This is a genomic window from Streptomyces sp. BBFR25 (assembly GCF_044590125.1).
GTDB lineage: Bacteria > Actinomycetota > Actinomycetes > Streptomycetales > Streptomycetaceae > Streptomyces > Streptomyces canus_D.
Genome location: NZ_CP172447.1, coordinates 6585881 through 6641489, shown reverse-complemented (window position 1 = coordinate 6641489; position 55609 = coordinate 6585881). Strand labels below are relative to the sequence as shown.

Below are 55609 nucleotides of genomic sequence, written 5' to 3'. Positions count from 1 at the left end.
GGTCGCGCAGGTCGAGTTTGGTGAGGATGCGGGAGACGAAGGTCTTGACGGTCTCGGGGCTGATCACCAGGGCCGCGGCGATCTCGCTGTTGGACAGGCCGTCCGCGATCAGGCGCAGGACCTCCATCTCCCGGGGGGTGAGCGGGATGTCCCGGACGGTGCCCTCGGCGGGGCGGATCCGGGCCGCGTACCGGCCGACGAGGCGGCGCGTCACGTCGGGGTCGAGCAGGGCCGCGCCCATGGCCACGGTGCGGATGCCGTGCAGCAGCCGGTCCGGCGGCGCGTCCTTGAGCAGGAAGCCGCTGGCGCCCGCGCGCAGTGCCTCGTAGACGTACTCGTCGAGGTTGAACGTCGTCACCACGAGCACCTTGACGGGGTGCTCCACCCCGGCACCGGCCAGCAGGCGGGTGGCCTCCAGGCCGTCGAGCACCGGCATGCGGATGTCCATCACCACGACGTCCGGGCGCAGTTCGCGGGCCAGGTCGACGCCGGTCCGCCCGTCCCCGCACTCGCCGACCACCTCCAGGTCGGGCTGGGCGTCGACGATGGTCGACAGACCGGTGCGGATCAGTGCCTGGTCGTCGCAGATCACGACCCGGACCGGTGCGCTCATGACGTGCTCCCCCCGCTCCCCCCGGGTATCCGGGCCCGGACGACGAAGCCGCCGTCCTTCGCCCGGCCCGCGCTGAACTCGCCGCCCAGCACGTCGACCCGCTCCCGCAGCCCCGCCAGTCCCCGCCCGCTGCCGCCGGGGGACGCGGCCCCCGTGCCGGAGCCGTCCGTGCCCACCTCCACCGTGATCTCCCGTTCTCCGTGGCGCACCAGGACGGAGGTTTTGCCGCCGTGGTCGTACTTGAGGGCGTTGGTCAGCGCCTCCTGCACGACACGGTAGGCCACGAGGTCGGAGCTGCCGGTCGCCGCCGCCGGGGTGCCCTCCTCGGTGAACTCCACCGGCTGCCCGGCCCGGCGGGTCTGCTCGACCAGCGTGAGCACCCGGCCGACGGGCGGTGTCCTGGGCTCGGCGGTGCCGTGGTCGGGGTTGAGGAGGTCGAGCAGGTGCCGCAGGTCGGTGATGGCCCGCCGCCCGGTGTCGCTGACGGCGGCCAGTGACTCGTCGAGCCGCTCGGGCGCGGCGGTCAGGTACCGGGCCGCCTCCGACTGCACGACCATCGCCGTCACGTGGTGGGTCACCACGTCGTGCAACTCGCGGGCGATGCGGGTGCGTTCGGCGTTGCGGGCGTCCTCGGCGACCCGGCTGCGGCGTTCCGCCTCCGCGGCGCGGGCCGAGCGCATCCAGGCTCCGACGCCCCACGCCAGGGCGAGGATCAGGTAGAACGTCACGTATTCGACCAGCGTCTCGTCGCCGCCGCGCGCGTTCAGGCCGACGGCCATGGCCACGTACGCCAGGGTGGCGGCGACCTGTGTGGCACGCCGGTACTTCTCCTGGTGGGAGCCCGCGTTGATCAGCACGATGGGGAGCGCGGCGCCCGCGAACAGGTGGTAGCCGCGCAGTTGGTCGAGGGCGAAGCCGAGCGAGACCAGGGCGAGGCAGACGAGGGTCCACCGCCTGCGCACGGCCAGGGGGATGGACTGCAGGACGGCCGCCACCCCGGCCAGCGCGTCGGCGGGACGGGTCGGCAGGCCGCCGATCTCCGTGCCCTGACCGCGCAGCTCCGGCAGGAGCGACGCGACGAGGAGCAGCACCCCGAACGGGAGGTCCCGGGCCGTGACGTCGAGTCGGCGCCACCGCTCCAGGACCCGTCGGCGATCGATCACCGGGGAAGTGTAACGGCGGAGTTGACGCTCGCGGCACGGCGTCGGGCACCGAACGGCACGATGTTCCCGCGCCGGTGCGCCAGCCACAGGAACACCAGCGTCAGCAGCACCCCGAAGCCCACCGAGTACACGCTGCCCTCCGGTCCGAAGTCGCCACCGGTGAGCAGCTTCGGGCCCGACATCGTGGCGTCCAGCAGTCCCTCGCTGTCGCCGTTGCCGGAGACGACGGTGCTGAAGACGCCGCCCGCGGCGAAGTTCCAGCCGAAGTGCACGCCGATGGTCAGCCACAGGTTGCGGGTGGCGGCGTACACGGCGGCGAGCATGAACCCGGCCTCGATGGCGATGGCGACGGCGCCCCACAGGGTGGCGTCCTCGTTGAGCAGGTGCGAGAGCCCGAACACCAGGCCGGTCAGCCCCAGCGCGAGGTAGGTGCCGATGTGCTCCTCGATGATCCGGAACAGCACCCCGCGGTACACGACCTCCTCCGTCGCGGCGGCCCCGGCCATGAAGCCGACCAGCCCGATCGCGCCCTGCACCGAGCCCAGCCCGTCGACCTCGTAGTGCCCGGAGGCGTAGAGGTTCACGATGACGGCGGAGAACATCCCCACACCGATCAGCGTCCCCCAGCCGAGCTTGGCGCCCGCGCCCTCCAGGGCCACGTCCAGGGCCTGCCTGCGCTCGGTCCGTCGCACCACCCACCCGTACACGAACAGAATCAGCGCCGCCGCCGTGAGGCCGACGACCAGGGAGAGCCAGTCGTTGTCCTTCACCGCGTTGATGGCGATGCCACCGACGGCGTACGCCGCCAGCACGGCCAGGAACTGCCAGACGAACCTCACGGGAACTCCTTCCTCGGGCCCGGGACGGAAGTGCCGCGGGCTGCACCGGACGCTACGGATCCGGCGGCCCGGGATCGTCACCTCACGGTGGACACCTGCCTGTAGCTCGCACGGGGGACAAGGCCCCTCGGCGGGTGGGCGCGTCGTAGCCTCGGACGTATGACCAGCGACTTCGCCGACGCCCTCGCCTCCGGCCCGCTCGTGCTCGACGGCGGGCTGTCCAACGAGCTGGAGGCGGCCGGGCACGACCTGGGCGACGCGCTGTGGTCGGCCCGGCTGCTCGCCGAGGACCCCGAGGCGCTCACCCGGGCCCACCTCGCCTACTACGAGGCGGGCGCGGACGTGGCGATCACCTCCAGCTACCAGGCCACCTTCGAGGGCTTCGCCCGGCGCGGCATCGGGCGGGAGCGGGCCGCCGAACTGCTCGCGCTCAGCGTGGAGTCGGCGCGGGAGGCCGCCCGCCGGGCGCGGGCGGGCCGGCCGGGGCGCCGTCTGTGGGTGGCGGCGTCGGCGGGCCCGTACGGGGCGATGCTCGCGGACGGCTCGGAGTACCGGGGACGGTACGGCCTCGGCGCGGGTGAGCTGGAGCGGTTCCACCGTCCCCGCCTGGAGGTGCTGGCGGCCGCACGGCCCGACGTCCTCGCGCTGGAGACCGTCCCGGACACCGACGAGGCGGCGGCGCTGCTGCGGGCGGTGCGCGGACTGGGCGTGCCCGCCTGGCTGTCGTACACGGTGGCCGGGGACCGCACCCGCGCCGGGCAGCCGCTGGAGGAGGCCTTCGCCCTGGCCGCCGACGCGGCGGAGGTGGTCGCGGTGGGCGTCAACTGCTGTGCCCCCGAGGACGTGTCCGGCGCGGTGGAGACCGCCGCCCGCGTCACCGGCAAGCCGGTCGTCGCCTATCCCAACAGCGGGGAGGTGTGGGACGCGGGGGCGCGGGGCTGGCGGGGGCGCTCCTCGTTCGCGGCCGGGCGGGTGCGGGGCTGGCGGGAGCGCGGGGCCCGGCTGGTCGGCGGCTGCTGCCGGGTGGGTCCGGAGACGATCGCGTCGATCGCCCGGGCCCTGGCCCGGGAGTGACCGGGCGGCGTGTGCCAAGATTGCCGTGAACAGGCGTTCGGGGGCGGCGACGGGTTCGGCGGGGGGCACGCATGGAACGCGGGGAGCGTACGGCGCACCGGGCGGCGCCGACCGCGTGGGTCGCCGCCGGGGTGGTCGGGGCGCTGGCCCTCGCCGCGCTCGCGCTGCGGCCCGCGGAGGGGTTGCTGCACTCCGGCAGGGGCCCGCTCGGCCACTGGGGCTTCGTGGCGATCGGGGCGTCCGTCGTCTGGACGTTCGGGGCCTGGACGGTCGTCCAGAACCTTCGCCACCGTTTCGGCGCCGACCGCGTGTCGATGCCGCCCGGTGAGGAGCGGCTGCGGGAGGCCGCCGCGCCCCTGCTGCTCGCCGTGACGGGCGTCGTCGGCGTCCTCGCCCTGGTCCTGCACCGGTTCTCCACCGGGGACAGCACGTCGGGACCGCCCCTGCCGCGTGCGACGGACCCGATGCCCGTGCCGACCCTCGCCACTCCCCCGCCCCAGGGGCGGCAGGGTTCGACGGACCATTCCTCCCTGCCGCTGTACCTCGTGCTCGCGCTGCTGGCCGCGGTGGCCGTCGTACTCGTGGTGGTGGCCGTGGTGCGGCGGCTGCGCCGGTTCGGGCTGCGGGTGCCGCAGCGTCCCGGCCTCGCGGGCGCCGCGCCGGGCGACGACGACGCGCGGCTGCTCCTGTCCGCCGTGCACTCGGGCCGCCGCGCCCTGGCCGACACCGGCGAGGACGCCCGGGCGGCCGTCATCGCCTGCTACGCCGCCATGGAGGACGCCCTCGCCGCGTCCGGTGTGCCCCGGCACGCCTCCGACAGCCCCGCCGACCTGCTCTCCCGCGCCGTCGACGCGGGCTTCGCGCCGGGTGGGGCCGCGCCCCGTCTCACCGCGCTCTTCCGCGAGGCCCGTTACTCCTCGCACCCGATGGACGCCTCGCACCGCCGGGCCGCGGCGGACTCCCTGGAGGAGATCGCGTTCCTGCTCGGCGACCGCGCGGGCGACCGGGACGGCACCCCGGACGTCCCGGGACCGGAGGCCGGGCGATGAACCGTTTTGTGGCGAAGACCTCGGGAGAGGACATGCTCACGCTGCCCCGGCTCGGGCTGCTCGGCGCAGCGGTCGCCGGTTCGGGCGTCCTGCTGGTCCTGCTCCTCGACGGCGCCGAGGCGGCCGGCGCCCTCGTGGCCCTGCTCGCCGCCGTGGCCCTGCTCGCCGCCCGGTACGTCGCCGGGGCGGGCGCCCTGGACTCCGCGTACCGGGACGAGGTGCGGCTGCTGCGGACGCGGGCCCCGGGCATGGGCGAGTGGCGCCGCAACGTGGGCACGTCCACCGGACCCGACGGCGCCCTCTACTACCGTGCGGTGCTGCGGACCGAGCTGCGCCACCTGTACGCCGCCGCGCTCGCCGAGCACCATCACGTGTCCCTGGAGCACCAGCCCGAGCGTGCCGCGGAGTTGATCGGCCCCGAGCTGTGGCCGTGGCTCGGTCCCGTGCCACCGGGCACCGGACCCGACGGCGAGGTCCCCGTCGACGTACTGCGCCGCCTCGTCGACCGGCTCGAAGCGCTCGGCGCGCCCCGCGCCCCCAGCACGCGCGTCCCCAGTGCCCGCACCCGTAGCACCCGCCCCCGCAGCCCACGTACCGGTAAGGACCAAGCGACGTGACGACTCCCTCCACGAACCGGCTCCGCACCGCCGAGCAGGTCGGCGAGCAGGCCGGTGCCGTACTGCGCGAGATCGGCCGTGCCGTCGTCGGCAAGTCGGACGCGCTCGAACTCGTGATGCTGGGCGTGCTGGCCGGCGGCCACGTCCTCGTCGAGGACCTGCCGGGGCTCGGCAAGACGCTCCTGGCGCGGTCCTTCGCCACCACGCTCGGCCTGGACTTCCGCCGGATCCAGTTCACGCCCGACCTGCTGCCCTCCGACGTCACCGGGACGCCGCTGTACGACCGGCGCACCGGCGAGATGGTGTTCCACCCGGGGCCGATCTTCACGCACCTGCTGCTCGCCGACGAGATCAACCGGACGCCGCCGAAGACCCAGGCCGCGCTGCTGGAGGCGATGGCCGAGTCGCAGGTGACGGTGGACGGCGAGACACGGCCGCTGGCCGACCCGTTCCTGGTGATCGCGACGGCCAACCCGGTGGAGTACGAGGGCACGTACTCGCTGCCCGAGGCGCAGCTCGACCGGTTCCAGCTGCGGGTGCGGATGGGGTATCTGACCGCGCGGGAGGAGCTGGCGATGCTGCGCGCCCGCATCGACCGGGCCGCGCCGGAGGCCGTGCTCGAACGGCTCGCTGGGCCGGAGGATGTCGTGGCGTGGCGGGCCGTCGTGGAGCGGGTGGAGATCGACGACGACCTGCTGGAGTACGCCGTCGCGCTCGTCGGCGCGACCCGCGAGCACCCCCAGATCAGCATCGGTGCCTCGCCGCGCGGCGGGCTCGCCCTGGTCCAGCTCGCCCGCGCCCGCGCCGTGCTGGACGGCCGCGACTACGTGGTCCCGGAGGACATCAAGGGTCTCGCGGTGCCCGCGCTCGCCCACCGGGTCTCGCTGCGGCCGGAGTTGTGGGTGCGCGAGATGTCCACGGACGACGTGCTGCGCGAGGTGGTCGACGGCGTCGGTACGCCCACGACGCGGCGTACGGCCGCCGTCCCGTCGTGACCGCGCCCGCACCGCGACCGGCGTCCGCACCGCGACCGGCCCCCGCGCCCCGGCCGAGCGCGGCGGTGGTCCGCGCCCTGGAGGGACGCACCGCCCCGACGCAGCCGCCGCCCCCGCCGCCCGGCGGTCCGCGTCCGAGCGAGCGCACCCTGCGGCTGCTGACCGTCGCCGTCGTGGCGCTGGCCGCCGCGCTGCTCACCGGCCGGGCGTGGCTGCTGGCGCTCGCGGCGGCACCGCTGGTACTGCTCGCGCTCGCGCTGCCCCGCGCCCACCCCCGCCGCGTCGAGACGTCCACGACCGTCGAGCCGGGGCGCTGCTTCGAGGGCGACACGGTCACCGTCCGCATCGCGGTGGCCCACGACGGCGACGCCGTGCGCCTCGACCCCGGGGTCACGCTCGGGCCCGGACTGCGGCTCGACGAGGTCGTCGTCGGCCCGTCCACGGTGACGCTGCGCCACACGGCGCTGCACTGGGGCCGCTGGTCGCTCGGGCCGGTGGACGTCGACGTGTACGACCCCGGCGGCACCGTGCGCCGCACCGTGCGCGTCGAGGCGGTCGAGGTGTCCGTGTTCCCGCGCGCCACGCAGGCCCGGTTCACACCGATCCCGGTACGGCTGCCGCAGCGGCTCGGCGAGCACGCCTCGCCGCAGTCCGGGGAGGGCGTGGAGGTCATCGGCGTGGGGCCGTGGGTCCCCGGGGAGCGGCAGCGGCGCATCCACTGGCCCTCGACGACCCGGCGCGGGTCCGTGCAGCTGCACCGGTTCGCGGCCGAGCGGGCCGCCGACACGGTGATGCTGATCGACGCCTTCGGCGACGTGGTCGACCCGGTGACCGGGCTGTCGTCCCTGGACGAGACGGTACGGGCCGCCGCCGGACTCACCCGGGCCTATCTGCGCACCCACGACCGGGTGGGGGTCGTCTCGACCGGCGGCACCACCCGGTGGCTGGCGCCGGGCACCGGGGACGCGGCGTTCTACCGCATCGTGGAGAGCGTCCTCGACGTCCGCAAGGACCGCTCCTTCGGCGGCGACGGTCTTGAGCGGCTTCCGCCGCCCGCGCTCCCCGAAGGTGCTCTGGTGTACGTGTTCACCCCGCTCAGCGACGCCCGGATCCTTCAGGTGCTGCGCGATCTCCAGGCGCGCGGGCGCCGCCCGGTCGTCGTGGAGATTCCGAGCGGCGACCCGGTGGTGGAACCGGGGGACGTGGCGGGCGAGTTGGGGCTGCGGCTGTGGCGCGCGGAGCGGGACGCGATGCGGTTCGCGCTGCGCGACAGCGGTGTGCCGGTGCTGCGGCACACCGAGGGCGAGTCACTGGATCTGGCGCTGGCGCCGCTGCTGGCGGGGCGGGTCGGCGGAAGGGGGCGGGCGCGATGACGACGCCGGACACGCGGGTCGGCCTCCGTGAGTACGTCGGCTACTGGATCGGCACGGTGCCGGTGCGGGTGCTGGGGGCGGCGGCCGTCGTGACGGCGTGGCGGCCGTGGGCGACGGTGGGGACCGCCGGGGATGCGGTGCCGTTCGTCTGCGCCGTCGCCTTCGCGCTGTGGGCCGCGCCCTCGCTGGACCGGCGGCCGTCGGTGGAGGCCGTCTGGTGGTCCTACCGGCTGCTGCGCCACCGGACGACGCTGCTGGCCGGGGGCGTCGTGGTGATCGCGGCCTTCGAGGAACCGGCCTGGTGGGAGGGCGCCTGCGTGGTCGGGCTGTTGGTCGCCTACCTGGTGACCAGCGAGACCTGGCCGTGGCGGTGGGGGCGCGGACCGGCCCGGGTGTGGGGCGAGGCGGTCGCGGCCTGCGTGGGGGCGGGTGTGGTCGCGGCGGCGGCGGCCGTTCCGGTGTCCGGGACCGGCTCGGGGCTGGGCCGGGTGATCGCCGCCGGGGTGGTGGTGGGTCTGGCGGCGGCCGGTGGCACGGTGCTGCGCGCCCGGTGGCGGGGCGCTGCCCCGAAGTCCCGCGTCCAGGGGAACTGAAGGGCAACGCAATCACGCGTTCGGCACCGGGAAATCCGCTTTCACGAAAGCACTCGGACGGCCGTGCCGTCATTCGGTCGCAAGACATTCACACCCTGTCAATTTTCGTCCCAGCCCTTCATATGACGGCTGGTAGCGTGCCCACCGCTTCACCCCCACAGAAGAAGTAACCGATCTTTGGATTTCACTTCATGACTGGTACGCCAGACGAAACCCCCACGAACACCTTCGCCCCGGGCGGACGGCGCAGGCACCGCAAGGCGAGAGTGAGCCGCATCGGCGCGCGCCGGGCCCTCGTGCTCGCGATGGCCGTGCCGGTGGCCTCCGCCACGCTGGCCGGGACCTCCGCCTTCGCCGCCGACGAGGCCACCCCGCAGACCCAGGGCGTCTCGGTCGACGACCTCGCCGCCGACGACGCGCAGCTGGTCGAGAACCTCAACGAGCGCCTCGCGGACAAGCGCCTGGGCACGGACGTCAGCGGCGTCGTGCTCGACGCCGACTCGGACACCGCCCTGTGGGACCACAACGGCTCCACCGCCCTCATGCCGGCCTCCAACGCCAAGCTCGCCACGGCCACCACGGCCCTGACGCTGCTGGGCGCGAACCACGAGTTCACCACCAAGGTCGTGTACGGCGAGGGCACCCTCACCCTCGTCGGCGGCGGTGACCGCACCCTCACGAGCGAGGACGTGGCCGAGCTGGCCAAGACCGCCGCCGACGGGCTCCGGGCGGCGGGCCGGACCGACGTCCAGGTCCGGGTGGACGACAGCCTGTTCGCCGACCCGAGCCTCGCCGAGGGCTGGAACGAGGGCTACTACCCCACCGAGGTCGCGCCGGTCCGTTCCCTCGTCGTCGACGGTGCCGCCGTCCAGGACACCTCGATCGACGCGGGCAAGGTCTTCGCGAAGAAGCTCGCCGCGCAGGGCATCACCGTCACCGGCGAGGTGGGCCGCCAGACGGCGAAGCAGTCCGACGTGCCGGTGGCGCAGCACAAGTCGGCGCCGCTGTCGGACATCGTCAAGCAGATGCTCAAGACCAGCGACAACAACATCGCCGAGACCCTGCTGCGGATGACCGCCGTGGAGCTGGGCAAGCCGGCCACCTTCGAGGGCGGTGTCGAGCTGGTCCGCCAGGTGCTCAGCTCGTACGGCATCTCCCTGGACAACTTCGAGATGCACGACGGCAGCGGCCTCTCCCGCGCCGACCGCATCCCGGCCACGACGCTCGCGCAGCTCCTCGACGCCATCACGGAGTCCCCCGCCCTGGGTTCGATCCTGGAGGGACTGCCCGTCGCGGGCGAGGCCGGGGCCAGCCTCGGCCCGGAGTGGGGACGCTTCGACGACCCCAACTCCCAGTGCGCCGTCGGCAAGGTGCACGCCAAGACCGGCACGCTCACCGGTGCCGTCGCCCTGAGCGGTGTCACGCGGACCGACGACGGCGACTGGCGGATCTTCTCCTTCATCGAGAACAACTCGACGGCCGCCCCGAGCGACATCAAGGACGCCATGGACGGCCTCGCCGCGACCGTGAACGGCTGCTGGGCCTGACCCGTCGCAGGTGACGGAGCGTGGAGATCCGGTGAAGGCCCCCGAGGGCAGGCGGGTGTGCCCCGTCAGTCCGCCGGGACGACACACTCGAACCACACGACCTTGCCGGGCTCCCGCTCCGTCACGCCCCACTTGTCCGCCAGCTCCGACACCAGCAGCAGCCCGCGCCCGCCCTCGTCCGAGCCGCCGGGCTCCAGCGGTACGGCCGGTACGCCGCCCCCGCTGTCGTGGACCTCGACGCGTACGCCGTCCCCGCAGGGCAACGGCCACAGCCGCAGCAGGAAGCCCCGGCCCGGCGGTACGCCGTGCAGCAGGGCGTTGGTCGCCAGTTCACTGACGCACAGCACCACGTCGTCCGCGCGCCCGCGCACACCCCAGTCGGCCAGTGCCTGCCTCGCGAACGCCCGCGCGGCGGGGACGGACCGGCGCTCCCGGCGGTAGAAGCGCTCACGTGGGGACGGGGGTGGAGTTTCGTTGTTCACGGGACGAGGGTCACGCTCCGTGGTCATGATGGGACAGTGCACATGGCCGTACATCCGGTCTGTACGGGTGCGCGATGGTGAACGTACGCGCGCGGGTGGGGAGTTCGACCTCATGGGCACGACGACACGGAGGAACGCCTCCGCGATGAAGATGGTGGGGGCGCTGCTCGCCCTCTACCGGCAGGCCGCCGGACACACCCAACGGTCTCTGGGCGAGCGCTTCGTCATCGGCGAGCAGCAGATCGCCTCGATCGAACAGGGCCGCCGCCCGCTGAAGCCGGATCTCGCCGAGCAGCTCGACGAACTCCTGGGGACCAAGGGGGCGTTGTCGATCGCGCTGAGCAAGATGCCGGAGGTGGATCTGGTCCCGCTGTGGGCGGAGGAGTATCTGGACAGGGAGCGGGAGGCCATCGTCATCTCCTCCTACGAGAACCAGGTGTTGCCAGGGCTGCTTCAGACCGAGGGCTACGCCCGAGCCGTGTTCCGTAGCCGCATTCCCGCCCTTGAGGAGGACGAGGTCGAACGTCACGTGGCGGCTCGTGTCGAGCGCCAGGCTCTCTTCCACCGCAAGGACCCGCCCATCACTTGTTTCGTCATCTGGGAGGCAGTGCTGCGGGACCACTTGGGCGGCAAAGCGGTGTTCCTGCAACAGGTGCGCCATCTGCGAGAGTGCTGCGAACTACCCAACCTCGCAGTTCAAGTCCTGCCGCTGGCACGCACCGCCCATGCGGCTCTGGACGGGCCTTTCGTGCTGCTGGAGACACCAGATCACCAACGGCTCGCCTACACGGAAACGCAACGGGGCAGCCAACTGATCGCTGCTCCGGACGAGGTAGCGATCCTCACGCAGAGGTGTGCGATGCTGCGGTCACAGGCCCTCACCCCTGAGGACTCGAGGGATTTTCTGGACCGTCTGCTAGGAGACCGATGAGCGGCAGCGCACTTCGATGGTTCAAGTCGAGCTACAGCGGAAGCGACGGCGGCAACTGCATCGAAGTCGCCTACGAATGGCACAGGTCCAGCTACAGCGGGAGCGAAGGCGGCAACTGCGTGGAAGTAGCTCACCAGTGGAGCAAGTCGAGTTACAGCGGCAGCGAGGGCGGCGAGTGCGTCGAGGTCGCCCAAGAACCCACCGCAATCCACATCCGCGACTCCAAAGCCCCGCAGGGACACCTCACCGTCGGACCAGACGCCTGGGCCGCGTTCCTCGCGGCGCGGTGACGTCGGCCTTCCACAGGTCGTACTCGGCGTCGAGCGGGCCGTAGGCCGTACGCGGGGCGCCGTCGCCGAAGACCCGGACGGGATGCGCGGCGTCCCACGCCTCCCACCCGGGGTCGCCGGACTCCACGAACCGCACCCACGCCCCGTGCATCGCGTCGGCCAGCTCCTGCGGCGCGCCCTCGCCCGCGAGCCTGCGTGCGGCGGGGCCGTCGCCGGAGTCGAAGACGAAGCCCAGCTCCAGGGCGTGGCAGGCGCCGAGGTCGGGCAGGCTGGACGGCCAGGCGAACTCGTAGACGTGCGAGGAGGCGGGCCGCGCGTCGGCCAGGCGGTGCATCGGGATGCGCAGCAGGTGGTCGGTGACCAGCTGGCCCACGGTCTCGGCGGTCCCCGCGCCGGGGCGCAGCGCGCGGTAGCCGCGCACGACCTCGTTGCCGCAGTGGCAGCGGGTGCGGGCGCCCGCGAGGGCCACCGCGCCGAGCCGGTCGACGCGTTCGAGGAGGCCGCCGGGGACCAGCCAGAGCCGGTACTCGTCGCGGGTCCAGCCCATCAGGAGGTCGACGCCCGGTGCCGCGTCGCCGTCGACGAGGGCCTCCAGCGGGTCGCGGGGCAGGACGTCGCCGTCGACGACGAGGCCGAAACCGGGGCCGCCGAGTACGGGGCTGCTGAATCTGCCCACCTCGGCCTGGGCCCGCAGCAGCTGGCCCCGGTCGGCGGCGGCGAAGGCCTCGGCGGTGGCGGGAATCTTCAGGCGGGCGGCCATACGGCGGACCATGCGCCGCACCTTGTCGCGGTCGGTGGCCTCGGGCGCGCCGCTCTGGAGCACGGCCCGCCGGAACAGGCCCTGGGCCCGCGGTGCGGCGAGGAGCGCGCCGGTGCTGATGGCGCCCGCGGACTGGCCGGCGACGGTGACCCGGTCGGGGTCGCCGCCGAAGGCCGCGATGGAGTCCCGCACCCACTGGAGGGCGGCGATCTGGTCGCGCAGGCCCGCGTTGGCGGGGGCGTCCGGGAACAGTCCGTAGCCCTCCACACCCAGTCGGTAGTTGATCGACACGCAGACGACGCCGTCCCGGGCGAAGGTGCTGCCGTCGTAGACCGGTACGGCGGAGGACCCCCTGGTCAGCGCGCCGCCGTGCAGCCAGACCAGGACCGGCAGGCGGGCGCCGGGGCCGGGCTCGGGGGTCCAGACGTTGAGGTTGAGGCAGTCGTCGCCGGGGATCACCGGATCGGAGAGGTACCGGGCGAAGGCCTCGGAGTACGGCGGTTTCGGGGCCGTGGGGCCGAAGGAGCCCGCGTCGCGGACGCCGTCCCAGGGTTCGGGAGGCAGGGGCGGGCGGAAGCGGCCCGGTCCGAAGGGAGGCGCCGCGTAGGGGATGCCGCGGAACACCGCGACGCCGTGCTCGTACCTGCCGCGTACCGCGCCGTGAACCGTCCTGACCACGGGGTTCGTCTGGCCTGACCGCATGCGCCCACCAGCCCTTCGCCGCACTCTCGTACCGCTCAAGGCACAGCGCCGGGCCAGACGGATCTATTCCGGGACGCCGCCGCGGTCGCGGCTGGGGGACAATGGAGACCACGCACGCGATGGACGCACCGCGCCACCGAGGAGGCTGTCGTGACGGACGCACCCGTGAGGATCGCCGAAGCCGACGGGCGGCACGCGGTGCTGGCCTTCGCCGGGGACCTGGACGCCCACGCCCTGGGCGTGCTGGAGGAGCTGCTGCTGGACCCGCGGCTGCGGGAGCCCGGGATCTGGACCCTGGACATGAGCGGCCTGGAGCACATAGACCTGGCCTGCGCCTACGCGCTGCTGCGGACGGTGACCCGGGCGCCGGAGCCGGTCTCCCTCACCGTGCGGGGTGCCCGCCCGTCCGTCCACCGGACGCTGCGGCAGGCCGGACTGGACACGGTGGCGGCCTTCACGGCGTAGGAGCCGGGTCAGCCGCCCACGTCCACGTGGTTGTCGGGGGCGCCGTCGCCGAACGGGGGCAGGTCGCCGCGCTCGACCGGCGTGGTGGGCGCGGGCTCGGCGGAGGGCAGGAGGCGGTCGGTCTCGGCGGCGTCGGGGCGGTGGGCGGCGAGGGCGGCCGCGCGCAGGACGTCGCGCGGTACGGCGTCGGTCTCGGCGGACACGCGCACGACGTGCCCCTCCTCGGGCAGCGCGTACTCGTGGCGTCCGGCACCGGTGCGGTACCAGGCGCCGCCGTCGCGCGCGCAGGTGGTGTGCTCGCCGGACATGTCGCCGACGGGCTGCTCGGGGCAGGTGTCGGCGGTGAGGGTGCCCCGGTCGACGGCCAGGCGCAGCAGCGCGTTGGTGTCGCGGTCGACCCACGTGGCGGAGAAGCCGTCGTCGCCGAGGACGCCCACGGACTGCTGGGCGAGGGTGAAGCCGGGGGCCTCGGTGACGTAGACCAGCTCGGGGGCCACGCCCATCGCCTGGGCGCGGGAGGCGAGTTCGCCGGTGCCGGGGGCCGCGGCCGGACCGGCGGCGGAGGCAGAGGCGGACGGGCCGGGGTCGCCCGCCTTCTCGGAGCCGCAGGCGGTGAGCAGCAGCGGGGCCAGCACCAGCACCGGCAGGACACGCGCGCGACGAATCATGCGGCCATCCTGCCGTACAGATGTTCCACCGGGGCGGTCTCCCTGGATCTAGGGCTGGTGGGCGGCGGCGTCCTTCGTCAGCTTCACGGCCTGGCGCAGGCTGAGTCCGGGGGCCGCCTCGCGCAGCGTCTTGACCGCCCGGACGGAGTCGACGGGACCCTCGTGACCGGCCGCGGCGAGGCGTTCGTGCACCCAGCGGGCGAGCAGGGCCGCGTCGGGCTCCGCGGCGGCCTGCTCGATCAGGGCGGCGGCGCGCTCCAGTCCGGGCCGTTCCTCGGGCGTCGCCTCGGCGAGCGCCTGACGGACGCGGTGGGCGACGACGTCCGTGTCGCGCAGGACGAGGACGTTGAGTTCCGGTGGGGCGAGTCGTCCGAACATGCGGCCATGATCGACGGGACGCCCCGTGCCGTGCAACGGACTTGAGGAGTCTCTGAGGCGCGGGCGGCCGGGTGTCCGTTTTCTTCAAGACCGGGGTCGCGCGCCGCGCCTACGGTGACCCCATGACCGCACGATTCGACGCCATCGGCCTCATCGTCTCCGACATGGCCGCCTCCGTGACCTTCTACCGCCGGCTCGGCTTCGCCTTCCCCGAGGGCTCCGAAGGACAGCCGCACGCCGAGGCCGGACTGCCGGGCGGCATCCGGCTGCTCCTGGACACCGAGGACTCCGTCCGTTCCTTCACCCCCGGGTGGCAGCCGCCGGCCGGGGGCGGGCGGCACTCCCTCGCCCTGCTGTGCGACACGCCCGCGGAGGTGGACGCCCGCTACGCGGAGCTGACCGGCGCGGGCTGCCACGGCGAGCGGGAGCCCTGGGACGCGCCCTGGGGACAGCGGTACGCCGTCGTCAACGACCCGGACGGCCACGGCGTCGACCTGTTCGCGCCGCTGACTTGACCTCGACCAAACTTGAGGTCGGAGGCTGAGCGGAACGTTGTCTCCGGCGAAGGGTTCGGCTCATGCGTGCGATCCAAGTGGCCTCGTTCGGCGCTCCCGAGGTGCTCACCCCGGTGGTCCTGCCCGATCCGGTGCCCGGCCCCGGCCAGGTCGTCGTCGGCATGGCCGCGGCCGACGTCATCTTCCTGGACACCCTGCTGCGCGGTGGCTGGGGCCAGGACATCTTCCCGCGGACACTGCCGTACGTGCCGGGCGGCGGCGGTGCGGGCGAGGTGCTGGCTGTCGGTGAGGGCGTGGACCCGGCCTGGATCGGCCGCCGGGTGACCGTACGAACCGGCGTCGGCTACGCGGAACGGATCGTCGCCGAGGAGGGCGAGATCATGCCGATCCCGGACGGGCTGGCCACCGCGACGGCGGCCGCACTGGTGCACGACGGTGTGACCGCCCTCGACCTGCACCGGCGGGGAGCGCCGCGCGACGGGGAGTGGGTGCTGGTCTCGGCGGCGGCCGGCGGGGCGGGCACGCTGCTGGTGCAGTTGGCCGTCGACGCCGGAGCCCGGGTGGTGGCCGCCGCCTCCAGCGACGCCAAGCGGGCCCTGGCCCGCGAGCTGGGTGCCGAGGTGGTCGTCGACTACACCCGGGCGGACTGGATCGAGCGGGTGCGCGAGGCGACCGGCGGTGGTGCCGCGCTCGTCTACGACGGTGCGGGCGGGGCGCTCGGTTCGGCCGCCGTCGACGCGCTCGCGGACGGCGGACGGTTCGTCACCTACGGCACCGCCGACGGCTTCGCCGCCCCGGACCGCGAGACGGCCGCGCGCCGGGGCGTACGGCTGCTGATGCCGCTCCTGGACGGCCCGCCGGACCAGGAGACGGTCCGGGAACTGCTGGGGCTGGTGCTGGAGCGTGCCGCCGAGGGCCGCCTGCGTCCGGCGATCGGCGCCACCTACCCGCTGGAGCGGGCCGCCGAAGCCCACCGCGCGCTGGCCGCGCGCACCACGGTCGGCAAGTCACTGCTGCTGACGAGCAGCGGGGCGACGCAGTCCGAGAACTAGCCGCGCAGCAGCTCACCGGGCGGCAGGCCCGTCAGGTCGCGTACGTCCCGGGCCAGGTGTGCCTGGTCCGCGAAGCCGGTCCTGGCGGCCGTCTCGGCGAGGGGCGTGCCCTCCCGGGCCAGGGCGAGGGCGCGTTGCAGCCGCAGGACGCGGGCCAGCGTCTTGGGGCCGTAGCCGAAGGCCGCCAGGGAGCGGCGGTGCAGCGCGCGGGCTCCGACACCGAGCGCGTCGGCCGTCGCGGCGACCGGGCGGCCCGCGTCGAGGGCGGCGACGATCCGGCGCAGCAGCGGGTCGGGCGGCCCGGTCTCGGCGGCGCGGGACAGGGCGGCCTCCTCCAGGCCGGTCGCCGGGTCGGGAGCCGCGTTAACCCGGGCGGCCAGGCGCCGTGCGCGGGTGGCCGGCCAGAGGTCGGTGAGGTCGACGCGCCGGTCGCGCAGCGCGTCTGCGGGCACGCCCAGCAGAGCGGGAGCGGTGCCCGGGTAGAAGCGGACGCCCGCCCAGGTGCCCGGGGCGCCGTCGGTGACGTGGGCGCGGGTGTCGGGGCCCGCGACCAGGAGCCGGCCGTCGTACCAGAGCAGGTCCATGCAGCCGTCGGGCAGGACCCGTCCGGGGCCGGACCCGGACGGGGTGTTGGTCCACACCACGGCACCGGTCAGCCGTGACACCCGTTCCGCGTACACGCGAGCCAGGTTACGCCGGGAACGGTGTCGGACCGGGGGCGGTGCCACACCGGGTCCGGCACGATCAAGGCGTGCCGCGGGCCCATCGGTGTCACGGGCCGCGGACCGTTCACCGAGGGGCGTTCCCGGCCCCCTCCCGGCGTCCGGGCGCCGCGTCCAGCGCTCTCCTCGCCTCCGCGACGACGGTCGCGTCGGTGACGAAGTGGGTGTCGTCGGCGGCGGAGGTGCCCCCGGCACCGAGGGGTACCCAGCCGGCCGCGCGGCGGGGCGTGGCCCGGGACTTGGCGGACAGGTGCACCGAGGTGGCGCCCGCCGCCAGCAGACCGGCGATGTCGCCGGGCCGCACTCCGCCGCCGGCGGCCACGTCGACGCCGGGGGCCGCGGCGGCCATCGCGGTGAGTACGGCGCTGCCGCCGATCGCGGTGGGCGCCCCGCCGGAGGTCAGGACGCGGGTGATGCCGAGCCCCGGCAGCGCCGCGACGGCGGCCACCGGGTCGCTCGCCTGGTCCACCGCCCGGTGCAGCGTGACCTGCGCGGCGGGGTCGGTGTCCCGCGCAGCGCGCACGAACGCGGCGAGGGCGTCCGTGTCGAGAGCGCCGTCCGGGGTCAGCGCCCCGACGACGACGCCGCGGGCACCCGCGCGCAGGGCGGCGCGCACCTCGGCGGCCATCAGGGCGACCTCCTCGTCGTCGTAGACGAAGTCGCCGGGGCGGCAGCGGACCAGGACGTGGACGGGCGGCCCGGACGCGACGGACGCCTCGACCGCCGCGGTCGAGGGGGTCAGGCCGCCCAGTTCGAGTCCGGTGCACAGTTCGACGCGGTCCGCCCCGTGCTCGCGGGCGGTGCGGGCACCGGCCGGGGACACGACCGCGATCTCCAGGCCGGGGCGGGCGCTCACTCGTCGGCCCCGGTCAGCGGCTGGTCGGCGGCGGGGATCAGGCGGGCGGTCAGGTCCGGGTCGGCCATGGCGGCGTCGAAGGGGAACAGGGGCCGGCGGATGCGGTGGTGGCCGAGCCGGACGAGGTCCTGGTCGACACCGCCCGGGGTGAGGGCCATCTTCCAGTCGGCGGCCATCGCGAACAGCTCGGGTTCCAGGTAGCCGATCTTCACGATGACGATGTCGGCGCCGCGCGGGTCGAGGTCGAGGCCGGTGAAGTCGTGCTCGTGGTGGTAGGGCTTGCGCAGCTCGGTGAGGATCACGTACGCGCTGCCGACGCGTATCACCACCTCGGTCCGGGCGTCGCGGTCCCCGTGCCGGACGGCGTGCACGACGCCGGTCAGGGTGACGGGACCGGCGTGCCGGTCGTCCACCTCGGCGCCCGCCGTCACCGTCACGGTGGCTCCGACGCCCGCCGCGGCGGCGTGCCGCACGGCCTCGGGGCCCGGCACGGAGGCGTACAGGACGGTCGGCCCGTCCTCCTTCTGGAACTCGGGGCGGGCCAGCAGCCGGGTCAGGCCCCAGGTCACGTCACCGGCGCCGCCCGCGGTCGGGTTGTCGCCGGTGTCGCTGACGTAGTACGGGCGCTTCTCGCCCGCCAGGGCCTCGTCCAGGATGTCGTCGAAGGTGCCGGTGGGGGCGACGAAGTCGAAGTCGTGGCGGGCTTCCCAGAAGCCGCGGGCCAGCCGTTCGGCGCCCGCGGACACCGCCTGCTCGTCGTGCCCGGTGACGACGACCGCGGCCCGGTTGCGGGGCTCGTCCGCCCAGGCGTAACCGACCCAGATCGCCGCGTCGATCACGCCGTCCGCCGCCTCGACCCCGGGAACGGCGCCGTACACGCTCTTCGCGGGTTCGATCCGGGTGGAGGTCTGCTCACCGGCCAGCAGGACGGGGACGGGCACCCACGCCTTCAGCGGGCGGGGGGCGCCGGAGGCGAGGTGCGCCAGCAGGTTCCGTACCGCGCGCTCCTTGGTCTCCATGTGGTCCTCGTGCGGGGCCATCCGGTAGCAGGTGATCAGGTCGCTGCGGTGGACGAGGGCGCGGGAGACGTTGCCGTGCAGGTCCATGGAGGTGGAGACGATCACGCCGTCGCCGACGACCGAGCGCACCTTCTCCAGGAGCAGGGCCTCGGCGTCGTCGATGCCCTCGACGGTCATGGCGCCGTGGATGTCGAACCACAGGCCGTCCAGCGCGGGCAGCGCGGCGAGCCGGGTGAGGAGTTCCCCGGTGAGTTCCTCCCAGGCCGCGGCGGTGACGGTGCCGCCGGGCAGCGACTTGCCGACCAGGGCGCCGTGCCAGTCGGCCGCCTCGCGCAGTTCCTCGCCGACGGCCAGGAAGGGGTAGCGGTCCAGTACTTCCTGGCCGCGGGAGGGGTGGAAGGCGGGGGCCTGGGTGCGGGCGGGCGAGAAGGTGGACGACTCGATGCCGAGGCCGGCGATGGCGATGACGGGACGGCGGGAGGGGGTCGGGGTGCTGGTGGCGGTGGCGGTGCTGGGGTGCGACATGGCTCCTCGTTCGTGCGGGTGGTGCGGGAGGTGCGGTGGGGTGAGGTGGGCTCAGGGAGTGGGGGCCTGGAACCGGTCCGGGTCCAGCTCCGCCCCGCCGACCCGGCGCAGGGCCTGGGCCAGGGCCCGCTGGAGGGCGAACTGCCCGGCGCCCAGGAGGCCGGCGTCGGCGCCGAGGACGGCGCGCTCGATGGCGAGGTGTTCGGTGACCAGCGGGTGGCAGCTCTCGTAGAGCTGGCTGCGGACGGCGGCGACGAACGGCTCGACGGTGGAGAGGATGCCGCCCAGGTAGACGGCGTCCGGGTTGAAGAAGTTGACGTTGGCGGCGAGCACCTGGCCGAGGTAGTCCCCGGCCCTGCGCACCGCCCGGTTGGCCTCCGGGTGCGCGTCGGTGGCCAGCCGCACCACGTCCTCGGCGGTGGTCACGTCGACGCCCTCGTCGCGCAGCACCCGGACCAGGGCGGCGCCGGAAGCGACCGTCTCCAGGCAGTCGGTGTTGCCGCAGGAACAGGGCACGCCGCCGCCGCGGGCGATGCGGATGTGGGTGATCTCCCCGGCCGCGCCCGTGCCGCCGCGGTAGAGCCGGCCGTCGACGAGGGCGGCGGCGCCGATCGCGGTCCCCGTCTTCACCATGATCACCTGTTGGTGGCGTCCCTTGCGGGCGGTGTGCTCGCCGACGGCCATGCAGTTGGCGTCGTTGTCGGCGACGGCCGGGACCGCGAAGCGCTCCCGGAGCCAGGACTCGACGGGGAAGCGGTTCCAGCCGGGCATGCGGGAGGGCTGCACGACGCGCCCGGTGGCGGTGTCGACCGGGCCGGGCAGCGAGAGACCGACACCGCGCAGCCGTGACCTGCCGTGGCGTTCGACCAACTCGTCCAGGGTGGCGGCGAGCCGGGAGAGCGCCGCCTGCGGGCCGTCGGCGATCACCAGCGGCACGGTGGAGACGTCGCGCAGCTCGCCGCCCGGCAGGACCACTCCGACGCGGGCGTGCCTGCCGCCCAGGTCGGCGGCGACGGCGAACTCGTCCTGGCCGCCGAGCCTGAGCACCTTGCGCGGGCGTCCGCCGGTGGAGGACTGGGTCCCCTCCTCGGCGACGAGGCCGTGCTCCACGAGCTGGGCCACGGCCACCGAGACGCTGGAGGCCGCGGCGTCGAGCAGCTCGGCGAGCTGGGCCCGGGAGGTCGCCCGGCCGGAGGCGATCAGTTCGAGGGCCCGCGCCGCCAGCGCCGAGGTGCCTGCCGCTCTCCGGCCCCGCGTACTTATTTCATTCATGTACGTGCTTACTTCCCCATGGTCGGTCCGATGCAGACAGTACGCCTCGAAAGCCGTTCCGTGAATGGCGATCCGCGCAGGAAATCGCGGATTCATCGGCATCCGAACTTTTTTCAGAAACGGAGATACTTAGTTGTTACGCAACTTTGTTTGTACCTGCGCCGAGGCAGGCGTTAGCTGACCTCCACGCCACTCACCTGGAGGAGATACATGTCCCCTGCTCGCACAGCGACACGCCGACGCCGGGCGCTCGTCGTCGGCGCATGCGCGGCCGTGGGCGTGCTGCTCAGCGGCTGCACGGGCGGTGTCTCCGCCCCCTCCGGCTCGAAGAACGAGATCAACTACGCCCTCCCGGCGAACTTCACCCCCAACTGGATCGTTCCGATCGGGACGCCGGGACACCTCAACACCAACAACGCCTCCATATCCCAGGTGCTGTGGGAGCCGCTGATCGCCTACGACGGCTCCACCGGCGAGATCGGCTGGAACAAGGACAACTCGCTGGCGACGGACGCGAAGTTCGCCGCGGACAACAAGAGCGTCACCATCACCCTCGGCGACCGCCACTGGAGCGACGGCGAGCCGATCACCTCCCGGGACGTCGAGTTCTGGTTCAACCTGGTCAGGGAGAACAAGAAGTCGTGGGCCAGCTACAGCCCGGGCAAGGCCCCGGACGTCTGGTCGTCCTTCGAGACCATCGACGACCGGCACTTCACGCTCGACTTCGACCGCGCCTACAACCGGCAGTGGATGCTCGCCAACGAGCTGAGCATGATCCGCGTGATGCCCCAGCACGCGTGGGACAAGACCAGCGACTCGGGGGCCGTCTCCGACCTCGACCGCAGCCAGGCCGGCGCCAAGAAGGTCTGGACGTACCTGATCGACGCCGGCAAGAAGATCTCCCACTACGCGAGCGACCCGCTGTGGAAGACGGTCAGCGGGCCGTACACGCTCAAGTCCTTCTCCACCTCCGGCCGGGTCGAGCTGATCGAGAACGAGAAGTACGACGGCGGGGGCGCGGCCCACGTCCGGCAGATCAACCTGCTGTCCTTCACCACCGTGGCCGCCGAGGAGAACGCGCTGCGGGCCGGCACGGTCGACTACGGCTACATCAAGGCCTCCGACCTGGGGATCAAGAAGTCCTTCACGGACCTCGGCTACCACGTCGAGCGGTGGTCCGGCTGGGCCGTCACCTACATGCCGTACAACTTCAACAACCCGGAGATGGGCGCGGTCTTCCGGCAGTCGTACGCACGGCAGGCCGTCCAGATGTCCGTCGACCAGAAGACCCTGGCCAAGGTGCTCTACAACGGCACCGCCGTACCCACCTACGGCCCCGTCCCGCAGGGGCAGGCGTCCGCCTTCCTCTCGGACGGGCAGAAGGCCGAGCCGTACCCGTTCTCCACCGCAAAGGCGCGCAAGCTGCTGACCGACCACGGCTGGAGCGAGCAGGACGGCACCATGGTGTGCGCCTCGCCGGGCGAGGGCGCGGGGCACTGCGGCGAAGGCGTCGAGGAGGGCACCGAGTTCAGGATGCGGGTGCTGTCCCAGTCCGGCTCCACGGAGACGGACAACATGATGAGCGCCCTGCAGTCCTCCTTCGAGGAGACCGGCATCGACTTCGACATCAAGACCGCGCCGGTCAACTCGGTCCTCTCGCAGACCGGGCAGTGCGAGCGGGACGACCCCGCCTGCGACTGGCAGCTCTCCTTCTTCGGCAGCGCGGGCAGCTGGTACTTCCCCGCCTACCCCAGCGGTGACGCGCTCTTCGCGAGTGGCGGCGGCTCCAACTTCGGCAGCTACTCCAACCCCGAGGTGGACGAGCTGATCGACCGGACCACCACCTCCTCCTCCCCCGACGCGATGCTCGACTACAGCAAGGCCCTCGCCGAGGACCTGCCCGTGGTCTGGCTCCCCGAGCCCGACTACCAGGTCTCCGTGATCAGGGACGGACTCGGCGGGTTCGCCCAGGACTCCCTCGCCAACTTCCACCCCGCCATGTGGGCGTGGACCGAGTGAGCCCGCGCCCGGCCCCACTCACCCGCAGCTGCCCCGTCCCCACCCAGTCACCCGGAAACCCATGAGCACATACTCCTTCCTGATCAGGCGTGTCCTGCAGGCGCTGGCGGTGGTCCTCCTCGTGACCGTCGTGGTGTTCTGCCTGCTGCACGCCCTGCCCGGGGGCCCCGCCCGCGGCATCCTCGGCCCCCAGGCCACCGCCTCGCAGATCGCCGCCTTCAACCACGAGCAGGGGCTCGACAAGCCGCTGCCGGTTCAGTACGTGTACTACCTGAACCAGTTGATCCACGGCGACTTCGGCATGTCGTACACCCTCAACGAGCCCGTCTCCCAACTGATCACCGAACGGCTGCCGAAGACGCTGCTGCTGACCGTCCTGTCGGCGGTCGTCGGCCTGCTGGTCGCGGTGCCGCTCGGCGTGTGGCAGGCCGTCCGCCGCAACAAGCCGGTCGACTACGTCATCACCACGCTCAGCTTCATCGCCTACTCCACGCCCGTGTACTTCCTGGGCCTGATCCTGGTCCTCGTCTTCAGCCAGGTGCTGCCCTGGTTCCCGGCGCAGGCACCCCAGGGCAACAGCGTCGCCGCCGTCCTGTCCCAGCCGCAGGGCCTGGTGCTGCCGGTGGTGGCGGGCGCGGCCACGATGGTCGCCGTCTTCAGCCGCTACATGCGCTCGGCCACGCTGGAGAACCTCACCGAGGACTACGTGCGCACCGCGCGGGCCGGCGGCACCCGCCCCCGGGCCGTCCTGACGCGGCACGTCTTCCGCAACTCGCTGACCCCCGTGGTGGCCATGCTCGGCTACTACGTGCCGGTCCTCTTCGGCGGCGCGCTCGTGGTGGAGCAGCTCTTCAACTACCCCGGCATGGGCCTGCTGTTCTGGACCGCCGCCCAGTCCTCCGACTATCCCGTGCTGCTGGGCTGCGTCCTGGTCATCTCGATCGCCACGGTGACCGGCACCCTGCTGGCCGACATCCTGCAACGCGCCATCGACCCCCGAGTGAAGGCAGGTCGGTCATGAGCAGTTCCCTCGCCTCCGCGGACGGGCTCGCCGCGAAGCCCGCGTCCGCCGCCTCCGGCACCCGGCTCGCCGTCCGCCGCTTCCTGCGCAACCGCCTCGCCGTGGTGGGGCTCGGTGTGGTGGTCTTCTTCGTCCTCTTCTGCTTCGTGGGCCCGCTGATCTACTCCACCGACCAGACCCACACGCTGCTCCAGCAGGTCAACCAGTCGCCCAGCGGCGCCCACTGGCTCGGCACCGACGCGGTCGGCCACGACGAGCTGGGCCGCCTGATGTACGGCGGCAAGGTCTCCCTGATCGTCGGTCTGTCGGCCGGTGTCCTCGCCACGGTCATCGGCACCCTGTGGGGCGCCGCGGCGGGCTACGCGGGCGGCTGGATCGACGCGGTGATGATGCGCGTGGTGGACGCGGGCATCGCCATCCCCGCCCTGTTCATCCTGCTGGTGGTCTCCGCGATCACCACCCCCGACCTGACCGGTCTCGTCGTCATCCTCGGCCTCATCTCCTGGCTCGTGCCCTCACGGCTGGTGCGGGCGGAGACCCTGACGCTGAAGAACCGGGACTTCGTGCTCACCCTGCGCGCGATCGGCGGCGGCCACACCCGCGCCATCACCCGGCACATCCTGCCGAACTCGGTGTCGACCATCATCGTGGCGGCCACCTTCCAGATCGCCGACGCGATCCTGCTGGTGGCCTACGTCTCCTATCTCGGCCTGGGCGTCCAGCCCCCGTCCACCGACTGGGGCGGCATGCTCTCCACCGGAATGACCGCCGCCTACTCGGGCTACTGGTGGCTGATCGTGCCGCCCGGCCTCGCCATCATCCTGGTGGTGTGGGCGTTCAACGCGATCGGAGACGGACTCCGGGACGCATTCGACGTGAGGGGGCGCGCATGAGCGCCGTTCGACGACCGGCCGCTCCCGCCGCCGGGGACCACATCCTCGACCTCGACGACCTGGGCGTCGTCTTCACCACGGAGACCGGCCCGGTGCCGGCCGTGCGCGGCGTGTCCCTGCACGTCGCGCCCGGCGAGACGCTCGCCCTGGTCGGCGAGTCGGGCTCGGGCAAGTCCACCGTCGCGCTGGCGGCCATGGGGCTGCTGTCCGGCAACGCCCGCGCCACCGGACGGGCCGTCGTGGACGGCACCGACATCGTCGGCGCCGACGAGGAACGGCTGTCCGGGCTGCGCGGATCGACCGTCTCGATGGTGTTCCAGGAACCGGCCACCGCCCTCGACCCGCTCACCCGGGTCGGCAAGCAGATAGCCGAGGTGATCCGCAACCACCGGCGGGTGTCCGCGGCGGACGCCGCCGCGCGCGCCGTCGAACTGCTGCGCCGCGTGGGCATCCCGGAGCCCGAGCAGCGGGCCCGCGCCTACCCGTTCCAGCTCTCCGGCGGCCAGCGCCAGCGCGTCGTCATCGCCATGGCCATCGCCAACGAACCGGCGCTGCTGATCGCCGACGAGCCCACCACCGCGCTCGACGTGACCGTGCAGGCCGAGATCCTCGACCTGCTGCGGCGGCTCGCGGCCGAGACCGGCACGGGTGTCCTGCTGGTCACCCACAACATGGGGGTCGTCGCCGACTTCGCCGACCGGGTCGCGGTGATGTACCAGGGCGCCATCGTGGAGACCGGGCCCGTCGAGGACGTGCTGCTGCGCCCCTCGCACGACTACACCAAGCGGCTGCTGTCCGCCGTACCGCGGCTGTCCGTCGCCGAGACCGCCGGGTCCGGGGAGCGGCGGGCGGACGGGTCCGACGCGCCCGACGCCGCGCCCGCCGGGGAACCGGCGGTGGAACTGACGGACGTCTCGGTGGTCTTCGGCCGCGGGAAGCGGGCGGTGCACGCCCTCAAGGGCGTCTCCTTCGCCGTCCACCCCGGGGAGACCCTCGGCCTGGTGGGAGAGTCGGGCTCCGGCAAGTCCACCGCCTCCCGGGTGGCGCTCGGCCTGATCGCCCCCACGACCGGCTCCGTCACCCTGTTCGGAGCCGACCTGGCCCGAACCCGGGCGCGCGCCCGGCGTGCGCTGCGGGCCGGGATCGGCGTCGTCCTCCAGGACCCGGTCGCCTCGCTCGACGCCCGTATGACGGTCGGCGAGTGTGTCGCGGAACCGCTGCGCATCCACCGCGGGGGACTGTCCCGCAGGGAACGGGAGTCCCTGGTCGCCGCCGTCCTCGACCGGGTGCGGCTGCCGCGTGAGGTCGCCCGGCGCACGCCGCGCGAACTGTCCGGGGGCCAGCGCCAGCGCGTGAGCCTGGCGCGCGCCCTGGTCCTCGAACCGCGGCTGCTGGTGGCGGACGAACCCACCAGCGCCCTGGACGTGAGCGTGCAGGAGGCGGTCCTGGAAGTGATCGCCGAGTTGCAGGAGGAGCTGGGCTTCGCCTGCCTCTTCGTCTCCCACGACCTGGCCGTCGTACAGCAGTTCGCGCGCCGGGTGGTCGTGATGCGGGCGGGCCGGGCCGAGGAGCAGGGGCTCACGTCGGCCACCCTGCTGCACCCGGAGACCGACTACACCCGGCGCCTGCTGGCGGCGGTGCCCGTGCCCGACCCCGTCCTCCAGCGCGCCCGCCGCGCGGAGCGGCTGGCGACCCTCGCCGCCGGGCGGACGGAGGAGCAGGGGTGAGCGGTCACCACACGCCGGTCTTCGCCGGGGTCGACATCGGCGGCACCACCACCCAGGTGGTGCTCTGCGACGAGGAACTGAGGGTGCTGGATCGCGCGGACACGGCCACCCCGGCCCGTTCCGGCGGCCGGGCGATGATCGCCGCGACGCTCGACGCGCTCGCCGTCGTGCGGGCGCGCACACCCGGCCGGCTGGCCGCCGTGGGGGTGGGCGCGGCCGGAGTGGTCGACGCAGCCTCCGGTCACGTCCTGGTGGCGAGCGACTCGTTCACCGACTGGGCCTGTTTCCCGGTGACCGCCGCCCTGAGCACCGCACTGGGCGTCCCCGCCTTCCTCGACAACGACGTCAACGCCTTCGTGCGCGGCGAGATCGCGTGCGGTGCGGCGGCGGGCGAGGAGGACGTCCTGGGCATGACCCTGGGCACCGGCGTCGGCGGTGCGTTGTGGACGGGGGGCGCGCTGCGCACCGGCGCCCACGGTGCGGCCGGCGAGATCGGCCACATCCCCGGCTTCGGCGACCTGCCGTGCACCTGCGGCGGCCGCGGCCACCTGGAGACGCTGGCCTCGGCCCGTTCGCTGCGGGCCCGCTACGGCGAGCGCACCGGACGGGAGCTGTCCGCCCGCGAGGTGGCCGAGGCGGCCCGGGACGGGGACGCCGACGCACACGCCGTGTACGCAGCGGCGGGCGCGGGTGTCGCTCGCGCGATCGTGATGACCGCCGGCCTCGTCGACATCTCCACGGTCGTGATCGGGGGCGGCGTCAGCGGCGCCTGGACGCTGCTCGAACCCCTGATCCAGGGGCCGCTCGCCGCGGAACCGCCGATCAGCGGCCATCCCGTCAAGCTGCTGCGGGCGGCCCTGGGGGCGGACGCCGTGCCGCTGGGCGCGGCGGCCCGGGCACGGCACGAGCTGACCGCCCGCCGGGCCCGGCCCGGGGCGGCGTCCTAGGAGGCCTCCGGCTTGTCGTGACCGTGACCGTGACCGTCGTCGTGGTGGTCGTTGTGGTGGGTGTGGTGCGCGGGGGGCGGGCTCTTCGGGTGGGTGCGCAGGCGGGCGGTGACGTCCTCGGGGGGCAGGAAGCGGGACCAGCGCTCGGGGAACTCGGACGGCATGTCGGGGTCGCCCCCGCCGTTCGCGGCGGTGCGGGCCACGTACTCGGCGACCTGGGCCTGGCGCAGCCGCTCGTTGGCCTCGCGGGCGGCGGCGGTCGCGGCGGCCGGCCACACCCGGTCGATGGCCGCGTTGACCGCGGCCCCGACGAGCACCGCGAACGCGGACACACCGATCCACAGCAGCACGGCGACGGGCGCGGCGAGCGAGCCGTAGATGGTGGGGCCCTCAACGGTGCTGGTGAGGTAGATGCGCAGCAGGAAGCTGCCGAGCACCCACATGGCGAGGGCGACCAGCGCGCCGGGGACGTCCTCGATCCACGGGGAGCGCACGGGCACCGACACGTGGTACAGCGTGGTCAGGAACGCCACCGACAGGATGATCACGACCGGCCAGTACAGCACCTGGACGACCGTCGTCGACCAGGGCACGATCCGCACCACGGCGTCCGGTCCCGCCACCATCAGCGGCAGCGCGATCGACCCGATCAGCAGGGCCACGATGAACAGCAGGAAGGCCATCAGGCGGGTCCTGACGATGCCCCGGACGCCGTCGAGGCCGTACATCACGGTGATGGTGTCGATGAAGACGTTCACCGCGCGGGAACCCGACCACAGGGCGAACAGGAAGCCGATGGAGATGACGTCGGGCCGGCCGCCCTTCATCACGTCGTCCAGGATCGGCTCCGTGATCTGCTTGACGCCCTTCTCGGAGAGCACCGCGCGGGAGGCGTCCAGGATGTTGTCGCGCAGGCTCTCGGTGGTGTCGGCGCCGATCCAGGAGTCGACGTAGCCGAGCAGTCCGAGCAGGCTCAGCAGCAGGGGCGGCACCGAGAGCAGGGTGAAGAACGCGGCCTCCGCGGCCAGGCCGAGGATGCGGTACTCCATGCACGAGTTGACCGTGTCCTTGAGCAGCAGCCAGGCGGTCCTGCGTTTGGAGACGTTCCGGTACAGGACCCGGGCACGGTGGAGCCGGCCCGAGGGCCGTTCGGGGGAGTCACTTGCTGGCTGCACGCCCTAAAGGTATCCGGCGCCGGGGGTGCCACTCATCCGCGGACGCCCGCCGCTCCCGTCCGGGCCCGCCGGGGTCCCGCGGCACGGTAGGTTCACGGTCATGGCAGGCAGTACCCACACCGTGACGAATCAGGCGCCGCCGCTGACCGGCTACGACGTCTTCACCTCCGACCGGGTCCTGACGGAGGCGGTCCGGCGGCATCTGGCGGCGGGGCCGCGCGAGGAGGCGCTCGCCGAGCTGTCGGGGCTCGGCCGGGGCTGCGGGTCCCTCCAGACCCAGGAGTGGGGGGCGCAGGCCAACGACCATCCGCCGGTCCTGCGCACCCACGACCGCTACGGCCACCGCGTCGACGAGGTCGACTTCCACCCGGCCTGGCACCGGCTGCTCGGCAAGGGCGTCTCGGCGGGCCTGACCGACGCCTGGTCGCGGCCGGGCGGGCACGTGCGGCGCGCGGCGGCGTTCCTGATGTGGACCCAGGTGGAGGCGGGCAACTGCTGTCCGCTGTCGATGACCCACGCGGCGGTGCCCGCCCTGCGCGCCGACCCGGAGCTGGCCGCCGAGTGGGAGCCCCGGCTGACCTCCCGGGTCTACGACCGGGAGCTGCGGCCCGCCCACCTGAAGGCCGGGGTGCTGTTCGGGATGGGCATGACGGAGAAGCAGGGCGGCAGCGACGTACGGGCGAACTCCACGGCGGCGCGGCCGCTGGCCGAGGACGGGGCGTACGAGCTGACCGGGCACAAGTGGTTCTGCTCGGCGCCGATGTCGGACGGCTTCCTGGTGCTGGCGCGGGCTCCCGGGGGACTGACCTGCTTCCTGGTGCCGCGCGTGCTGGCGGACGGCACCCGCAACGTGTTCCTGATCCAGCGGCTCAAGGACAAGCTGGGCAACCGGTCCAACGCCTCCGCCGAGGTCGAGTTCGCCGGGACCTGGGCGCGGCGGGTCGGCGCGGAGGGGCGCGGGGTGCCCACGATCATCGACATGGTGGCGGCGACCCGGCTGGACTGCGTGCTGGGCTCGGCGGGCCTGATGCGGCAGGCGGTGGCACAGGCGGTGCACCACTGCGCGTACCGGGAGGCGTTCGGCGGGAAGCTGGTCGACCGGCCGCTGATGCGCAACGTCCTCGCGGACCTCGCGCTCGAGTCGGAGGCGGCCACGACGCTGGGGCTGCGGCTGGCGGCGGCCCGCGACGCGGCCGACGGCGGCGACGAGCGGGAGCGGGCGCTGCTGCGCCTCGCGGTGCCCGCGGCCAAGTACTGGGTGACCAAGCGGTGTGCGCCGGTGGCGGTGGAGGCGGCCGAGTGCCTGGGCGGCAACGGGTACGTCGAGGAGTCCGGCCTGCCCCGGCTGGTGCGCGAGTCGCCGCTGAACTCGATCTGGGAGGGCGCCGGGAACGTGCAGGCGCTGGACGTGCTGCGGGCGCTGGGGCGCGAACCGGCGGCGCTGGACGCGTATCTGACGGAGGTGGGCGCGGCGCGCGGGGCCGATCACCGGCTGGACGCGGCGATCCGGGACCTGCTGACGGACCTGGCCGACCTGGCGGCCGCCGAGGGGCGGGCCCGGCTGCTGGCGGAGCGGCTGGCGCTGGTGCTGCAGGGAGCGCTGCTGGTGCGGTACGCGCCGCCGGAGGTCGCCGACGCGTTCTGCGCCTCACGGCTGGGCGGCGACGGGGGCGCGGCCTTCGGCACGCTGCCGCCGACGCTGGATCTGGCGGCGGTGGTGGAGCGGGCCCGCCCGGTGGCCTGAGGTCCGCCGCGCGGCGCGGGGGTGGTGCTGCGCCGACACGGCACCACCCCCCGCCACACGGGCCCGTTCAGGCCGCGTACGCCGCTCGGGACGGCGTGGTTCAAGTTTGGACACCCGCGAGGCCGTCCACCAGGGTTGCAGGGGGTTGCAACTTGCGGTCGGCTGTGCGCGGACTGTGCCCGCCGGGCGTGGGCAACCGGTCACTATGAGACGAATATTCGCCTCCCGGAAGGACGAGGTCCCGTGGCGCTCTCGCCCATGGACGTGACGCAGTTCGCCGCCGTCGACACGGCGCGTGCGGCCCGGATGCTCAGCGAGGTCCGTTCCGCGAGACTCTCGGGCGGGCGGGCCCCGGTGGCGCCGCGGCCGGTGATCGAGCAGTCCTGGGACCGGATGCTGCGCAGCGGTGTCGACCCGGAGCACGACTTCCGCTCCGGGCTGCTGGCCCCGGAGGAGATCCGCCGGCGGCGCGAGACCTCCGAACTGCGGCATGTGCTGCCGGTGCTGCGGGAGGCGCTGCTGTCGGTCGCGGACGTGGCCCACCACATCATGGTGATCGCGGACGAGGACGGCCGGGTGCTGTGGCGGGAGGGCAGCGCGCGGGTGCTGCGCCGGGCCGACGGGCTCGGCTTCGAACTCGGGGCGGACTGGCGGGAGGAGGTGGTCGGCACCAACGGCGTGGGGACACCGGCGGTCACCCGGCGGCCCGTACAGGTCTTCGCCTCCGAGCACTTCGTGCGGTCCCAGGCGACCTGGACCTGTGCCGGGGCGCCGATCACGGACCCGCGCAACGGGCGGCTGCTCGGCGTGGTCGACGTGAGCGGGCCGCTGGAGACGATGCACCCGGCGACGCTGGCCTGGGTGGACTCGGTGGCCAAGCTGGCCGAGGCCCGGCTGCGGGAGCTGCACACGCGGTCGCTGGAGCGGCTGCGGGCGGTGGCGGCGCCCGTGCTGGCCCGGCTCGGCGGGCGGGCGCTGGTGGCGGACCGGGACGGCTGGACGGCGGCGGTGACGGGGATGCCGTACCTGGACCGGGTGGTGCTGCCCAAGTCGCCGGAAGCGGGGGCTCGGTGGCTGCCGACCCTCGGGGCGTGCACGATGGAGCCGCTGGCCGAGGGCTGGCTGGTGCGGGCCGCGGCCGGGCCGGTGCCGCAGGGCGCCACCCGGATCGTGCTGGACCTCGCGCACCCGCGCCGCTGGACCGTGCGGGTGCTGGGCGGCGCGGAGGACTGGGCGCGGGAACTGAGTCCGCGGCACGCGGAGTTGCTGTACCTGCTGGCGGTGCACCGTGGTGGCCGCAGCGCCGCCGCGCTGGCCGAGGACCTGTTCGGCGACCCGGCGCGCACGGTCACGGTCCGCGCCGAGATGTCGCGGGTGCGCAGGTACCTCGGGGCGTACTTGGAACACCGGCCGTATCGTTTCTGCGAAGACGCGGAGATCGAGCTCGGCCTCCCGGCCGACCCCCGCGACCTCCTCCCCCACTCCACGGCACCGACGGTGGCGGAGGGACGCGCGGCGATGGGGGTGCCGTGACGCGGTTGCGTCTCGCCGTGCGGCGGGATCGCGCCCCGGATGGCCGTAAAGGCGGGTTGTTTTCGCATATTTGCAGCGTCTGCGTCCGCCGGGGCCCCCGGCTGTCGTAGCATCCTTGGTGGACCGCCCCATCCGCTCCTCGGTCAACACGACCACCGTCGAGCGCAGTTGGTCCGGGGTGTCCGTGGAGGTTCGATGAAGCAGCGCGGCAGACACCGTCGGCGCAGACGGGGCAGGGCGCTGCGCGCGGCCCTGACCGGTGCGGCCCTCGCGCTGACCGGTGCCGCCACGCTGATCAGCGCCTCGCAGGCCACCGTCGCCGACGACCCCGGTGCCCTCAAGCCCCTCACCTCCGCCGCGGAGACCGACGCGCTGCGCCTGACCGAGCACCGCGTGCCGACGGCCTGGCTCGACCGGCTCTCCGCCGCGATGGGCGACCCGGTGGGCGTCGACACCGTCCTCGACTCCGCCGACCACACCCTGCGCGACGCCGCCGACTGTACGGCCGGGGAGCGCGAGTCACTGCCCGTCTCCCCCGCCGCCACCCGCGCCTACTGCTGGGACGAGGCCGACACCGACGGCTGGCGCCCCGGCGCGGTCACCACCTCCGGGGACGCCGACGAGGACGGCCGCTGGGGCACCCACCGCGTCATCCTCTCCGCCTGGTCCCGCGACGACGGCACCCCCCAGGGCGGCCTCGCCCGGGTCTCCTTCGTCGACGCCGACGACCCCGGCCGGCTCGGCTACACCTCGGCGCTGCTCGCCGTCCCGGTCGACGGCGGCCACGACTACCGCGGGCTCGCCTCCCCCGTCACCGGCATGGTCTGGTACCAGGACAAGCTGCTGGTCACCACCGCCGCCGGGGACCGCGACGCGCTGTACGTGTACGACGTGGAGCGGGTGCAGCGCGCCACCACGGCGGCGGACGCCGTGGGGCGGGTGCCCGGCGGCTGGGCGGCGGGCGGCCACCGGTACGTCCTGCCCGCCATCGCCTCCTACCGGCTCCCCGACACCGACGCCGCGGCCCGCCCGGGCGCGATCTCCCTGGACCGCGGCACGGCCCCCGACAGCCTGGTGGCCACCGAGCGCGTGGACGCGGACGGCGACCGGCCCACCCGGCTGTGGCGCTACGCGCTGCGCACGAGCACGGACCCCGACCGCACCGGGCTGCCCGTCACCGACTCCTCCGGCCGGGTGCACCCGGTCGAGGCGTACCAGACCGGCGCGGCCGAGGTCGGGGGCGTGCTCTCGCACCGGCCGCCCGGCGCGACGCGCTCCGACTGGTACCTGGGTCGCGCGGCCGGCGGACAGGACGGACGCGGGACCCTGTGGCGCCAGGACACCGAGGGCGCCCGGGCCGCCGAGTGCGGGGCGGACGGGTCGCAGCGGTGCTGGAGCGGACCGGCGGGCTCGATGTCGTACTGGGAGCGGACCGGCGAGGTCTGGTCCCAGTCGGGCCGCATGCTGTTCGCGCTGCCGCTGGCGTCGATCGAGGACGCGCTCGACTGACCGTCCCGGCCTCCCCCGCACCGCCCCCACCCCCCACCGGGCGGGGATCGACAGATCCGCGGAGCCGATGATTCCCTGACCGGCATGACCAACATCGCCGTGACCACGTGGTCCCTGGAGCAGACGGCGCCCACCGATCTGCTGCCGGCCGCCGCACCGGAGGGGGACGTGCGGATCGTCCGCGCCGAGGTGCCCTCCCCCGAGTTCAGCCGCTTCCTGTACGCCTCGGTCGGCGGCGACATCCGCTGGACGGACCGGCTCGGCTGGAGCCACGCGCGGTGGCGGGAGCACCTGGAGCGGCCGGGCGTGGAGACCTGGGTCGCCCACGACCGCGGCACGCCCGCCGGGTACGTGGAGCTGACGCCCGGCGACGACGGGGTCGTGGAGATCGAGTACTTCGGCCTGATCCCGGCCTTCCGCGGGCGGCGGATCGGCGGCCACCTCCTCTCGTACGGCACCGCCCGCGCCTGGGACCTGGCGGAGCGCTGGCCGGGGCTGGCCACCACCAAGCGGGTGTGGCTGCACACCTGCAGCAAGGACGGCGAGCACGCCATGGACAACTACCAGCGCCGCGGCTTCCGTCTCTTCGACACCAAGGTGGAGGAGGAGGCGGAGGTGGCCACCCCGGGACCGTGGCCGGGCGCTTTCCCCGCCTGACCTGTGCCCACACGCCTGTTTTCGGCCGACTGACCGACCTGGTCGCCATCTGTGTGACCAACGACACCCTTGTCTCGCTGTACGAGACAAGGGTGTCCACATTTTGGATTAAGCTGGACCAGTCACAGATCGCCGTGCCACGCTTCCGTCATGCCTGGAACTGGAATTGCCTTGGTGAGTCGGCGGCACGTCGACCTCGGCCGCATGTCCAGCGCCATCTGTCCGGGCCGCTGAGAGTACCCTCCAGCACCTCCGGATTCCCCGCATCTCCCTCGCTCCCGCGCAATGACGCGCGCACGTGTCTCCCGTATGCCCACGTAGTGCCATGCGCCATGCGCGCAGGTCAGAGCCGATTCCACCTGTTCTCCAAAGGACGTGTCACACCATGGCCGCCACTCCGCCGAAGCCCGCTGCCGCGACCCCGCGCCGCAAGGTGAGCCGTCACCGCGGCGAGGGCCAGTGGGCGGCCGGGCACTTCACCCCGCTCAACGGCAACGAGCAGACCAAGAAGGACGACGACGGTCTCAACGTTCGGACACGTATTGAGACGATCTACTCCAAGCGCGGCTTCGACTCGATCGACCCCGGTGACCTGCGCGGCCGTATGCGCTGGTGGGGGCTGTACACCCAGCGTCGCCAGGGCGTCGACGGCGGCAAGACGGCGATCCTCGAACCGGAGGAGCTGGACGACCGCTACTTCATGCTCCGTGTCCGCATCGACGGCGGCGCGCTGACCACCGCTCAGCTGCGCGTCGTCGGTGAGATCTCGCAGGAGTTCGCACGCGGCACCGCCGACATCACCGACCGGCAGAACGTCCAGTACCACTGGATCCGCATCGAGGACGTGCCGGAGATCTGGAACCGCCTGGAGGGCGTCGGCCTGTCCACGGTGACCGCCTGCGGCGACACGCCCCGCGTGATGATCGGCTCCCCGGTGGCGGGCATCGCCGAGGACGAGATCATCGACGGCACACCGGCGCTGGAGGAGATGAAGCGCCGGGTCCTGAACAACCCGGCGTACTCGAACCTCCCCCGCAAGTTCAAGACCGCGATCTCCGGCTCGCCCGTGCTCGACGTGGTGCACGAGATCAACGACGTGGCCTTCGTCGGCGTCGAGCACCCCGAGCACGGACCGGGCTTCGACCTGTGGGTCGGCGGTGGTCTGTCCACCAACCCCAAGCTTGGCGTGCGGCTGAACGCCTGGGTGCCGATCGACGACGTGCCCGACGTCTACGAGGGCGTCATCTCCATCTTCCGCGACTACGGCTACCGGCGGCTGCGCAACCGCGCCCGCCTGAAGTTCCTGGTCGCCGACTGGGGCGCGGAGAAGTTCCGCCAGGTGCTCGAGGACGAGTACCTGAAGCGGAAGCTGACCGACGGCCCGGCGCCCGCCGATCCCACCAGCCGCTGGCGCGACCACATCGGCGTGCACCGGCAGAAGGACGGCCGCTACTACGTGGGCTTCGCCCCGCGCGTGGGCCGCGTCGACGGCACGATCCTGACCAAGGTCGCCGACCTGGCCGAGGCGCACGGATCGGGCCGGGTGCGCACCACGGTCGAGCAGAAGATGATCGTCCTCGACGTCGAGGAGGGGCGGGTCGACTCGCTGGTCGAGTCCCTGGAGGCGCTGGACCTCAGCGCCCGGCCCTCCACCTTCCGGCGGGGCACCATGGCCTGCACCGGCATCGAGTTCTGCAAGCTCGCCATCGTCGAGACCAAGGCGCGCGGCGCCTCGCTCATCGACGAGCTGGAGCGCCGCCTCCCGGACTTCGACGAGCCCCTCACCATCAACCTCAACGGCTGCCCGAACGCCTGCGCCCGCATCCAGACCGCGGACATCGGTCTCAAGGGCCAGCTCATGCTCGACGAGCACGGCGAGCAGGTCGAGGGCTACCAGGTGCACCTGGGCGGCGCCCTCGGCCTGGAGCCGGGCTTCGGCCGCAAGGTGCGCGGCCTGAAGGTCACCGCCGAGGAACTGCCGGACTACGTGGAGCGCGTGCTCAAGCGCTACCGGGCCGAACGCGAGGACGGCGAGCGCTTCGCCACCTGGGCGGCCCGCGCCTCCGAGGAGGCCCTGTCGTGAGCGAGCGCGCCGCGCCCTTCTACTGCCCCTACTGCGGCGACGAGGACCTGCGTCCGGGCGAGCAGGGCCACGGCGCCTGGGAATGCGGGGCGTGCAACCGCGCATTCCAGCTGAAGTTCCTCGGGCTGCTCGCCCGGGGTCTTCAGCCCAACCCGACCGAGGGGGAACGGATATGACGGCCGTTCAGGAAGCACGTACGACCGACGACCTCAAGGCGCTCGCCGAGCGGGCGGGCCGGGAGCTGGAGGACGCCACCGCGCTGGAGATCCTCCAGTGGGCGGCGAAGACGTTCGGCGACCGGTTCTGCGTGACCTCCTCCATGGAGGACGCGGTCGTCGCCCACCTCGCCTCCCGCGCCCTGCCCGGCGTGGACGTGGTGTTCCTCGACACCGGCTACCACTTCCCGGAGACCATCGGCACCCGCGACGCGGTCGAGGCCGTGATGGACGTCAACGTCATCACGCTCACCCCGCGCCAGACCGTCGCCGAGCAGGACGCCGAGTACGGCCCGAAGCTGCACGACCGCGACCCCGACCTGTGCTGTGCGCTGCGCAAGGTGAGGCCGCTGGAGGAGGGCCTCGAGGGCTACCAGGCCTGGGCGACCGGGCTGCGCCGCGACGAGTCCAAGACCCGGGCGAACACGCCGGTCGTCGGCTGGGACGAGAAGCGGGGCAAGGTGAAGATCTCGCCCATCGCCAAGTGGTCACAGGAAGATGTGCAAACGTACGTCACCGAGCACGGCGTCCTCACCAACCCGTTGCTGATGGACGGCTATGCCTCCGTGGGCTGCGCGCCCTGCACCCGACGTGTGCTGGAGGGCGAGGACGCCCGCGCCGGACGCTGGGCGGGCCGCTCCAAGACCGAGTGCGGACTGCACGGCTGACATGACGACCACCAAGGGACCGACGGCCACCGGGCCGACGAGAACCGGACCATCGACTTCCAGGGAGAACCACGTGACGACCGGAGCCACCGTCTGGCTCACGGGGCTGCCCAGCGCCGGCAAGACCACCATCGCCCGCGCGCTGGCCGACCGCCTGCGTGAGGAGGGCCGGCGCGTCGAACTGCTCGACGGCGACGAGATCCGCGAGTTCCTCTCGGCGGGCCTCGGCTTCGACCGCGCGGACCGGCACACCAACGTGCAGCGCATCGGCTTCGTCGCCGAACTGCTCGCCCGCAACGGCGTCACGGCGCTGGTCCCGGTGATCGCGCCGTACGCGGACAGCCGGGACGCGGTGCGCGAGCGTCACGAGGCGAACGGCACGGCGTACGTCGAGGTGCACGTGGCCACGCCCGTCGAGGTGTGCTCGGTGCGCGACGTGAAGGGCCTGTACGCCAAGCAGGCCGCGGGTGAACTGACGGGGCTCACCGGGGTGGACGACCCGTACGAGGAGCCCGTCAAGCCCGATCTGCGCATCGAGTCGCAGGACCAGACCGTTCAGGAGTCCGCCGCGGCGGTGCACGCCCTGCTCACCGAAAGGGGACTGGCATGACGACGACCGCCGAAGCGGCGCGGGAGGGTACGGCGGGACCGTACGCCCTCTCCCACCTCGACGCGCTCGAATCGGAAGCCGTGCACATCTTCCGCGAGGTGGCGGGCGAGTTCGAGCGGCCGGTGATCCTCTTCTCCGGCGGCAAGGACTCGATCCTGATGCTGCACCTGGCGCTGAAGGCGTTCGCCCCGGCGGCCGTGCCGTTCTCCCTGCTGCACGTGGACACCGGGCACAACTTCCCCGAGGTCCTCGACTACCGCGACCGCACGGTCGAGCGGCACGGACTGCGCCTGCACGTCGCCTCCGTGCAGGACTACATCGACCGGGGTGTGCTCAAGGAGCGTCCGGACGGCACCCGCAACCCGCTGCAGACGCTGCCGCTGACCGAGAAGATCCAGGCGGAGAAGTTCGACGCCGTCTTCGGCGGCGGGCGCCGCGACGAGGAGAAGGCCCGGGCCAAGGAACGGGTGTTCTCCCTGCGCGACGAGTTCTCCCAGTGGGACCCGCGCCGCCAGCGCCCCGAGCTGTGGAACCTGTACAACGGCCGGCACGCGCCCGGCGAGCACGTGCGCGTCTTCCCGCTGTCCAACTGGACCGAGCTGGACGTGTGGCAGTACATCGCCCGCGAGGGCATCGAGCTGCCGCAGATCTACTACGCCCACGAGCGCGAGGTCTTCGCCCGCTCCGGCATGTGGCTGACGGCCGGTGAGTGGGGCGGCCCCAAGGACGGCGAGCGGACCGAGAAGCGGCGGGTGCGCTACCGCACCGTCGGCGACATGTCCTGCACCGGCGCCGTCGACTCCGACGCCGACAGCATCGAGAAGGTCATCGCCGAGATCGCCGTCACCCGGCTCACCGAACGCGGCGCCACCCGCGCCGACGACAAGATGTCCGAGGCCGCGATGGAAGACCGCAAGCGCGAGGGGTACTTCTAGACATGACCAGCACCACTGAACCCGTCGAGCCGCTGTCGGTCTGGCAGCTGTCGGAGACGACGCTGCTGCGCTTCGCCACCGCAGGCTCGGTCGACGACGGCAAGTCCACGCTGGTCGGCCGGCTCCTGCACGACTCCAAGTCTGTCCTCACCGACCAGCTGGAGGCCGTCGAGCGCGCCTCCGCGAGCCGCGGCCAGGACACCCCGGACCTCGCGCTGCTCACCGACGGCCTGCGGGCCGAGCGCGAGCAGGGCATCACCATCGACGTGGCCTACCGCTACTTCGCCACCCCGCGCCGCCGGTTCATCCTGGCCGACACGCCGGGCCACGTGCAGTACACGCGGAACATGGTCACCGGCGCCTCCACGGCCGAGCTGACGGTGATCCTCGTCGACGCCCGCAACGGCGTCGTCGAGCAGACCCGCCGGCACGCCGCGATCGCCGCCCTGCTGCGCGTCCCGCACGTCGTCCTCGCCGTCAACAAGATGGACCTGGTCGACTACCGGGAGTCCGTGTTCGCGGCCATCGCCGAGGAGTTCACGGCCTACGCCATCGAACTGGGCGTCCCGGAGGTCACCGCGATCCCCATCTCGGCCCTGGCGGGCGACAACGTGGTGGAGGCGTCGGCCGTCATGGACTGGTACGGCGGTCCGACCGTCCTGGAGCACCTGGAGACCGTGCCGGTCAGCCACGACCTGGCGCACTGCCACGCCCGGCTGCCCGTGCAGTACGTGATCCGGCCGCAGACCGCCGAGCACCCCGACTACCGCGGCTACGCGGGCCAGATCGCCGCCGGCACCTTCCACGTCGGCGACGAGGTCACCGTCCTGCCCTCCGGCCGCACCTCCAAGGTGTCCGGCATCGACCTGCTCGGCGAGCCGGTCGAGGCCGCCTGGACGCCGCAGTCGGTGACGCTGCTGCTGGAGGACGACATCGACGTCTCGCGCGGCGACCTGATCGTGCCCAGCGAGGACGCCCCCGCCACCAGCCAGGACGTCGAGGCCACCGTCTGCCACGTCGCCGACGCCCCGCTCACCGTGGGCCACCGGGTGCTGCTCAAGCACGGCACCCGCACCGTCAAGGCGATCGTCAAGGACATCCCGGCGCGGCTCACCCTGGACGACCTGTCCCTGCACCCGCACCCCGGACAGCTCGTCGCCAACGACATCGGCCGGGTGAAGATCCGCACCGCCGAACCCCTGCCCGCCGACTCCTACGCCGACTCCCGGCGCACCGGCTCCTTCATCCTGATCGACCCGAGCGACGGCACCACGCTCACGGCCGGGATGGCCGGTGAGTCCTTCGCCACGCCGGAGCCGGTCAAGGACCCGGCCGACGACGACGGGTGGGACTTCTGAGCATGGGCTCCCCCGACTTCTACTCCACGTTCGCCAAGGAGGGCGGCCGCGTCGGCAGCGGCACCCTCGGCAGCGGGCAGGGCGGGGTCGCGCGATGTGCGCGCTGACGTACGCGCACCGCTCGCGCGCCCTCACCCCCCACAGCCGAAGACCTGCCGACCTCCCGGCCACGACCTGACACCTCGGACCCACCGACAGGCGTGCGTGCCGGACCAACGAGAGGAACACCTCCCGTGCCAGCCACCACCGCCCTGCGCCGCACACTGGCGGTCATAGCCGCCCTTCCCCTGCTCACCCTGGCCGCCTGCGGCTACGGCTCCGAGGCGAAGGACGACGACACCGCCAAGGTCGCCGAGGGGGCCGAGAAGATCGACGGACTCGACTCCGTCCGGATCGGGTACTTCGGCAACATCACGCACGCCACGCCGCTGGTCGCCAACCAGAAGGGCTTCTTCCAGAAGGCGCTGGGCGCGACCGAGGCCAAGTACGCGACCTTCAACGCGGGCCCGTCCGAGATCGAGGCGCTGAACTCGGGCTCCGTCGACATCGGCTGGATCGGCCCCTCCCCCTCGATCAACGGCTACACGAAGTCGGACGGCAAGAACCTGCGGATCATCGGCGGTTCGGCCTCCGGCGGCGTGAAGCTGGTGGTGAACCCCGACAAGATCAAGTCCCTGAAGGACGTCAAGGGCAAGCGCATCGCGACCCCGCAGCTCGGCAACACGCAGGACGTGGCGTTCCTCAACTGGATCGCCGAGCAGGGCTGGAAGGTCGACGCGCAGAGCGGCAAGGGCGACGTGACGGTCGTCCGCAGCGACAACAAGGTCACCCCGGACGCCTACAAGTCGGGCTCGCTGGACGGCGCCTGGGTGCCGGAGCCGACCGCCTCCAAGCTGGTCGCCGAGGGCGGCAAGGTGCTGCTGGACGAGTCGACACTGTGGCCGGACAAGAAGTTCGTGATCACGAACATCATCGTGTCGCAGAAGTTCCTGAAGGAGCACCCGAAGGCCGTCGAAGCCGTCCTGAAGGCCTCGGTCGACACCAACGAGTGGATCAAGGCCAACCCGGACGAGGCGAAGGCCGCGGCCAACAAGCAGCTCGAGGAGGACACGGGCAAGGCGCTGCCGCCCAAGGTCCTGGACCCGGCGTGGAAGTCGATCGAGGTCACCGACGACCCGCTGGCCGCCACCCTCGACGCCCAGGCGGAGCACGCCGTCAAGGCCGGTCTGCTGGACAAGCCCGACCTGACCGGCATCTACGACCTGAAGCCGCTCAACAAGGTCCTCAAGGCCAAGGGCAAGCCCGCGGTCGACGACGCCGGTCTCGGCGTCGAGTAACGCCCGGAACCGACCACCCAGGAGGTGACGACCATGGCCACGACCACGACCCTCGCCAAGGCCGACGACGGCACCGAGCCGGCCGCGTACGCCGCCCGGATCGAGCACGTCTCGAAGTCCTTCGCGGGCCCCGCCGGGCAGCAGCTCGTCCTGGACGACATCACCCTCGATGTCGCGCCCGGCGAGTTCGTCACCCTCCTGGGAGCCTCCGGCTGCGGCAAGTCCACGCTGCTGAACCTGGTGGCAGGGCTGGACAAGCCCAGCGCGGGCGGCATCAGCACGGACGGGCGGCCGGCCCTGATGTTCCAGGAGCACGCCCTGTTCCCGTGGCTGACCGCGGGCAAGAACATCGAACTCGCCCTCAGGCTGCGGGGCGTGCCCAAGGCCGAGCGCCGCGACAAGGCGGAGGAGCTGCTCGAACTCGTCCGCCTGAAGGGCGCGTACGGCAAGCGGGTGCACGAGCTGTCCGGCGGTATGCGCCAGCGGGTCGCGATGGCCCGGGCGCTCGCCCAGGAGAGCAAGCTGCTGCTGATGGACGAGCCGTTCGCGGCGCTGGACGCCATCACGCGGGACGTGCTGCACGACGAGCTGACCCGCATCTGGCGCGAGACGCGGCTGTCCGTCCTGTTCGTGACGCACAACGTCCGCGAGGCCGTACGGCTCGCCGAACGCGTGGTGCTGCTGTCCTCCCGCCCCGGGCGCATCGCCCGCCAGTGGACGGTCGGCATCCCGCAGCCGCGCCGCATCGAGGACACCGCCGTGGCGGAGCTGTCCGTCGAGATCACCGAAGAACTGCGTGGGGAGATCCGCCGACATGGCCAGCACTGACACGACGCGTCCCGCCGGGGACCCAGGCGCGAAGGACGGCGGCGACCTCGCCGGTCTGGAAGCGGGCCTGGACGCACTGGAGTCGGTGCAGCAGGGCCGCACACCGCTGCGGCAGACCTTCGTCGAGAAGATCCTGCCGCCCACCCTCGCGGTCCTGCTGGTGCTCGCGGTGTGGCAGGCGCTGGTCTCCTTCGAGATCGTCGACGACCCGACCAAGCTGCCCGCCCCGTCCGACGTGTGGGACGTGGTCCACCAGGCCTGGCTCCGGGGCGAACTGCTGGGCTACATCTGGACCAGCGTCTCGCGCGGCCTGCTCGGCTTCTGCTTCGCGCTGCTGATCGGCACCCCGCTGGGGCTGCTGGTGGCACGGGTGAAGTTCGTGCGCGCGGCGATCGGCCCGATCCTGTCCGGCCTCCAGTCGCTGCCGTCGGTGGCCTGGGTGCCGCCGGCCGTGATCTGGCTGGGCCTGAACAACTCGATGATGTACGCCGTGATCCTGCTGGGCGCGGTGCCCTCCATCGCCAACGGTCTGGTGTCCGGCGTCGACCAGGTCTCCCCGATCTTCCTGCGCGCGGGCCGCACGCTGGGTGCGACGGGGCTGAAGGGCACCTGGCACATCGTGCTGCCGGCCGCGCTGCCCGGCTACGTCGCGGGGCTCAAGCAGGGCTGGGCGTTCTCCTGGCGCTCGCTGATGGCCGCCGAGATCATCGCCTCCTTCCCCGACCTCGGGGTGGGCCTCGGGCAGCTGCTGGAGAACGGCCGCAACGCCAGCGACATGGCCATGGTCTTCGAGGCCATCCTGCTCATCCTGATCGTCGGCATCGCCATCGACCTGCTGATCTTCAGCCCGCTGGAGCGCTGGGTGCTGCGCAGCCGCGGTCTGCTGGTGAAGGGCTGAGGTACGCCATGTACGCGCCGGTCCGCCCCGTACTCCTGGTCGTCGCCCACGGCAGCCGCGACCCGCGGCACGCCGCGACCGTGCACGCCCTGGTCCGCCGGGTGCGGGCGCTGCGCCCGGACGTGCGGGTGGAGACCGGCTTCCTGGACTTCAACGTCCCCTCGGTGCAGGGCGTGCTGGAGTCCCTGGAGACGGAGGGCGTGCGGGACGTGGTCGCCCTCCCGCTGCTGCTGACCCGCGCCTTCCACGCCAAGGCGGACATCCCCGCGGTCCTGGCGGCGGCGCCGCCGCGTCTCAGGATCCGGCAGGCGGAGGTGCTCGGTCCCTCTCCCCTGCTCCTGTCGGCGCTGGAGCGGCGCCTGTACGAGGCGGGTCTGACGCCCGCCGACAAGTCCTCGACCGGGGTCGTGCTGGCCTCGGCGGGGTCCTCCGACCCGGAGGCGATCGCAGTGATCGCTGAAATCGCGCGGGAGTGGCGGCACACCGGTTGGTGCGCCGTGCGGCCTGCGTTCGCCTCCGCATCCCTTCCGCGCACCGAGCACGCGGTGCGGCAGCTGCGCGAGCTGGGCTGTGCGCGGGTCGCCGTCGCCCCCTACGTCCTGGCGCCCGGGTTCCTGCCGGACCGTATCGCGCGGGGCGCGGCCGGGGCGGACGTACTGGCGGACGTGCTGGGTCCCGCGCCGGAGGTGGCGCGGGTCCTGCTGGAGCGGTACGACGCGGCGCGGATGCCGGTGGCGCTGGCGGTCGGCGCCTGAGGGGTTGACGGCCCGTCAGGGGCTGGTCAGCTCCACGAGCTTGGTGACCGTGTTCCAGTTGCGGCTGGTGGCGATCAGGCCCTTGGTGACCCGGGGCTTGGCGAGGGCCTCGGCGAGCTTGGAGCGGCCCAGGCCGTCCGGTGCGTAGAGGTAGAGGGCGCGGTCGCCGAGGCGGAACTCCTCGGGGCGGAAGGCCGGTGCGTCGATCGCCGCGAATCGCTCCGCGTCGGCCGGCGCGGAGAAGTAGGTGACGTGCAGCTGCCTGGCCTCCAGCTCGGCGGCCGGGAAGGGGCACGCCTCGACGACCCCCTTCAGATAGGCGTGGTCGCGCACGAGCACGTCCACCGGGAAGCCGAACCGCTTCTCGATCGCCTCGGTCAACTCCGCGGCCAGGGAGTCCTCGTCGCCGTGGTCCGAGGCGAAGACGGCCTGCCCGCTCTGCAGATGGGTGCGCACGGCGTCGTGGCCGAGGGAGGTCAGCAGCGCGCGCAGTTCGGCCATCGGGACCTTCCTGCCACCGCCCACGTTGATCCCGCGCAGCAGCGCTGCGTACATCGTCGTCATCCGCACACCATAGAACGGCCGTCGCGCCCCGTGGGGGTGGGCACGACGGCCGGGTCCGCACCGGGCGGACGTGCGCGCCACTCTCGCCGATGCGGTGCGCGTGGTTCAACCACTTCGGACACCTGTGACTTAATCAACAACGTTTCAGTAGGGCCCCGCCGTACGGTGGCGCCGTGGTCGAGCGCGGCGCGCTCGGCATGGCGATCGACCCCGGTGATGAGTTTCCGCGCCCTCCCCCGTCATATCTGCGTCGGGACACGATGAGACGGAAGGATGACGTGATGGGTGCGGACACGCGGCTGGCGGAGATGGGCGTGAGCGGTCTGGGCGAGGTCGACGAGCCGGGGTTCTCGGGACTCGCGGAGCGGCACCGGCGGGAGCTGCACGTGCACTGCTACCGGATGCTCGGGTCGTTCGAGGACGCCGAGGACACCGTGCAGGAGACGTTCATGCGTGCCTGGCGGCGGCGGGAGACCTTCGAGGGACGGTCGACGTTCCGGGCCTGGCTGTACCGGATCGCCACCAACGTCTGTCTGGATCTGCTCACCAAGCGCCGCCCGGAGCCAGCGACCGGCGGTGAGGTGCCGTGGCTGCAGCCCTACCCGGACCGGCTGCTCGACGAGTTGCCCGCCGGCGACGCGGACGAGCCGGAGGCCGTCGCCGTCGCGCGGGAGACGATCGAGCTGGCCTACCTGGTCGCGGTCCAGCACCTCGCGCCGCGCCCGCGGGCCGTGTTGATCCTGCGGGACGTGCTCGGCCGGCCGGCGAAGGAGGTCGCGGAGATCCTGGGGGACTCCGTCAACTCCGTGAACAGCGCCCTGCAGCGGGCCCGCGCCGGCATGCGGGAGCACCTGCCCGCCGAGCGGCAGGACTGGACCGGCGGTGCGGAGGACGCCGCGACGCGCGAGCTGGTGCGCCGCTACACCGAGGCCAGCGTGGCCACGGACGTCGAGGCGCTCGCCGCGATGCTGCGCGACGACGTCCGCTTCTCGATGCCGCCCACGCCGGGGCTGTATGTCGGCCGTGACGCGGTGGTGGACTACTTGGCCGAGAGCGGCTTCGAGGGCATGCAGGGCCTGCGCGCCGTCCGGACCACCGTGAACCGGCAGCCCGCCCTCGCCTTCTACCTCTGGCAGCGGCAGGAGGGCGCGTACCTGCCGCTGACGATCGACGTCCTGCGCGTCACCGGCGGGGCGATCACCGAGATCGTCACGTTCCACGACGACCGGTTCCCGCGACTCGGGCTGCCGGAGCGCCTGCCGGCCGACGGCACGGCGCAGGCGTCGGCGACAGCGCGCGTGTCCCAGTAGAAGGGACGCGCCTCGGTGATCCGCCCGCCCTTGACGTGTCGGCGGCGCCCTGTGCGTGGACCCCGGTAGATGTAAGGGACCGGTGTCCTCCTCAGTGGTGAGTGCGGCGGTACGGAGGGATGAGGGCGAGGGCGCCGCGCGTCACCGGGGAGTACGACGCGACGGCCTTACGCGGGCCATACCTTCGAAACGCAAGGTGGCGGCAGGGGGCCGGCACCGCTCACAAGGGGGCAGGCCGGTCATGCGGAACCGAGAGACACGGGTGCGGGGCATAGCCGCCCGGGCGGGCGGCTGGAGTGCCCGGCACCGATGGGCCGCCGTCGGGATCTGGGTGCTGTTCGTCGTCCTGGCGATGGGGCTCGGTTCGGCGGCCGGCCGGGTCGACGTCAAGGACAGTGACCAGATGGGCGGCGAGACACACACCGCCGCCAGGATCGTCGAGGACGCGGGGATCGACGAGCCGGCCAGTGAGACGGTCCTGGTCCAGGCGGAGTCCGGTGGTCCGAAGGCCACGGACGCCGAGTTCCGGGCCGCGGTCGACGCGGTCGTCGCGGCGGTGGAGGGGACCGGGAAGGTCACCGGCGTGACCTCGCCGTACGACGCGAAGACGATCTCGAAGGACGGGCGCAGCGCGCTGGTGCAGTTCGACATGCGCGGTGACGCGGACACCGCGGGCGAGCGGGTCGAGCCGGTGCTGGAGGCGGTCGAGGGGGTCCAGAAGGAGCACGAGTCGCTGCGGATCGAGGAGATCGGCGGCGCCAGCATGATGAAGACGTTCGACGACGCGTTCGGCGACGACTTCAAGAAGGCCGAGTACTCGGCGGTGCCGGTGGCCCTCGGCATCCTGCTGGTCGCCTTCGGCGCGCTGGTGGCGGCGCTGGTCCCGGTGGCGCTGGCAATCACCGCGATCGTGGCGACGATGGGGCTGATGGGCCTGGTCAGCCACTTCCAGCCGATGAGCGAGACCGCGAACTCCGTGATGCTGCTGGTCGGTCTGGCCGTCGGCGTCGACTACTGCCTGTTCTACCTGCGCCGGGAGCGCGAGGAGCGCGCCGCCGGACGGGACGCGCAGACGGCGCTCAGGATCGCCGCCGCCACCAGCGGCCGGGCGATCGTCGTCTCCGGTGTCACGGTGTGCGTGGCGATGGCGGGCATGCTGTTCACCGGCATCGCCGAGTTCGAGGCGATGGGCCTGGCCTCGCTGATGGTGGTCGCGGTCGCCATGGTCGGCTCGGTGACGGTCCTTCCGGCGCTGCTGTCCCTGCTGGGCGAGCGGGTGGAGAAGGGCCGCGTGCCGTTCCTGCGCCGACGCCGGTCGAACGGTGGCACGGGTGAGGGCAGCCGATTCTGGACGGCCGTACTGAAGCGCGTCCTGGCCAGGCCGATGCTGGCCGCGGTGGTGGCCGTCGGCGCGCTGCTGGCCGTGGCCGCGCCCGCTCTCGGCATGAAGACGCAGAACCTCACGCTGGACCAGGAGTTCGGCGACTCGCTGCCCATCGTGCAGACGTACAACCGGGTCAACGAGGCCTTCCCCGGCGGTTCCGACCCGGCCGAGGTGGTCGTGAAGGCCGACGACATCAACGCGCCCGAGGTGCGGGCGGCGCTCGCCGACTTCCGGGAGCGGGCGATCAGTTCGGGTGCCTCGCGCGGGCCGGTGGACATCACCATGCACGACGAGCAGAACGTCGCGCTGGTGTACGTCCCGCTGGTCGGCGGCTCCGACCAGGACAAGGCGGGCGAGAGCCTGGACAAGCTGCGGGACGACGTGCGGCCCGCGACGCTGGGCAAGGTCGACGGCGTCGAGGCCCCGATCACCGGCCAGGTGGCGGGCAACAAGGACTTCAACGACCAGCTCGTCGGCTCGGTCCTGCCGGTCTTCGCCTTCGTCGTGGTCTTCGCCTTCCTGCTGATGCTGCTGTCCTTCCGCTCGCTGACGATCGCGCTCACCTCGATCGTGCTCAACCTGCTGTCGGTGGGCGCGGCGTACGGCATCCTGGTCGCCGTCTTCCAGCACGGCTGGGGTGCCTCGCTGGTGGGCGCCGAGGGCGTCGGCGCGATCATCACCTGGCTGCCGCTGTTCCTCTTCGTGATCCTGTTCGGCCTGTCCATGGACTACCACGTGTTCGTGGTCTCCCGGATCCGCGAGGCCCGGCTGCGCGGCCGCTCCACCCGGGACGCCATCCAGCACGGCGTGGTCACCACGGCGGGGGTGGTCACCAGTGCCGCCGTCATCATGGTCGCGGTGTTCGCCATCTTCGGCACGCTGTCCATGCAGTCGATGAAGCAGATGGGCGTCGGCCTGGCGGCGGCGGTGCTGATCGACGCGACGATCATCCGGGGCGTGCTGCTGCCGGCCGTGATGTCGCTGCTCGACGAGCGCAACTGGTACCTGCCGAAGTGGCTGCACCGCCTGCCGGACCTGACCCACGACGAGTCGCCCGAGGCGAGCGCGGCGCCGGTGCGGGACGGCGAGGGCGAGCGCGGGGAGCGGGGCGAGCCGGTCGGGGTCTGAACCGACGCGCCACCACGGCCGCAGGGCCTGCCGGTTCCGGGGGAACCGGCAGGCCCGGTGTGCGGCGGTGAATCAGCCCCGCGCGGCGGCCAGTTCGGCCTCGATGAGGTCGGCGGCCCGCCGGGTGCCGCCCTCCTCGGCCATCTGCGCCTGGATCTGAGTCAGACGCCCGGCCACCTCCGGGTCGTCGACCAGGGCGAGGGCGGCGGTGCGCAGCGCCTCGGCGGTGGCCTCCTCGGTCGGGAGCGTGCGGGCGACGCCGAGGCCCTGGAGCATGTCGGCGTTGCCGAACTGGTCCGCGGCCTGCGGTACGGCGATCATCGGCGTGGCCGTGGCCAGGCCCTCCTGACTGCCGCCCGCGCCCGCGTGGGTGACGAACAGGTCGGCCTGCTGGAGGATCGCCAACTGGGGCACCCACGTGCGCACTTCCACCGTGTCCGGTACGTCGCCCAGCTCGGCGGGGTCGACGTGCCGGCCCACCTGGAGCACGGTGTGCCAGCCGGGCAGCTCGCCGAAGGCCCGGACGCACTCCCGGTAGAACGCGGGCTGGTTGGTGAAGGCGGACCCGAGGGAGACCAGGACGACCTTCTCGGCACCCTCGGGGCGGGTCCAGGCGCCCTCGGCGGCGCGGTCCCCCTGGCAGGCGCCGACGAAGGTGTACGTCTTCTCGTCGACCCGGTCGGCGTTGGGCTGGAGCGCCTTGGGGATCAGCACCAGGGAGCGGTCGGGGCGGCCGACGAAGGGGTCGGGGTGGTCGGTGATCCCGTTCTCCTCCAGCCAGGCGTGGAAGCGGGCGTAGTAGGCCTGCCCGCGCTCGGTCTTCAGCGGCTCCTCCCACATCGGCTCGCCGACCTCCTGCTCGTACCCCTCCCAGGCGACCATGCAGGGCGACAGGGAGATCACCGGCACCTCCCAGCGGCGGCCGAGCACACGGGCGGCGTAGGAGGCGATGTCGTGCAGGACCAGGTCCGGCTCGTCCCCCTCGTACGCCTCGGCGAGCTGCGGGAGCGCCTGGATGGCGTCGTCCAGGAAGGGCTCGACGTTGTCCAGCAGAGTGCTCCCCCACGCCTGAGGGTCGGCGTCGGGGCCGGGCAGTGTGCTGTTCCAGAGCTTGGGTTCGGCGCCCGTCTCGGCGACCTTGTCCGCGAGGAGCGGCGGGATCGCGTACGTCACCCGGTGCCCTCGCGCGACGAGCTCGCGGATCACCTCCAGGCTGGGGTTCACGTGCCCGTGCAGGGCGATGGAGAACATGGCGATGTGCGCGGGGCGAGTGGTCATGTCCGTACCGTACGCGAGACGAGACGTCTCGTGCAAACAATTTCGCCTCATGCCGTCAGCTCCTCGTGCAGCCGCAGCCACCGGTCGGGCGCGACCTCGCCCACCAGGACGCCGGGTTCGAGCCGCGCGGCCCGGAACGCCGCGTCCACCCGGCGCCGGGTGTGGGCGCGGCGCAGGGAGGCGTGCAGCGAGCCGCCGACGCCCGAGAAGCCCAGCTCGACCAGGTCCGCCCAGCCGCCGCGGGCGGCGGCGCCGGTGAGCAGCGGGGCCGGGCGGCGTGCGATCCGGAGGATGCCGGCGTCGACGCGCGGCGCGGGCCGGAAGCGGTGGCGGCCCACCCGGCCCAGCAGCCGCCACTCGTGGCGCGGCCAGGTCAGGACCGTGAGCAGGGTCCAGCGGCCGTAGTCGCCGGTGCGTTTGCGGGCGTACTCGAGCTGGGTGATCAGGGTGGCGTCGGTGAGACCGGGCGCGGACAGGCACCAGTCGACGATGTCGGCGGTGCGCGAGAAGGGCACGTTCCCGGCGACGGCGAACGCGGTGCGCGGGGGCCGGGCGGCGAGGAAGTCACCGGCCACGACGTGGACGTGGGGGCTGCGCGCGAAACGGGCGCGGAGCCCGGGCACGAGCCGGGGGTCGATCTCGTAGGCGCGCAGCTCGTGGCTGCGGCGGGCGAGGGGCTCGGTGAGGGCGCCGTTGCCCGCGCCCACTTCGAGCAGCAGGGGCGGGCGCCCTCGGTCGGGGGCGGCGAGACGCGCGACGTGTTCCGCGGTGGCGCGGTCGGCGAGGAAGTTCTGCGAGAGCGTGCGGGCACGCTGGGTGGGGCGGGCCATGGCCTGCGGTCCTTGTCTTCCGTGACAGGAGGGGAAAAGGGCAGCCGAAGGCCCTGACCGGAAGACGAAGGCGAAAGGGGATGCGGAGGCTTGGCCCCGCCGCGCGCGCGTCGGGCGTGTGGGACGCGTCGAGTGCGTCAGCGGCGGGGGGACCCCGGGCCGGTCAGGGCTCCGGGGCCACGACGCATCCTGATGGAGTGCGTGCAGCCCCGGCCGAGACCGGAGTTGAAAATCGCGTTGAAAGCTGCCACGGAGGGGACGTTAGGCGGGCGCGTGCCCGCCGGGCAACGGGTTTTCGCGCGGGCGGCCGTCAGCGCTGGTAGCGGGCGAGTACGAGGTTGCCGTCCTCCTCCAGTCTGCGGCGCAGTTCGTCCGTGCCGATCGCTCCGCTGTAGTACTCCTGGAGCGCGGGCGTCGCCACCTTGTCCTTCCACTCGGCGTAGCCCCGTACGGACTGCGCGGGCGCCGACCGCAGCTGGGCGGCGAGCGCGGTGCCGGTGGCCCAGCCGTGCTCGGCCGTGTGCAGGGCGGGGTCCTTCAGTGCCTGCTCGCCGGTGGGCAGCATCCAGTCGCCGAGCGCGAGGCGCACCATGTTGTCCGGCCGGAGGAGGAAGTCGACGAACGCGGCGGCCTCCTTCTTGTGCGGGCTGTCCTCGGCGATGGACAGGGTCTGCGGACTGACCCCCTGGGCGAGACCGTCGGCACCGGCCGGGGCGGGCAGCACCTGCCAGTCGAAGCCCTCGGGTGCCTGCTGCTCGATCTGCTGGCGGTAGGAGAAGCCGAGCGGCACCATCGCGTACCTGCCCGCGAAGAAGCCGGGCAGGGTGTCGGAGCCGCCGCTGCCCAGGGTGGTCGGCGAGGCGCTGCGGTCGGTGCCGACCTGGTCGTGGATGGTGCGGGGCACCACCTGGTCGCCGTCCTCGAAGCGGACGGTCACCTTGCCGTCGTCGCCCCGGTGGAACAGCTTGCCGCCGGTGGACAGGGAGAGGTTGAGCGTGGCGGAGACGGGCTCCTTGAGCGGCCAGGCCACCCCGTACGTGCCGTCGCCGCTCAGCTCCTTCGTCACCTGCCGGAACTCCGCCCAGCTCCAGGGGCGTTCCGGGGTCGGGATCCGGACGCCGGACTTCCGGAGCAGGGTCGCGTTGGCGATCAGCACCCGCGGCTCCTGGAGGAACGGCACGCCGTAGACGCCGTCGCCGAAGGTGACCGTCTCCCAGCTGTGCCGCGGTATGTCCGACTTCAGCCGCGCGGGCAGCAGTCCGGTGAGGTCGGCGAGGTAGCCGCCGTAGGCGAAGTCGGCGAGGTCGTCGGAGGCGTCGTGGATGATGTCGGGCGCCTCGCCGCCCTCGAAGGAGGTGAGCAGCTGGTCGTGGACGCTGTCCCAGCTGCCCTGGACGTACTCGACGCGCACGTCCGGGTGGGTGGCGTTCCACTCCCGCACCAGTTCCTTGTTGGCCTGCACCGACTCGTCCTGCCAGGCCAGGGACTGGAAGCGCAGGGTGATCCGGCCGTCGTCCGCCCCGTCGCCGCCGTCCGAGCAGCCCGCGAGGAGCAGGAGCACGGAGACGCACAGGGTCACGATCCTCGTACGCGCCCGCATCAGCTCTTCACCGCCCCGGCGAGCATGCCGCCCGTGATCCTGCGCTGGATGAGCGCGAAGACCACCAGCGAGGGCAGGGTCGCGAGGAAGGCGGCCGCGGCGAGCGGTCCGAGGTCGGCGACGCCCTCGGCGCCGATGAAGTGGGTGAGGATCACGGGCAGCGTCTGTTTCTCCGGTGTCTTCAGCAGGACCAGCGCGAAGAAGAACTCGTTCCACGCGGTGATGAACGCGAACAGGGCCGTCGCCACGATCCCCGGCGCGAGCAGCGGCGCGGTCACCGAGACCAGGGTCCGCAGCCGTCCGGCGCCGTCGACCGCGGCCGCCTCCTCCAGCTCGCGCGGTACGGCGCGGACGTATCCGGCGAGCATCCACAGCGCGAACGGCAGCGACCACACGACGTACACCATCACCAGGCCGGGCACGGAGTTGATCAGGCCGAGGTTCTTGAGGACCAGGAACAGCGGGATGATCAGCAGGACGAAGGGGAAGGCCTGGCTGACCACCACCCACCCGGTGGCCGCCTTGGCGAGCCGGCCGCGGCGGCGGGCCATGACGTACGCCATCGGGGTCGCGATCAGCACCGCGATCACGGCGGCGCCGAGCGCGGCGAGCAGGGAGTTGAGCCCGGCGCGCAGCAGTGGCTGCTCGTCGAAGGCCTGCCGGAAGTTGTCGAGGGTGGGGTTCTTGGGGATCCAGGTGGGGTGCAGACTGGCCAGCTCGCGCGGCGGTTTGAACGCGGTGGAGATCAGCCAGAGGAACGGGAAGGCCAGGAAGACCAGGTAGGCCAGCAGCGCGACGTACTGGCCCGTGCGGGCCGCGGTCGAGGTCCTCACGCCTCGTCACCTCCCTTGGACTCGCCCCGGAGCCGGCCGACGAGGAAGACGGCCAGCAGGATGGAGATCACGGCGACCATGACGCAGCCCATCGCCGCCGCGTAGCCGAACTGGCCGTAGCGGAAGGCCTCTTCGTAGGCGAAGAGCATGGGCAGCCGGGTGCGGCCGCCGGGGCCGCCGTTGGTCAGCACGTAGACCAGGGCGAAGGAGTTGAAGTTCCAGATGAGGTTGAGCGCGGTGATGGCGAGCGCGACGGGCCTGAGGGCGGGCCAGGTGACCGTGCGGAAGCGGCGCCAGGCTCCTGCGCCGTCCACCGCGGCCGCCTCGTGCAGCTCGCGCGGGGTGTTCTGCAGTCCGGCGAGCAGCGCGACCGTCGTCTGCGGCATCCCGGCCCAGACGCCGACGACGATGACGGCGGGCAGGGCGGTGCCGAGGCCGCTGAGCCAGTCGTGGCCGCCGCCGAGGCCGAGGTCGCGCAGGGTCTCGTTGAGGATGCCCGCGTCCGTGTTGTAGACCAGCCGCCACATGATGCCGACGACGACCTCGGGCATCGCCCAGGGGATGATCGCCAGGGCCCGGGCCAGCCAGCGCAGCCGGAGGTTCTGGTTGAGCAGCAGGGCGAGACCGAGGGCGAGCAGGAACTGCGGCACGGTCACCCCGACGGCCCACACCAGGCCGATGCGGAACGACTCCCAGAACAGCGTGTCGTGCAGCAGGTCCTGGAAGTTCAGGGTGCCGATCCACTGGGTGGGCTCCGTGCGGCCCGACTGGGCGTCGGTGAACGCCAGCAGGACGCCGTAGAGCAGCGGCCCCACGCTGAGGACCAGGATGGGGATCAGCGCGGGCAGCACCAGGAACCAGGCGCCGTGGTCCGGCGCGCCCCGCGGGGCGTCCCGGCCGGGCGCTCGGCGCACGGGCCCTCTCGGCTCGGTCACCAATGTCACGTAATCAACCCCTATGCGCGGCTCGGGTGGGCCTGGTCATGGTCGTGAAGTGACCGCGTCCCGTCAAGGGCCCCGGACATGCTCCCACCTGTGCGAATGGGACACTGGCCGACGAACGGCGGGAACCGGTACGGACACGGAGGCGCGGGACGATGGACGAGGCACGGGCGCGGGAGGTGCTGGCCGCGGCGGGAGTGCTGCCCGGCCCGGCGTCGCGGGCACGGCTGCTGGCGCTCGGCGAGAACGCGGTGTTCGCCGCCGGTGACCTGGCGGTCAAGGTGGGCCGCGACGCCGAACTCCTCGGCCGGGCCCGCCGGGAACTGGCCGTCGCGCTCTGGCTGGAGGAGGCGGGCGTCCCGGCGGTGCGGGCGGCCGAGCCGACGGCGCTGTCCGTCGAGGGGCACCCGGTGACCGTGTGGCGGCGGCTGCCCGAACCGGTGCGGCCGACCGAGCCCCGGGACGTGGCGGCGCTGCTCCGGCTCGTCCACGAACTGCCCCTCCCCTCCTCCTTCGAGCTGCCGCCCCGCGAGCTGCTGGGCGGGGTGGAACGCTGGCTGCGCCTGGCGGGCGACGTGATCGACCCCGCGGACGCCGCGTATCTGCGCGAGCGCAGGGACGGCTTCGCCTCGGCCGCCGCCGCGCTCACCCCGCACCTGACGCCGGGGCCCATCCACGGGGACGCGCTGCCCCGCAACGTGCACGTGGGCCCGGACGGGCCGGTCCTGATCGACCTGGAGACCTTCTCCGCCGACCTGCGCGAGCACGACCTCGTGGTGATGGCACTGAGCCGGGACCGCTACGGACTGCCCGCCGAGGCCTACGACGCCTTCACCGCGACCTACGGCTGGGACGTGCGCGAGTGGGAGGGCTGCGCGGTGCTGCGCGGGGCCCGGGAGACCGCCAGCTGCGCCTGGGTGGCCCAGCACGCGCCGAGCAACCCCAAGGCACTGGCCGAGTTCGAGCGCAGGGTGGCGTCGCTGCGGGACGGGGACCCCGCGGTGCGCTGGTACCCCTTCTGACCCGCGCCGTCCGGCCCGCCGGCCGTGCGGCGGGTCCGGGTCAGACCCGCTCGTCGGCCGGCTTCCCGGCCGACTCGCGCAGCGGCCAGACCCCGTCGACGACGGCCGTGGCGTCGCCCTTGCGGCGCAGGAAGCTTTGGAAGTCCGCCGCCCACTCGGCATACCACTCGATCTGGCGGCGGTGCAGGTCCGCCGGACCGAGGGCCGCGACCTTGGGGTGGCGGCCGGCTATCGCGCAGGCCAGTCGGGCGGCGGCGAGGGCGTCGGCCGCGGCGTCGTGCGCGGCGTCCAGCGGGACGCCGTACTCCCGGCAGACCGCTTCCAGATTGCGCTTGCCCCGGCGGTAGCGGTCGACGGAGCGGTCGATCGTGTACGGGTCGATGACCGGGGCCGGGTCCAGGCCGCCCAGGCGCTCGCGCAGGGACGGCAGTCCGTGGCGCCGCAGCTCGGCGGAGAGCAGGGTGAGGTCGAAGGCCGCGTTGTAGGCGACGACCGGGACGCCCGCCTTCCAGTGGTCCGCGAGGACGTCGGCGATGGCGTCCGCGACCCGGTCGGCGGGGCTGCCCTCACCGGCCGCGCGTTCGTTGCTGATGCCGTGCACCGCGACCGCGTCCGCCGGGATCTCCACTCCGGGGTCGGCCAGCCACTCCCGCCGGCCGAGCACCTCGGAGCCCCTGACCTCGATCACGGCTCCCGTGACGATGCGCGCCTCGTGCGGATCGGTGCCCGTCGTCTCCAGGTCGAAGCCGATCAGCAGCTCCCGGTGCCAGCCCATGGGCGGTCCCCCTTCTTGGTGGTGCTTTCCCCCAGTGGTCTCCACCTTCCCACGGGCCACTGACAATCAGAGGATCGCATTCCGCTTACGCCCGCACGGATGCCGGGGGGCGACGTTTCATGACACCGGGCGCGAATCCGCCCACATCAGCTCGAACTCCTCCCGGTAGGTGGGGAAGAGTCCGCCTTCTTCCAGCCGGTCCGACTTCACGACCTTTCCCCCGTTGCGCCCGTTGCGCAGGACGAGGACGGGTGCCTCCATGCCCCGGGTGCGTCGCAGGTAGGACTGGACGACCGCGATGCCGTCGGCGCCGTCCCCGTCGACGAGGTAGGCGGTGAAGCGGGGCGTCTCGTCGAAGACCTGGATCTCGAAGGCGCCCGGGTCCCGCAGCCGGGCCCGCACCCGGCGCATGTGCAGGATGTTCATCTCCACGGCGCGGCTCAGCTCGCCCCGCTTGATGCCCAGTTCGCGCTCGCGGCGCTTGATCGCGCTGGAGGCGGGGTTCAGGAAGAGCAGCCGCACCCGGCCACCG

The 55609-nt window shown here is 73.0% G+C and carries 55 protein-coding genes (2 of these 55 cut by a window edge); 35 read left to right on the top strand and 20 right to left on the bottom strand.

The genetic code is table 11. The features are described 5' to 3' along the window. The 3 genes in view from ACGH52_RS30265 to ACGH52_RS30255 are tightly spaced (each overlapping or abutting the next) and all read right to left on the bottom strand, a layout consistent with a single transcriptional unit that may run on beyond the window. On the bottom strand, nt 1-613 hold the 5' portion of the coding sequence (locus ACGH52_RS30265) for a response regulator transcription factor (protein WP_059298426.1). Its footprint begins 47 nt before the window's first position; 613 of the gene's 660 nt are visible here — the first part of the coding sequence; its start codon is at nt 611-613; its stop codon lies beyond the left edge, outside the window. Then, nucleotides 610-1776, bottom strand: a complete 1167-nt coding sequence (locus tag ACGH52_RS30260; RefSeq protein WP_361466144.1) for a histidine kinase — start codon at nt 1774-1776, stop codon at nt 610-612. The genes ACGH52_RS30265 and ACGH52_RS30260 overlap by 4 nt, the downstream gene beginning before the upstream one ends. After that, complete coding sequence (locus tag ACGH52_RS30255) at nt 1773-2615, bottom strand: CPBP family intramembrane glutamic endopeptidase (RefSeq protein ID WP_059298421.1); 843 nt, start codon at nt 2613-2615, stop codon at nt 1773-1775. Before ACGH52_RS30255 ends, ACGH52_RS30260 begins: the two co-directional genes overlap by 4 nt. A 159-nt stretch (nt 2616-2774) precedes the next feature. On the opposite strand from ACGH52_RS30255, the gene mmuM reads away from it, so the two are divergent. From mmuM to dacB, 7 genes are all read left to right on the top strand, one after another. After that, nucleotides 2775-3689 carry a homocysteine S-methyltransferase gene (gene mmuM, locus ACGH52_RS30250; RefSeq protein ID WP_361466147.1) on the top strand — a complete coding sequence of 305 codons (915 nt, stop codon included), beginning with the start codon at nt 2775-2777 and terminating at the stop codon, nt 3687-3689. 71 nt (nt 3690-3760) lie between these two features. Next, nucleotides 3761-4738: a DUF4129 domain-containing protein gene (locus ACGH52_RS30245; RefSeq protein ID WP_247699750.1), complete on the top strand. Its 978-nt coding sequence runs from the start codon at nt 3761-3763 to the stop codon at nt 4736-4738. Continuing rightward, nucleotides 4735-5355, top strand: coding sequence for a hypothetical protein (locus tag ACGH52_RS30240; protein ID WP_399943853.1), 621 nt, complete (start codon nt 4735-4737; stop codon nt 5353-5355). The genes ACGH52_RS30245 and ACGH52_RS30240 overlap by 4 nt, the downstream gene beginning before the upstream one ends. Beyond that, nucleotides 5352-6350, top strand: a complete 999-nt coding sequence (locus ACGH52_RS30235; RefSeq protein WP_076976885.1) for a MoxR family ATPase — start codon at nt 5352-5354, stop codon at nt 6348-6350. Before ACGH52_RS30240 ends, ACGH52_RS30235 begins: the two co-directional genes overlap by 4 nt. Then, nucleotides 6347-7723: a DUF58 domain-containing protein gene (locus ACGH52_RS30230; RefSeq protein WP_399943850.1), complete on the top strand. Its 1377-nt coding sequence runs from the start codon at nt 6347-6349 to the stop codon at nt 7721-7723. The genes ACGH52_RS30235 and ACGH52_RS30230 overlap by 4 nt, the downstream gene beginning before the upstream one ends. Beyond that, a complete protein-coding gene (locus tag ACGH52_RS30225; protein WP_399943847.1) occupies nt 7720-8316 on the top strand; it encodes a hypothetical protein in 597 nt (198 codons plus the stop codon). The genes ACGH52_RS30230 and ACGH52_RS30225 overlap by 4 nt, the downstream gene beginning before the upstream one ends. Nucleotides 8317-8507: 191 nt before the next feature. Then, nucleotides 8508-9863, top strand: a complete 1356-nt coding sequence (dacB, locus tag ACGH52_RS30220) for a D-alanyl-D-alanine carboxypeptidase/D-alanyl-D-alanine-endopeptidase (RefSeq protein ID WP_121701770.1) — start codon at nt 8508-8510, stop codon at nt 9861-9863. 65 nt (nt 9864-9928) lie between these two features. Here dacB and ACGH52_RS30215 read toward each other — a convergent pair whose 3' ends face one another. Next, nucleotides 9929-10345, bottom strand: a complete 417-nt coding sequence (locus ACGH52_RS30215) for an ATP-binding protein (RefSeq protein WP_308293460.1) — start codon at nt 10343-10345, stop codon at nt 9929-9931. Between the two features lie 112 nt (nt 10346-10457). On the opposite strand from ACGH52_RS30215, the gene ACGH52_RS30210 reads away from it, so the two are divergent. Further along, the gene (locus ACGH52_RS30210) at nt 10458-11276 is read left to right on the top strand and encodes a helix-turn-helix transcriptional regulator (RefSeq protein ID WP_171987458.1); all 819 of its coding nucleotides are present in this window, start codon (nt 10458-10460) and stop codon (nt 11274-11276) included. Continuing rightward, complete coding sequence (locus tag ACGH52_RS30205; RefSeq protein WP_121701768.1) at nt 11273-11566, top strand: DUF397 domain-containing protein; 294 nt, start codon at nt 11273-11275, stop codon at nt 11564-11566. The genes ACGH52_RS30210 and ACGH52_RS30205 overlap by 4 nt, the downstream gene beginning before the upstream one ends. Here the strand turns inward: ACGH52_RS30205 and ACGH52_RS30200 are convergent. Further along, nucleotides 11520-13028: a carboxylesterase/lipase family protein gene (locus ACGH52_RS30200; RefSeq protein ID WP_399943842.1), complete on the bottom strand. Its 1509-nt coding sequence runs from the start codon at nt 13026-13028 to the stop codon at nt 11520-11522. The genes ACGH52_RS30205 and ACGH52_RS30200 overlap by 47 nt on opposite strands. A gap of 150 nt (nt 13029-13178) precedes the next feature. Between ACGH52_RS30200 and ACGH52_RS30195 the strand changes: the two genes are divergently transcribed. Further along, a complete protein-coding gene (locus ACGH52_RS30195) occupies nt 13179-13493 on the top strand; it encodes an STAS domain-containing protein (protein ID WP_059298400.1) in 315 nt (104 codons plus the stop codon). A gap of 8 nt (nt 13494-13501) precedes the next feature. Here the strand turns inward: ACGH52_RS30195 and ACGH52_RS30190 are convergent, their stop codons facing one another. Together ACGH52_RS30190 and ACGH52_RS30185 are read right to left on the bottom strand one after the other, a co-directional pair. Then, nucleotides 13502-14161 carry a hypothetical protein gene (locus ACGH52_RS30190; RefSeq protein ID WP_076976878.1) on the bottom strand — a complete coding sequence of 220 codons (660 nt, stop codon included), beginning with the start codon at nt 14159-14161 and terminating at the stop codon, nt 13502-13504. 48 nt (nt 14162-14209) lie between these two features. After that, nucleotides 14210-14539 carry a hypothetical protein gene (locus tag ACGH52_RS30185; RefSeq protein ID WP_059298397.1) on the bottom strand — a complete coding sequence of 110 codons (330 nt, stop codon included), beginning with the start codon at nt 14537-14539 and terminating at the stop codon, nt 14210-14212. A gap of 122 nt (nt 14540-14661) precedes the next feature. On the opposite strand from ACGH52_RS30185, the gene ACGH52_RS30180 reads away from it, so the two are divergent. After that, entirely contained in the window at nt 14662-15054 is a 393-nt protein-coding gene (locus ACGH52_RS30180) for a VOC family protein (protein ID WP_076976933.1), read from the top strand. Between the two features lie 62 nt (nt 15055-15116). Next, nucleotides 15117-16106, top strand: coding sequence for a zinc-binding dehydrogenase (locus tag ACGH52_RS30175; protein ID WP_193777565.1), 990 nt, complete (start codon nt 15117-15119; stop codon nt 16104-16106). Here the strand turns inward: ACGH52_RS30175 and ACGH52_RS30170 are convergent. The 4 genes from ACGH52_RS30170 to ACGH52_RS30155 all read right to left on the bottom strand — a co-directional run bounded on the left by ACGH52_RS30170 (nt 16103) and on the right by ACGH52_RS30155 (nt 20500). Then, the gene (locus tag ACGH52_RS30170; protein WP_059298392.1) at nt 16103-16786 is read right to left on the bottom strand and encodes a helix-turn-helix transcriptional regulator; all 684 of its coding nucleotides are present in this window, start codon (nt 16784-16786) and stop codon (nt 16103-16105) included. The genes ACGH52_RS30175 and ACGH52_RS30170 overlap by 4 nt on opposite strands. A 109-nt stretch (nt 16787-16895) precedes the next feature. Then, a complete protein-coding gene (locus ACGH52_RS30165; RefSeq protein ID WP_121701766.1) occupies nt 16896-17684 on the bottom strand; it encodes a copper homeostasis protein CutC in 789 nt (262 codons plus the stop codon). After that, nucleotides 17681-19228 (bottom strand): M81 family metallopeptidase, encoded by a 1548-nt coding sequence (locus ACGH52_RS30160; protein ID WP_210974604.1) that lies wholly within the window; start codon nt 19226-19228, stop codon nt 17681-17683. The genes ACGH52_RS30165 and ACGH52_RS30160 overlap by 4 nt, the downstream gene beginning before the upstream one ends. Nucleotides 19229-19279: 51 nt before the next feature. Next, nucleotides 19280-20500, bottom strand: coding sequence for an ROK family protein (locus ACGH52_RS30155; protein WP_059298386.1), 1221 nt, complete (start codon nt 20498-20500; stop codon nt 19280-19282). A 210-nt stretch (nt 20501-20710) separates the two neighbouring features. On the opposite strand from ACGH52_RS30155, the gene ACGH52_RS30150 reads away from it, so the two are divergent. The 5 genes from ACGH52_RS30150 to ACGH52_RS30130 all read left to right on the top strand — a co-directional run bounded on the left by ACGH52_RS30150 (nt 20711) and on the right by ACGH52_RS30130 (nt 27107). Further along, nucleotides 20711-22519: a peptide ABC transporter substrate-binding protein gene (locus ACGH52_RS30150; protein WP_399943834.1), complete on the top strand. Its 1809-nt coding sequence runs from the start codon at nt 20711-20713 to the stop codon at nt 22517-22519. Nucleotides 22520-22580: 61 nt separating this feature from the next. Continuing rightward, nucleotides 22581-23540 (top strand): ABC transporter permease, encoded by a 960-nt coding sequence (locus tag ACGH52_RS30145; RefSeq protein ID WP_076976870.1) that lies wholly within the window; start codon nt 22581-22583, stop codon nt 23538-23540. After that, complete coding sequence (locus ACGH52_RS30140) at nt 23537-24433, top strand: ABC transporter permease (RefSeq protein WP_210974603.1); 897 nt, start codon at nt 23537-23539, stop codon at nt 24431-24433. The genes ACGH52_RS30145 and ACGH52_RS30140 overlap by 4 nt, the downstream gene beginning before the upstream one ends. Continuing rightward, nucleotides 24430-26160 (top strand): ABC transporter ATP-binding protein, encoded by a 1731-nt coding sequence (locus ACGH52_RS30135; protein WP_076976869.1) that lies wholly within the window; start codon nt 24430-24432, stop codon nt 26158-26160. Before ACGH52_RS30140 ends, ACGH52_RS30135 begins: the two co-directional genes overlap by 4 nt. Then, the gene (locus ACGH52_RS30130; RefSeq protein WP_399943829.1) at nt 26157-27107 is read left to right on the top strand and encodes an ROK family protein; all 951 of its coding nucleotides are present in this window, start codon (nt 26157-26159) and stop codon (nt 27105-27107) included. Before ACGH52_RS30135 ends, ACGH52_RS30130 begins: the two co-directional genes overlap by 4 nt. Here the strand turns inward: ACGH52_RS30130 and ACGH52_RS30125 are convergent. Then, complete coding sequence (locus ACGH52_RS30125; RefSeq protein WP_171987456.1) at nt 27104-28282, bottom strand: YihY/virulence factor BrkB family protein; 1179 nt, start codon at nt 28280-28282, stop codon at nt 27104-27106. The genes ACGH52_RS30130 and ACGH52_RS30125 overlap by 4 nt on opposite strands. A 100-nt stretch (nt 28283-28382) precedes the next feature. Between ACGH52_RS30125 and ACGH52_RS30120 the strand changes: the two genes are divergently transcribed. From ACGH52_RS30120 to ACGH52_RS30050, 15 genes are all read left to right on the top strand, one after another. Then, nucleotides 28383-30026: an acyl-CoA dehydrogenase family protein gene (locus tag ACGH52_RS30120; RefSeq protein ID WP_059298372.1), complete on the top strand. Its 1644-nt coding sequence runs from the start codon at nt 28383-28385 to the stop codon at nt 30024-30026. 243 nt (nt 30027-30269) lie between these two features. Beyond that, on the top strand, nt 30270-31559 hold the full coding sequence (locus ACGH52_RS30115) for a GAF domain-containing protein (RefSeq protein ID WP_399943826.1): 1290 nt from the start codon (nt 30270-30272) through the stop codon (nt 31557-31559). A 195-nt stretch (nt 31560-31754) separates the two neighbouring features. After that, complete coding sequence (locus ACGH52_RS30110) at nt 31755-33068, top strand: hypothetical protein (RefSeq protein WP_059298369.1); 1314 nt, start codon at nt 31755-31757, stop codon at nt 33066-33068. Between the two features lie 84 nt (nt 33069-33152). Continuing rightward, nucleotides 33153-33725 carry a GNAT family N-acetyltransferase gene (locus tag ACGH52_RS30105; protein ID WP_076976866.1) on the top strand — a complete coding sequence of 191 codons (573 nt, stop codon included), beginning with the start codon at nt 33153-33155 and terminating at the stop codon, nt 33723-33725. Between the two features lie 150 nt (nt 33726-33875). Further along, entirely contained in the window at nt 33876-33959 is an 84-nt protein-coding gene (locus ACGH52_RS30100) for a putative leader peptide (RefSeq protein ID WP_309475039.1), read from the top strand. 151 nt (nt 33960-34110) lie between these two features. Further along, nucleotides 34111-35808, top strand: a complete 1698-nt coding sequence (gene sirA, locus ACGH52_RS30095; RefSeq protein WP_399943823.1) for a sulfite reductase SirA — start codon at nt 34111-34113, stop codon at nt 35806-35808. Continuing rightward, on the top strand, nt 35805-35984 hold the full coding sequence (locus tag ACGH52_RS30090) for a hypothetical protein (protein WP_059298364.1): 180 nt from the start codon (nt 35805-35807) through the stop codon (nt 35982-35984). The genes sirA and ACGH52_RS30090 overlap by 4 nt, the downstream gene beginning before the upstream one ends. Continuing rightward, a complete protein-coding gene (locus tag ACGH52_RS30085; RefSeq protein WP_399943821.1) occupies nt 35981-36691 on the top strand; it encodes a phosphoadenylyl-sulfate reductase in 711 nt (236 codons plus the stop codon). Before ACGH52_RS30090 ends, ACGH52_RS30085 begins: the two co-directional genes overlap by 4 nt. 1 nt (nt 36692) lies before the next feature. After that, nucleotides 36693-37301 (top strand): adenylyl-sulfate kinase, encoded by a 609-nt coding sequence (cysC, locus tag ACGH52_RS30080; RefSeq protein ID WP_171987455.1) that lies wholly within the window; start codon nt 36693-36695, stop codon nt 37299-37301. Further along, a complete protein-coding gene (gene cysD, locus ACGH52_RS30075) occupies nt 37298-38236 on the top strand; it encodes a sulfate adenylyltransferase subunit CysD (RefSeq protein ID WP_076976863.1) in 939 nt (312 codons plus the stop codon). The genes cysC and cysD overlap by 4 nt, the downstream gene beginning before the upstream one ends. Before the next feature lie 2 nt (nt 38237-38238). Next, entirely contained in the window at nt 38239-39594 is a 1356-nt protein-coding gene (locus tag ACGH52_RS30070; RefSeq protein WP_121703556.1) for a sulfate adenylyltransferase subunit 1, read from the top strand. Nucleotides 39595-39827: 233 nt separating this feature from the next. Further along, nucleotides 39828-40931, top strand: coding sequence for an aliphatic sulfonate ABC transporter substrate-binding protein (locus ACGH52_RS30065; RefSeq protein WP_121703555.1), 1104 nt, complete (start codon nt 39828-39830; stop codon nt 40929-40931). Between the two features lie 33 nt (nt 40932-40964). After that, on the top strand, nt 40965-41759 hold the full coding sequence (locus tag ACGH52_RS30060; RefSeq protein WP_121703554.1) for an ABC transporter ATP-binding protein: 795 nt from the start codon (nt 40965-40967) through the stop codon (nt 41757-41759). After that, entirely contained in the window at nt 41746-42657 is a 912-nt protein-coding gene (locus ACGH52_RS30055; protein WP_076976859.1) for an ABC transporter permease, read from the top strand. Before ACGH52_RS30060 ends, ACGH52_RS30055 begins: the two co-directional genes overlap by 14 nt. Nucleotides 42658-42665: 8 nt before the next feature. Continuing rightward, nucleotides 42666-43412, top strand: a complete 747-nt coding sequence (locus ACGH52_RS30050) for a sirohydrochlorin chelatase (protein ID WP_210974599.1) — start codon at nt 42666-42668, stop codon at nt 43410-43412. 15 nt (nt 43413-43427) lie between these two features. Here the strand turns inward: ACGH52_RS30050 and ACGH52_RS30045 are convergent, their stop codons facing one another. Continuing rightward, nucleotides 43428-43976, bottom strand: coding sequence for a DUF1697 domain-containing protein (locus ACGH52_RS30045; protein WP_121703552.1), 549 nt, complete (start codon nt 43974-43976; stop codon nt 43428-43430). Between the two features lie 281 nt (nt 43977-44257). Here ACGH52_RS30045 and ACGH52_RS30040 point away from each other — a divergent pair, with 281 nt between their 5' ends. Both ACGH52_RS30040 and ACGH52_RS30035 read left to right on the top strand, forming a co-directional pair. Then, nucleotides 44258-45286, top strand: coding sequence for an RNA polymerase subunit sigma-70 (locus ACGH52_RS30040; protein ID WP_210974598.1), 1029 nt, complete (start codon nt 44258-44260; stop codon nt 45284-45286). A 241-nt stretch (nt 45287-45527) separates the two neighbouring features. Continuing rightward, nucleotides 45528-47798, top strand: coding sequence for an MMPL family transporter (locus ACGH52_RS30035; protein WP_399943812.1), 2271 nt, complete (start codon nt 45528-45530; stop codon nt 47796-47798). A 72-nt stretch (nt 47799-47870) separates the two neighbouring features. On the opposite strand, the gene ACGH52_RS30030 is transcribed toward ACGH52_RS30035, so the two are convergent. From ACGH52_RS30030 to ACGH52_RS30010, 5 genes are all read right to left on the bottom strand, one after another. Beyond that, the gene (locus ACGH52_RS30030) at nt 47871-49127 is read right to left on the bottom strand and encodes a glycosyltransferase (protein ID WP_399943809.1); all 1257 of its coding nucleotides are present in this window, start codon (nt 49125-49127) and stop codon (nt 47871-47873) included. Continuing rightward, nucleotides 49124-49906, bottom strand: coding sequence for a 23S rRNA (adenine(2058)-N(6))-methyltransferase Erm(O) (gene erm(O), locus ACGH52_RS30025; protein WP_399943806.1), 783 nt, complete (start codon nt 49904-49906; stop codon nt 49124-49126). Before erm(O) ends, ACGH52_RS30030 begins: the two co-directional genes overlap by 4 nt. A 310-nt stretch (nt 49907-50216) precedes the next feature. Next, entirely contained in the window at nt 50217-51506 is a 1290-nt protein-coding gene (locus tag ACGH52_RS30020; protein WP_210974594.1) for an ABC transporter substrate-binding protein, read from the bottom strand. After that, nucleotides 51506-52339 (bottom strand): carbohydrate ABC transporter permease, encoded by an 834-nt coding sequence (locus ACGH52_RS30015; RefSeq protein WP_361465470.1) that lies wholly within the window; start codon nt 52337-52339, stop codon nt 51506-51508. The genes ACGH52_RS30020 and ACGH52_RS30015 overlap by 1 nt, the downstream gene beginning before the upstream one ends. Then, complete coding sequence (locus ACGH52_RS30010) at nt 52336-53283, bottom strand: carbohydrate ABC transporter permease (RefSeq protein ID WP_076976855.1); 948 nt, start codon at nt 53281-53283, stop codon at nt 52336-52338. Before ACGH52_RS30010 ends, ACGH52_RS30015 begins: the two co-directional genes overlap by 4 nt. Nucleotides 53284-53435: 152 nt before the next feature. Here ACGH52_RS30010 and ACGH52_RS30005 point away from each other — a divergent pair, with 152 nt between their 5' ends. Continuing rightward, nucleotides 53436-54302 carry a phosphotransferase enzyme family protein gene (locus ACGH52_RS30005; RefSeq protein WP_399943801.1) on the top strand — a complete coding sequence of 289 codons (867 nt, stop codon included), beginning with the start codon at nt 53436-53438 and terminating at the stop codon, nt 54300-54302. A gap of 40 nt (nt 54303-54342) precedes the next feature. Here ACGH52_RS30005 and ACGH52_RS30000 read toward each other — a convergent pair whose 3' ends face one another. Both ACGH52_RS30000 and ACGH52_RS29995 read right to left on the bottom strand, forming a co-directional pair. After that, complete coding sequence (locus ACGH52_RS30000; RefSeq protein ID WP_121703546.1) at nt 54343-55077, bottom strand: 3'-5' exonuclease; 735 nt, start codon at nt 55075-55077, stop codon at nt 54343-54345. Between the two features lie 117 nt (nt 55078-55194). After that, on the bottom strand, nt 55195-55609 hold the 3' end of the coding sequence (locus ACGH52_RS29995; protein WP_059298327.1) for an SAV2148 family HEPN domain-containing protein. The gene runs 833 nt beyond the window's last position; the window shows 415 of its 1248 coding nt (coding positions 834-1248); the start codon falls outside the window, past its right edge; the stop codon is at nt 55195-55197.

Excerpts from the sequence above, each read along its gene's own strand:
- ACGH52_RS30100 (WP_309475039.1), top strand. The coding sequence starts at position 33,876 with ATGCCTGGAACTGGAATTGCCTTGGTGAGTCGGCGGCACGTCGACCTC.
- ACGH52_RS30160 (WP_210974604.1), bottom strand. The coding sequence starts at position 19,228 with ATGTCGCACCCCAGCACCGCCACCGCCACCAGCACCCCGACCCCCTCC.
- cysC (WP_171987455.1), top strand. The coding sequence starts at position 36,693 with ATGACGACCACCAAGGGACCGACGGCCACCGGGCCGACGAGAACCGGA.
- ACGH52_RS30205 (WP_121701768.1), top strand. The coding sequence starts at position 11,273 with ATGAGCGGCAGCGCACTTCGATGGTTCAAGTCGAGCTACAGCGGAAGC.
- ACGH52_RS30190 (WP_076976878.1), bottom strand. The coding sequence starts at position 14,161 with ATGATTCGTCGCGCGCGTGTCCTGCCGGTGCTGGTGCTGGCCCCGCTG.
- ACGH52_RS30020 (WP_210974594.1), bottom strand. The coding sequence starts at position 51,506 with ATGCGGGCGCGTACGAGGATCGTGACCCTGTGCGTCTCCGTGCTCCTG.
- ACGH52_RS30185 (WP_059298397.1), bottom strand. The coding sequence starts at position 14,539 with ATGTTCGGACGACTCGCCCCACCGGAACTCAACGTCCTCGTCCTGCGC.
- ACGH52_RS30030 (WP_399943809.1), bottom strand. The coding sequence starts at position 49,127 with ATGAGGCGAAATTGTTTGCACGAGACGTCTCGTCTCGCGTACGGTACG.
- ACGH52_RS30245 (WP_247699750.1), top strand. The coding sequence starts at position 3,761 with ATGGAACGCGGGGAGCGTACGGCGCACCGGGCGGCGCCGACCGCGTGG.
- ACGH52_RS30225 (WP_399943847.1), top strand. The coding sequence starts at position 7,720 with ATGACGACGCCGGACACGCGGGTCGGCCTCCGTGAGTACGTCGGCTAC.
- ACGH52_RS30040 (WP_210974598.1), top strand. The coding sequence starts at position 44,258 with ATGGGTGCGGACACGCGGCTGGCGGAGATGGGCGTGAGCGGTCTGGGC.
- ACGH52_RS30155 (WP_059298386.1), bottom strand. The coding sequence starts at position 20,500 with ATGAATGAAATAAGTACGCGGGGCCGGAGAGCGGCAGGCACCTCGGCG.
- ACGH52_RS30005 (WP_399943801.1), top strand. The coding sequence starts at position 53,436 with ATGGACGAGGCACGGGCGCGGGAGGTGCTGGCCGCGGCGGGAGTGCTG.
- ACGH52_RS30150 (WP_399943834.1), top strand. The coding sequence starts at position 20,711 with ATGTCCCCTGCTCGCACAGCGACACGCCGACGCCGGGCGCTCGTCGTC.
- ACGH52_RS30210 (WP_171987458.1), top strand. The coding sequence starts at position 10,458 with ATGGGCACGACGACACGGAGGAACGCCTCCGCGATGAAGATGGTGGGG.
- ACGH52_RS30180 (WP_076976933.1), top strand. The coding sequence starts at position 14,662 with ATGACCGCACGATTCGACGCCATCGGCCTCATCGTCTCCGACATGGCC.
- ACGH52_RS30085 (WP_399943821.1), top strand. The coding sequence starts at position 35,981 with ATGACGGCCGTTCAGGAAGCACGTACGACCGACGACCTCAAGGCGCTC.
- ACGH52_RS30070 (WP_121703556.1), top strand. The coding sequence starts at position 38,239 with ATGACCAGCACCACTGAACCCGTCGAGCCGCTGTCGGTCTGGCAGCTG.
- ACGH52_RS30145 (WP_076976870.1), top strand. The coding sequence starts at position 22,581 with ATGAGCACATACTCCTTCCTGATCAGGCGTGTCCTGCAGGCGCTGGCG.
- cysD (WP_076976863.1), top strand. The coding sequence starts at position 37,298 with ATGACGACGACCGCCGAAGCGGCGCGGGAGGGTACGGCGGGACCGTAC.
- ACGH52_RS30200 (WP_399943842.1), bottom strand. The coding sequence starts at position 13,028 with ATGCGGTCAGGCCAGACGAACCCCGTGGTCAGGACGGTTCACGGCGCG.
- ACGH52_RS30110 (WP_059298369.1), top strand. The coding sequence starts at position 31,755 with ATGAAGCAGCGCGGCAGACACCGTCGGCGCAGACGGGGCAGGGCGCTG.
- mmuM (WP_361466147.1), top strand. The coding sequence starts at position 2,775 with ATGACCAGCGACTTCGCCGACGCCCTCGCCTCCGGCCCGCTCGTGCTC.
- ACGH52_RS30105 (WP_076976866.1), top strand. The coding sequence starts at position 33,153 with ATGACCAACATCGCCGTGACCACGTGGTCCCTGGAGCAGACGGCGCCC.
- ACGH52_RS30140 (WP_210974603.1), top strand. The coding sequence starts at position 23,537 with ATGAGCAGTTCCCTCGCCTCCGCGGACGGGCTCGCCGCGAAGCCCGCG.
- sirA (WP_399943823.1), top strand. The coding sequence starts at position 34,111 with ATGGCCGCCACTCCGCCGAAGCCCGCTGCCGCGACCCCGCGCCGCAAG.
- dacB (WP_121701770.1), top strand. The coding sequence starts at position 8,508 with ATGACTGGTACGCCAGACGAAACCCCCACGAACACCTTCGCCCCGGGC.
- ACGH52_RS30055 (WP_076976859.1), top strand. The coding sequence starts at position 41,746 with ATGGCCAGCACTGACACGACGCGTCCCGCCGGGGACCCAGGCGCGAAG.
- ACGH52_RS30035 (WP_399943812.1), top strand. The coding sequence starts at position 45,528 with ATGCGGAACCGAGAGACACGGGTGCGGGGCATAGCCGCCCGGGCGGGC.
- ACGH52_RS30000 (WP_121703546.1), bottom strand. The coding sequence starts at position 55,077 with ATGGGCTGGCACCGGGAGCTGCTGATCGGCTTCGACCTGGAGACGACG.
- ACGH52_RS30175 (WP_193777565.1), top strand. The coding sequence starts at position 15,117 with ATGCGTGCGATCCAAGTGGCCTCGTTCGGCGCTCCCGAGGTGCTCACC.
- ACGH52_RS30050 (WP_210974599.1), top strand. The coding sequence starts at position 42,666 with ATGTACGCGCCGGTCCGCCCCGTACTCCTGGTCGTCGCCCACGGCAGC.
- ACGH52_RS30135 (WP_076976869.1), top strand. The coding sequence starts at position 24,430 with ATGAGCGCCGTTCGACGACCGGCCGCTCCCGCCGCCGGGGACCACATC.
- ACGH52_RS30045 (WP_121703552.1), bottom strand. The coding sequence starts at position 43,976 with ATGACGACGATGTACGCAGCGCTGCTGCGCGGGATCAACGTGGGCGGT.
- ACGH52_RS30240 (WP_399943853.1), top strand. The coding sequence starts at position 4,735 with ATGAACCGTTTTGTGGCGAAGACCTCGGGAGAGGACATGCTCACGCTG.
- ACGH52_RS30060 (WP_121703554.1), top strand. The coding sequence starts at position 40,965 with ATGGCCACGACCACGACCCTCGCCAAGGCCGACGACGGCACCGAGCCG.
- ACGH52_RS30120 (WP_059298372.1), top strand. The coding sequence starts at position 28,383 with ATGGCAGGCAGTACCCACACCGTGACGAATCAGGCGCCGCCGCTGACC.